This window comes from Caballeronia sp. LZ034LL (assembly GCF_031451215.1).
Lineage (GTDB): Bacteria > Pseudomonadota > Gammaproteobacteria > Burkholderiales > Burkholderiaceae > Caballeronia.
The window spans coordinates 1236197-1293867 of sequence record NZ_JARUXR010000004.1; the positions used below are offsets into that span (position 1 = coordinate 1236197).

The 57671-nt window shown below is 65.5% G+C and carries 54 protein-coding genes and 1 tRNA gene (2 of these 55 running past the window's edge); 20 read left to right on the plus strand and 35 right to left on the minus strand.

All coding sequences use genetic code 11. From position 1 onward, the window contains the following. The 3 genes in view from QCE83_RS33115 to QCE83_RS33125 are tightly spaced (at most 57 nt apart) and all read left to right on the plus strand, a layout consistent with a single transcriptional unit that may run on beyond the window. On the plus strand, positions 1-257 hold the final stretch of the coding sequence (locus tag QCE83_RS33115; RefSeq protein ID WP_309820891.1) for an MmgE/PrpD family protein. Its footprint begins 1147 nt before the window's first position; the window shows 257 of its 1404 coding nt (coding positions 1148-1404); its start codon lies beyond the left edge, outside the window; its stop codon occupies positions 255-257. Between the two features lie 32 nt (positions 258-289). Continuing rightward, positions 290-1915: an FAD-dependent oxidoreductase gene (locus QCE83_RS33120; protein ID WP_309820893.1), complete on the plus strand. Its 1626-nt coding sequence runs from the start codon at positions 290-292 to the stop codon at positions 1913-1915. 57 nt (positions 1916-1972) lie between these two features. Beyond that, positions 1973-3184: an FAD-binding oxidoreductase gene (locus QCE83_RS33125; protein WP_309820895.1), complete on the plus strand. Its 1212-nt coding sequence runs from the start codon at positions 1973-1975 to the stop codon at positions 3182-3184. Positions 3185-3188: 4 nt separating this feature from the next. Here QCE83_RS33125 and QCE83_RS33130 read toward each other — a convergent pair whose 3' ends face one another. Next, complete coding sequence (locus QCE83_RS33130; protein ID WP_309820897.1) at positions 3189-4172, minus strand: GlxA family transcriptional regulator; 984 nt, start codon at positions 4170-4172, stop codon at positions 3189-3191. Between the two features lie 110 nt (positions 4173-4282). On the opposite strand from QCE83_RS33130, the gene QCE83_RS33135 reads away from it, so the two are divergent. From QCE83_RS33135 to QCE83_RS33165, 7 genes are all read left to right on the plus strand, one after another. Further along, positions 4283-5293 (plus strand): LysR family transcriptional regulator, encoded by a 1011-nt coding sequence (locus QCE83_RS33135; protein ID WP_309820899.1) that lies wholly within the window; start codon positions 4283-4285, stop codon positions 5291-5293. Between the two features lie 141 nt (positions 5294-5434). Next, a complete protein-coding gene (locus tag QCE83_RS33140) occupies positions 5435-6460 on the plus strand; it encodes an ABC transporter substrate-binding protein (protein WP_309820901.1) in 1026 nt (341 codons plus the stop codon). Between the two features lie 10 nt (positions 6461-6470). Then, positions 6471-7244, plus strand: a complete 774-nt coding sequence (locus QCE83_RS33145; RefSeq protein ID WP_309820903.1) for an ABC transporter permease — start codon at positions 6471-6473, stop codon at positions 7242-7244. Then, positions 7232-8017: an ABC transporter ATP-binding protein gene (locus tag QCE83_RS33150; protein WP_309820905.1), complete on the plus strand. Its 786-nt coding sequence runs from the start codon at positions 7232-7234 to the stop codon at positions 8015-8017. The genes QCE83_RS33145 and QCE83_RS33150 overlap by 13 nt, the downstream gene beginning before the upstream one ends. A gap of 114 nt (positions 8018-8131) precedes the next feature. Continuing rightward, the gene (locus QCE83_RS33155; RefSeq protein ID WP_309820907.1) at positions 8132-9319 is read left to right on the plus strand and encodes an FAD-binding oxidoreductase; all 1188 of its coding nucleotides are present in this window, start codon (positions 8132-8134) and stop codon (positions 9317-9319) included. 13 nt (positions 9320-9332) lie between these two features. After that, on the plus strand, positions 9333-10082 hold the full coding sequence (locus QCE83_RS33160; protein ID WP_309820909.1) for an electron transfer flavoprotein subunit beta/FixA family protein: 750 nt from the start codon (positions 9333-9335) through the stop codon (positions 10080-10082). Then, positions 10083-11012 (plus strand): FAD-binding protein, encoded by a 930-nt coding sequence (locus tag QCE83_RS33165; protein ID WP_309820910.1) that lies wholly within the window; start codon positions 10083-10085, stop codon positions 11010-11012. Here the strand turns inward: QCE83_RS33165 and QCE83_RS33170 are convergent. Further along, positions 11007-12044 (minus strand): LacI family DNA-binding transcriptional regulator, encoded by a 1038-nt coding sequence (locus tag QCE83_RS33170; RefSeq protein ID WP_309820912.1) that lies wholly within the window; start codon positions 12042-12044, stop codon positions 11007-11009. The two genes, QCE83_RS33165 and QCE83_RS33170, sit on opposite strands and share 6 nt — an antisense overlap. A gap of 166 nt (positions 12045-12210) precedes the next feature. Here QCE83_RS33170 and QCE83_RS33175 point away from each other — a divergent pair, with 166 nt between their 5' ends. Genes QCE83_RS33175 through QCE83_RS33185 form a run of 3 tightly spaced genes read left to right on the plus strand, consistent with a single transcriptional unit; the run spans position 12211 to position 16496 of the window. Beyond that, positions 12211-13869: a GMC family oxidoreductase N-terminal domain-containing protein gene (locus tag QCE83_RS33175; RefSeq protein WP_309820915.1), complete on the plus strand. Its 1659-nt coding sequence runs from the start codon at positions 12211-12213 to the stop codon at positions 13867-13869. Between the two features lie 44 nt (positions 13870-13913). Then, the gene (locus QCE83_RS33180; RefSeq protein ID WP_309820917.1) at positions 13914-14999 is read left to right on the plus strand and encodes a mandelate racemase/muconate lactonizing enzyme family protein; all 1086 of its coding nucleotides are present in this window, start codon (positions 13914-13916) and stop codon (positions 14997-14999) included. A gap of 30 nt (positions 15000-15029) precedes the next feature. Continuing rightward, positions 15030-16496 (plus strand): aldehyde dehydrogenase family protein, encoded by a 1467-nt coding sequence (locus QCE83_RS33185; protein WP_309820919.1) that lies wholly within the window; start codon positions 15030-15032, stop codon positions 16494-16496. A 6-nt stretch (positions 16497-16502) separates the two neighbouring features. Here QCE83_RS33185 and QCE83_RS33190 read toward each other — a convergent pair whose 3' ends face one another. Genes QCE83_RS33190 through QCE83_RS33225 form a run of 8 tightly spaced genes read right to left on the minus strand, consistent with a single transcriptional unit; the run spans position 16503 to position 23888 of the window. After that, entirely contained in the window at positions 16503-17249 is a 747-nt protein-coding gene (locus QCE83_RS33190; protein ID WP_309820920.1) for an SDR family oxidoreductase, read from the minus strand. Between the two features lie 14 nt (positions 17250-17263). Continuing rightward, a complete protein-coding gene (locus QCE83_RS33195; RefSeq protein WP_309820922.1) occupies positions 17264-18370 on the minus strand; it encodes a glycerol dehydrogenase in 1107 nt (368 codons plus the stop codon). Beyond that, positions 18363-19040 carry an HAD family phosphatase gene (locus QCE83_RS33200; RefSeq protein ID WP_309820924.1) on the minus strand — a complete coding sequence of 226 codons (678 nt, stop codon included), beginning with the start codon at positions 19038-19040 and terminating at the stop codon, positions 18363-18365. The genes QCE83_RS33195 and QCE83_RS33200 overlap by 8 nt, the downstream gene beginning before the upstream one ends. Next, complete coding sequence (locus QCE83_RS33205) at positions 19037-20554, minus strand: FGGY family carbohydrate kinase (protein ID WP_309820927.1); 1518 nt, start codon at positions 20552-20554, stop codon at positions 19037-19039. The genes QCE83_RS33200 and QCE83_RS33205 overlap by 4 nt, the downstream gene beginning before the upstream one ends. Position 20555: 1 nt before the next feature. After that, entirely contained in the window at positions 20556-21455 is a 900-nt protein-coding gene (locus QCE83_RS33210) for an MBL fold metallo-hydrolase (RefSeq protein ID WP_309820930.1), read from the minus strand. Beyond that, positions 21455-22234 (minus strand): SDR family NAD(P)-dependent oxidoreductase, encoded by a 780-nt coding sequence (locus QCE83_RS33215; RefSeq protein ID WP_309820932.1) that lies wholly within the window; start codon positions 22232-22234, stop codon positions 21455-21457. The genes QCE83_RS33210 and QCE83_RS33215 overlap by 1 nt, the downstream gene beginning before the upstream one ends. Positions 22235-22263: 29 nt before the next feature. Next, complete coding sequence (locus tag QCE83_RS33220) at positions 22264-23250, minus strand: shikimate dehydrogenase (protein WP_309820934.1); 987 nt, start codon at positions 23248-23250, stop codon at positions 22264-22266. Beyond that, positions 23247-23888, minus strand: a complete 642-nt coding sequence (locus tag QCE83_RS33225; protein WP_309820936.1) for a glucose-6-phosphate isomerase — start codon at positions 23886-23888, stop codon at positions 23247-23249. The genes QCE83_RS33220 and QCE83_RS33225 overlap by 4 nt, the downstream gene beginning before the upstream one ends. Positions 23889-24099: 211 nt before the next feature. Between QCE83_RS33225 and QCE83_RS33230 the strand changes: the two genes are divergently transcribed. From QCE83_RS33230 to QCE83_RS33250, 5 genes are all read left to right on the plus strand, one after another. Continuing rightward, on the plus strand, positions 24100-25503 hold the full coding sequence (locus QCE83_RS33230; protein WP_309820938.1) for an FAD-binding oxidoreductase: 1404 nt from the start codon (positions 24100-24102) through the stop codon (positions 25501-25503). Between the two features lie 74 nt (positions 25504-25577). Further along, a complete protein-coding gene (locus tag QCE83_RS33235) occupies positions 25578-26555 on the plus strand; it encodes a substrate-binding domain-containing protein (protein WP_309820940.1) in 978 nt (325 codons plus the stop codon). Between the two features lie 65 nt (positions 26556-26620). Next, entirely contained in the window at positions 26621-28147 is a 1527-nt protein-coding gene (locus QCE83_RS33240; RefSeq protein WP_309820942.1) for a sugar ABC transporter ATP-binding protein, read from the plus strand. Next, complete coding sequence (locus tag QCE83_RS33245) at positions 28144-29154, plus strand: ABC transporter permease (RefSeq protein ID WP_309820944.1); 1011 nt, start codon at positions 28144-28146, stop codon at positions 29152-29154. Before QCE83_RS33240 ends, QCE83_RS33245 begins: the two co-directional genes overlap by 4 nt. 88 nt (positions 29155-29242) lie before the next feature. Continuing rightward, positions 29243-30100, plus strand: a complete 858-nt coding sequence (locus tag QCE83_RS33250; protein ID WP_309820946.1) for an SIS domain-containing protein — start codon at positions 29243-29245, stop codon at positions 30098-30100. Between the two features lie 9 nt (positions 30101-30109). Here QCE83_RS33250 and QCE83_RS33255 read toward each other — a convergent pair whose 3' ends face one another. From QCE83_RS33255 to fdhE, 22 genes are all read right to left on the minus strand, one after another. Further along, positions 30110-31366: an MFS transporter gene (locus QCE83_RS33255; RefSeq protein ID WP_309820949.1), complete on the minus strand. Its 1257-nt coding sequence runs from the start codon at positions 31364-31366 to the stop codon at positions 30110-30112. 27 nt (positions 31367-31393) lie between these two features. Then, positions 31394-32398 (minus strand): ABC transporter permease, encoded by a 1005-nt coding sequence (locus QCE83_RS33260; protein ID WP_309820951.1) that lies wholly within the window; start codon positions 32396-32398, stop codon positions 31394-31396. A gap of 2 nt (positions 32399-32400) precedes the next feature. Then, the gene (locus QCE83_RS33265; RefSeq protein ID WP_309820953.1) at positions 32401-33414 is read right to left on the minus strand and encodes an ABC transporter permease; all 1014 of its coding nucleotides are present in this window, start codon (positions 33412-33414) and stop codon (positions 32401-32403) included. Further along, positions 33411-34943, minus strand: a complete 1533-nt coding sequence (locus QCE83_RS33270; protein ID WP_309820955.1) for a sugar ABC transporter ATP-binding protein — start codon at positions 34941-34943, stop codon at positions 33411-33413. The genes QCE83_RS33265 and QCE83_RS33270 overlap by 4 nt, the downstream gene beginning before the upstream one ends. Before the next feature lie 34 nt (positions 34944-34977). After that, positions 34978-35994 (minus strand): substrate-binding domain-containing protein, encoded by a 1017-nt coding sequence (locus QCE83_RS33275; protein WP_309820957.1) that lies wholly within the window; start codon positions 35992-35994, stop codon positions 34978-34980. A 38-nt stretch (positions 35995-36032) separates the two neighbouring features. After that, positions 36033-36812: an SDR family NAD(P)-dependent oxidoreductase gene (locus tag QCE83_RS33280; RefSeq protein WP_309820959.1), complete on the minus strand. Its 780-nt coding sequence runs from the start codon at positions 36810-36812 to the stop codon at positions 36033-36035. 13 nt (positions 36813-36825) lie between these two features. After that, on the minus strand, positions 36826-37995 hold the full coding sequence (locus QCE83_RS33285) for a mandelate racemase/muconate lactonizing enzyme family protein (RefSeq protein WP_309820961.1): 1170 nt from the start codon (positions 37993-37995) through the stop codon (positions 36826-36828). Positions 37996-38025: 30 nt separating this feature from the next. Continuing rightward, the gene (locus QCE83_RS33290) at positions 38026-38700 is read right to left on the minus strand and encodes a GntR family transcriptional regulator (RefSeq protein ID WP_309820963.1); all 675 of its coding nucleotides are present in this window, start codon (positions 38698-38700) and stop codon (positions 38026-38028) included. A 58-nt stretch (positions 38701-38758) separates the two neighbouring features. Next, positions 38759-39664 carry an SMP-30/gluconolactonase/LRE family protein gene (locus QCE83_RS33295; protein WP_309820965.1) on the minus strand — a complete coding sequence of 302 codons (906 nt, stop codon included), beginning with the start codon at positions 39662-39664 and terminating at the stop codon, positions 38759-38761. Positions 39665-39800: 136 nt separating this feature from the next. Then, positions 39801-41108, minus strand: a complete 1308-nt coding sequence (locus QCE83_RS33300; protein ID WP_309820967.1) for an MFS transporter — start codon at positions 41106-41108, stop codon at positions 39801-39803. Positions 41109-41227: 119 nt separating this feature from the next. Continuing rightward, complete coding sequence (locus tag QCE83_RS33305) at positions 41228-42079, minus strand: class II aldolase/adducin family protein (RefSeq protein ID WP_309820969.1); 852 nt, start codon at positions 42077-42079, stop codon at positions 41228-41230. A 53-nt stretch (positions 42080-42132) separates the two neighbouring features. Next, positions 42133-43146 carry a ketol-acid reductoisomerase gene (ilvC, locus tag QCE83_RS33310; protein ID WP_309820971.1) on the minus strand — a complete coding sequence of 338 codons (1014 nt, stop codon included), beginning with the start codon at positions 43144-43146 and terminating at the stop codon, positions 42133-42135. A 58-nt stretch (positions 43147-43204) separates the two neighbouring features. Further along, on the minus strand, positions 43205-44224 hold the full coding sequence (locus tag QCE83_RS33315; protein WP_309820973.1) for a PDR/VanB family oxidoreductase: 1020 nt from the start codon (positions 44222-44224) through the stop codon (positions 43205-43207). 61 nt (positions 44225-44285) lie between these two features. Continuing rightward, positions 44286-45830, minus strand: coding sequence for a Rieske 2Fe-2S domain-containing protein (locus tag QCE83_RS33320; protein ID WP_309820975.1), 1545 nt, complete (start codon positions 45828-45830; stop codon positions 44286-44288). Between the two features lie 303 nt (positions 45831-46133). Continuing rightward, entirely contained in the window at positions 46134-46814 is a 681-nt protein-coding gene (locus QCE83_RS33325; protein WP_309820977.1) for a GntR family transcriptional regulator, read from the minus strand. Between the two features lie 84 nt (positions 46815-46898). Next, positions 46899-47234: a hypothetical protein gene (locus QCE83_RS33330; protein ID WP_309820979.1), complete on the minus strand. Its 336-nt coding sequence runs from the start codon at positions 47232-47234 to the stop codon at positions 46899-46901. Positions 47235-47624: 390 nt separating this feature from the next. Beyond that, positions 47625-47720: transfer RNA gene (locus QCE83_RS33335), tRNA-Sec, on the minus strand. A gap of 75 nt (positions 47721-47795) precedes the next feature. Further along, positions 47796-48425, minus strand: coding sequence for a DedA family protein (locus tag QCE83_RS33340; RefSeq protein ID WP_309820981.1), 630 nt, complete (start codon positions 48423-48425; stop codon positions 47796-47798). A 31-nt stretch (positions 48426-48456) separates the two neighbouring features. Then, entirely contained in the window at positions 48457-50460 is a 2004-nt protein-coding gene (locus QCE83_RS33345) for a VTT domain-containing protein (RefSeq protein ID WP_309821215.1), read from the minus strand. 59 nt (positions 50461-50519) lie between these two features. Then, the gene (selB, locus tag QCE83_RS33350; RefSeq protein WP_309820983.1) at positions 50520-52439 is read right to left on the minus strand and encodes a selenocysteine-specific translation elongation factor; all 1920 of its coding nucleotides are present in this window, start codon (positions 52437-52439) and stop codon (positions 50520-50522) included. After that, a complete protein-coding gene (gene selA, locus QCE83_RS33355; RefSeq protein ID WP_309820985.1) occupies positions 52436-53890 on the minus strand; it encodes an L-seryl-tRNA(Sec) selenium transferase in 1455 nt (484 codons plus the stop codon). Before selA ends, selB begins: the two co-directional genes overlap by 4 nt. Further along, positions 53887-54858 (minus strand): formate dehydrogenase accessory protein FdhE, encoded by a 972-nt coding sequence (gene fdhE / locus QCE83_RS33360; RefSeq protein ID WP_309820987.1) that lies wholly within the window; start codon positions 54856-54858, stop codon positions 53887-53889. The genes selA and fdhE overlap by 4 nt, the downstream gene beginning before the upstream one ends. A gap of 212 nt (positions 54859-55070) precedes the next feature. Between fdhE and QCE83_RS33365 the strand changes: the two genes are divergently transcribed. Further along, a complete protein-coding gene (locus QCE83_RS33365; protein ID WP_309820989.1) occupies positions 55071-55322 on the plus strand; it encodes an AbrB/MazE/SpoVT family DNA-binding domain-containing protein in 252 nt (83 codons plus the stop codon). Continuing rightward, entirely contained in the window at positions 55316-55666 is a 351-nt protein-coding gene (locus tag QCE83_RS33370; RefSeq protein ID WP_309820991.1) for a type II toxin-antitoxin system ChpB family toxin, read from the plus strand. The genes QCE83_RS33365 and QCE83_RS33370 overlap by 7 nt, the downstream gene beginning before the upstream one ends. A 3-nt stretch (positions 55667-55669) precedes the next feature. Here QCE83_RS33370 and QCE83_RS33375 read toward each other — a convergent pair whose 3' ends face one another. The 3 genes in view from QCE83_RS33375 to fdnG are tightly spaced (at most 10 nt apart) and all read right to left on the minus strand, a layout consistent with a single transcriptional unit that may run on beyond the window. After that, positions 55670-56320, minus strand: coding sequence for a formate dehydrogenase subunit gamma (locus tag QCE83_RS33375; protein WP_309820993.1), 651 nt, complete (start codon positions 56318-56320; stop codon positions 55670-55672). Continuing rightward, positions 56307-57251, minus strand: a complete 945-nt coding sequence (fdxH, locus tag QCE83_RS33380) for a formate dehydrogenase subunit beta (protein WP_309820995.1) — start codon at positions 57249-57251, stop codon at positions 56307-56309. The genes QCE83_RS33375 and fdxH overlap by 14 nt, the downstream gene beginning before the upstream one ends. A 10-nt stretch (positions 57252-57261) precedes the next feature. Then, positions 57262-57671, minus strand: the 3' end of a protein-coding gene (fdnG, locus tag QCE83_RS33385; protein WP_309820997.1) for a formate dehydrogenase-N subunit alpha. Its footprint extends 2659 nt past the window's final position; only the last 410 of its 3069 coding nucleotides appear in the window; its start codon lies off the right edge, out of view — the gene reads right to left on this strand; its stop codon occupies positions 57262-57264.

Here is a 57671-nt window from a genome sequence, read left to right on the forward strand (position 1 = left end):
GCCTCGACTCCGGTCCGATGCAGGCCGGCGGCGACCCTGCGCGCCCGCTGCCGCCCGGCGTTGAACGCGACAAATACCGCAGCCTGACGGGCGCGCGTTTCGGCGCACGTTTCGCGAGCGAACTCGAAGCCGCCGTCGATGCACTCGCCGAACCCGATGCGAGTGCCGCCCGCTTGTGCGAGCTCGTGCTGAACGCGCCGCCCGCCATCGAAGAAGCCGATGCACGCGCCTGCGACGACCAGGCCGTCACCTCCTGAACCATCGAACCGACACAGTGGAAAACGAAGCCATGCACACGCCGTTCCATGATCCCGCCAGCGTCGCGGGCAAGGCGCCGCCGGTCGGCGAAGCGACCGATCTGCTCATCGTCGGCGCGGGTCCTGCCGGCATTGCGGCCGCGCTCGAAGCGGCGGGACGCGGCATCGGCGTGACGCTCGTCGATGAAAATCCAGTGCCGCTGGAAACCATGGGCGAGGACGTGCCGCTGCACTTCGGCGGCCGCATGGGCGCGACGGCGGGCAATGCCAACGCGATGCTCGAAGCGATGCTGGAGGCGCGTCCCGAACTCGGCGACGCACTCGATGCCGGCGTCGACGTCAGGCTCGGCACAGCGGTCTGGGGGCTCTTTCCGCACGGCCCGGCGCGTGCATGGATGGACACGCACGCCGCCGGTCTCGCCGATGCGTCGCATGCGTGGCTGATCAGTTTCAAACAGGTGATCGTCGCGTCCGGACGGCGTGACATGGGCCTCGCCTTCGACGGCTGGCAGCGGCCCGGCGTGATGGGTGCAAGCGCCGCATGGCGGCTCGCGGTGCTCTACGGCGCACTCGATGCGCGCCGCGCGGTGCTCGTCGGCAGCGATACGGATGCGCTGAACGTGGCCGTCGAACTGATGGCGCGCGGGGTGCGCATCGTCGCGGTGATCGAGCAGGCGGAGACGATTCTCGGCGATCCGGCGCTCGCCTCGCAACTCGAAGCAGGCGGCGCGCGGCTGCTCGTGCGTCACGCGGTGCGGCACGCCCACGGCGACGCGTACGGCGTGACCTCGGTCGAAGCGGCGTCGCTGGATACGGGCGCATCGACCGCGTTCGAGTGTGACACGGTGTTGCTCGGCATCGCCGCTTTGCCCGCGATCGAACTGCCCGAAGCAGCCGGCTGTGCAACGACGTTCGACGCCGCGCGCAGCGGTCATGTCGTGAGCGTCGATGCGATGCAACGCACGTCGCTGCCGTTCATTCATGCAGCCGGCGACTGCGCCGGCGTGTGGCCAAGCAAGAGCCGCGATGAAGCGATCGCGCGGGAAGAAGGCCGGCGCGCGGCGCGCGCGGCACTCGAAGCGCTGGGCGCTTCCCGGGACGAAACCTCCGCATCGCCACCGACTCAACCCGACACGCCCGCATACGACATCGCGCAGGCACGCGTGGCATGGGTTCGGGCGAGCGTCGTCGGCGCGGCGGGCGAACCGTTCGTGTGCCAGTGCGAGGAAGTGACCGCGCGCGAGATTCTCGACGTGCGTCCGCCGCGCTATCTCGACTGGCATCCCGCCGATGCCGCGCACGACACACGCGGCGTCGCCGGGCTGGCGCAGAGCGGCCCGCCGAATCCCGATGCGGTCAAGCGCCTGACACGCGCCTGCATGGGTCCGTGTCAGGGCCGCCGCTGCCGCGAACAGGTGGCGGCGCTGCTGGCCATCGGATCGGGCTGCGCACTGCCGCAGATTCCGCTCGCCACCTTCCGCGCGCCGGTGCGTCCGCTCGCGCTGCGCCAACTGGCCGAAGTCGCCGAAGCCTCATCGACCGCCGCGCATTGGGACAGCTGGTTCGGCATGGCCTCGCAATGGGTGCCGTTCTGGCGCGTCGAGCCGCTCTATCGCGCGGGCACGCGCCAGGTCGGCGAAGCAGTGGCGAGCGAATAACACGTCGACTCCATCGCATCCAGAGGCAACTCCCAATCGCAATCGAGGCACGCAGGCATGAACACATCGGCAGCAGGCAAGACCACGGACAGCAGCACGGTCAAGGGCGCATCGGTCGTCATCGTCGGCGGCGGGGTGACGGGATTGTCGGCGGGATGGTGGCTCGCGCGCGAAGGCATCGACGTGCTGGTGCTCGAAGCAGGCATGCTGGGCTGGGGCGCGTCGGGACGCAACGGCGGCGGTTGTTCGCATCATCACAGCCCGCTCTTCATGGAAGAGCAGCGCCTCTGGCCGATGATGGACGAACTGCTCGGCTATCCGACCGAGTTCTGCCGCGAACGCATCCGCATCGCGCTCGACGAGCAGCAGTTCATCCTCTACCGTCGCGCGCTGGAGAACGGCGAGCATCACGGACTGCGCTCCGACGTCCTCGACGCGAAGCAGGTGCGCGAACTCGTGCCGCTTGCGGGCGACAACGTGCATGCCGGTTACTTCTATCACTTCGGCGGCCATGCGAATCCGCATCGCACGTTGCAGGCTTATGCGTGGGCCATGGAGGATCACGGCGGTCGCATCCTGCAACACACGCCGGTGACGGGTTTCGTCTCGCAAGGCGGACGCGTCTCCGCGGTGCAGACGCCCGCAGGCGAGTTTGCCTGCGATCATCTGGTGATCGCGGCCGGACCGCATACCGGCGTGCTGGCAGCACAGCTCGGCATCGATGTGCCACTGGCGGCCGCGCGCGCGGAGATGATCGTCACCGAGCCGCTGCCGCTGATGCCGCTGGGCGGTATCGACGGCAACGGACTGTATGGACGGCAGACGCTGCGCGGCAATCTCGCGTATGGCGGCGGACCGCACGAATGGCTCGCGCTCGACGACGTTCCCAAGGTCCGCCCGCATTCGACGCCGCTTCAATGCAGCATCGCGGCCCGGCTCGCGGCGCTGCTGCCGAAGGCCGCGCATGCGAAGGTCATCCGCAGCTGGGCGGGCTATATCGAGAACACGCCGGATGGCCGTCCCGTGATCGATCGGCCGGCGGCGCAGGGCAACGTGACGGTCGCGACCTTGTCGAGCGTGGGCTTCGGCCTGTCGCCGGCGAGCGGGCACGCGATCCGCGATCTCGTCGTGGACGGGCATTGCGGGTTCGCGGATCTGTCGTCGCTTTCGCTCGCGCGCTTTGCCGAACTGGAGCCCAACTGGCGCGAATTGCAGGGCTGGCTGCCCTTGCCGTTGCGCGCTGCGGCGCCGGTGCTGGAGGCGGCGTAAAAGCTCAGGACCTCGGCTGCGCCGCGCGCAACTCCGTCGGGCTGATGCCATACGCCCGACGCACCCAGCGCGCCAGATGCGACGGCGACGCAAAGCCCGTCGCCACCGCCACATCGGCTACGGGCACGCTCGAATACGTCAGCATGTCGTGCGCGCGCTCCAGCCGTAGCTGCACGTAATAGCGCGCGGGCGTCGCGTTCAGATGCCGCAGGAACAGGCGCTCCATCTGCCGCGACGTCATGCCGATCGCCGAGCCGATATCGTTGATCTGCACCGGCGTCTCCACGTTTGCGCGCATCATCTCGATGGCCCGGCGAATGCCGCGCGGCAGGCTCGCGTGATTCTGGTCGCGCCAGCCGCGCTGGTTGTCGGCGGTGTCGCGCATGCGTTCATGGTGGAACTGGTTGGCGACGCGCACCGCCAGATCACTGCCATGCTGCGTCTTGATGAGCTGCAGCATCATGTCCATCGCCGCGATGCCGCCCGAGCACGTCATCCGGTCGCGGTCGATGTCGAACAGCCGGCTGCTGCACAGCAGATCGGGAAAGGCTTCCGTAAAGGCCGGCAGGTTCTCCCAGTGGATGGTGCAGTGATAGCCGTCGAGCAGGCCCGCGAGCGCGAGCAGCCAGGTTGCCGTCGACAGCGAGCCGATCACCGCGCCCGTGCGCGCCGCGCGCTTCAGCGCCGCGACGAAGGCGGGTTCCTGCGCGGGCGCGAGACGCAGGCCGCCGCAGATGAAAACGTAGTCGGCTTCCTTGTAGACGTCGTCGAAGCGGCGCGCCGCGAGCGCAATGCCATTCGATGACTCGATCGGCTCGCCATCGAGGCTCGCGAGCGTCCAGCCGTAGAGCGTTTCTCCAGCAAGGCGGTTGGCCGAGCGCAAGGGCTCGATGGCGGACGAGAGGCTCATCATCGAGAGGCCTTCGGCCAGCAGGAACACGAACCGGCGCGGCGGCACGGCGGCGGATGAAGAAGAGTGAGTGACCAAGGCGCGCGACGTGGGGTTGACGATGCAAGCCTTCGCTGAGCAGCAAGCGCACCCGCGAAGACGCCGTGTTCGATGCTTGTGGCCGCTATTATGGCGCGCAGGAGGAAGACATGCGAAATACATTCGTCGGGGTGGACCTGCGCGCGTTGCAGGCGTTCGTCGCGGTATGCGAGACGCGCTCGATGACCGAAGCCGCCCGCGTGCTCGGCGTCACGCAGAGCGCGGTCAGCCAGCTGATCGCTGCGCTGGAGCGCGAACAAGGCGTCGCGCTGTTCGACCGCGAGTTCCGGCCGGTGCGGCCCAACGCGGCGGGCCGCATCCTGTTCGAGCAGGCAGGCGGGCTGCTCGAACACGCGCAGGCGGTCTCGCACAACGTGCGGACGGCGACGAGCGAAGGTGTGTCGAGCCTGCGTATCGGCTGCGTGGATTCGTTCGCCGCCAGTGTCGGGCCGTTCATCGTGCAGCGGTTGTCGGAACGCATGAAGACGCTTTCGATGTGGTCCGGTCTCACGCCGATCCTGAGCGAACAACTCGCCAACCGGGAACTCGATCTCGCCATCTGCACGGAAGCGACACTCGATCCGCGCCGTGTCGAATTGCGTCCGCTGTTTTCGGAGACCTTTGTCGCCGTCGCGCCGAAGGCCTTCTGCGCGGACCGAACGCCGCGCAACTTCCACGACGTCGTGCGTGAACTGCCGCTGTTGCGCTACACCGGGCGCTCGCTGATCGGGCAACAGGTGGAGCGGCTCGTCAAGCACATGAACTTCCACGCGCCGAACCGCTACGAGTTCGACGACACCGATCCGCTGCTCAGCCTCGTCGCGTCCGGCTTCGGTTGCGCGATCACTTCGCCGCTGTGCCTGTGGCAATCGCGCGCGCATCTGCCGGACGTGACGGTCGTGCCGCTGCCGCTCACGCGCATCGGGCACCGCGACTTTTACATCCTCACGCGGCGCTCCGAATGGTCCGCGATGGCCGAAGCCGTGTCGCGCGAGTCCATCGCCGTGACGCACGACATCATCGCGCCAGGACTCCATGCAGCCCTGCCCGGCATGCCCGCCCATCTCTTCGATACCCACGCGTCGGAAGCCGAGACAGTGGGCAGTGCAGCATCGAATTAGCGCAACTGCTTCAAAACATAAGAGTTGCTGATTCGGCAAGCCGCTTTATGGCGAGCACGCGTTCGCCACTACCATCGATGGCGGACCAGATCACCCCGGGCACGCCGCCGGTTCAAACCTCTCATTCGGACGGATATAACGATGACAAGCAATCGCCGTACTTTTCTGAAGCAGGCTTCCTGGATCGGCGCGGCCGCGGCCACGGCGGGCATTTCGGCAGGCTTCGCGCCGCTGGCGCGCGCGGCGGCGGTTCCCGTCAACTACGGCGGCTCGGCATGGCTCGGGCACTACGCGGCCTATGTCGCGATGAAGACCGACATCTTCACGAAGCTCGGCATCGACTGTCGCTGGCAGTCGTTCTCGACCTCCTCCGCGCGCATGGGCGCGGTGATGTCGGGCAACCTCGATATCGCCGGCACGGGCGTCGTCTCGGCGCTGGCGCTGATGGCCAACGGCGCGAAGCAGTTCCAGCTCATCACCACGCCCAACAACTTCGGCAAGTCCGAAGGCCTGCTGGTGCATGCCAACGTGAAGTCGCTCGCGGACCTCAAGGGCAAGAAAATCGGCGTCACGTATGCGTCGAGTTCGCACGTGCTGCTGCTCGACGTACTGCGCCAGGCCAACATGGACCCGACCAAGGACGTCAGCATCATCAATCTGCCGGCCACCGAACTGCTCACCGCCTATCGCGGCAACCAGATCGACGCCGCCGCCGCATGGACGCCGACCTTCGACCGCATCCGCGCCCTGCCCGACACGAAGCTGCTGCTCGACGACTCGTCCTTCTCGCTCTACAAGCAGTTCCAGCTGACGCCGGGACCGGACGTGCTGCTGGTCCGCACGGCCTTCGCTAGCGCGCATCCGGAAGTGCCGAAGGCCTTCCTGCAAGGCATCGCGCAAGCCAACGACCTGATGACGCAACAGCCCGAGAAAGCCGCGCCGATCCTGATGACGCTCACCAGCCTGTCCCAGGACGAGCAGATGGCCGTCCTCAAGCAGACCCAGTGGTATTCGCACGCGCAGCAGAAGGCGCTCTTCGTGGGCAACGGCGGCAAGCCGGGGCCGTTCGTCGATGGCGTGCAAAAGCTCTCGGACATGCTCGTCGACCTGAAGCAGATCGATCAGTCGCCGAAGGTGGCGGACTGGATCAACTCAACTTATCTCTGAGCGCGCGCGGATGGCCTCCAATCGTAGATGGCGTGACGGCGGCGGACTGTTCGTCGTCAGCGCCTGCTCGTTGATCGGTTTCCTGCTGCTGTGGGAACTCATCTGCCGCGCCGGACTGGTCGATCCCGTGTTCCTGCCCGCGCCGTCGCAAGTGCTGGCGCGCGGCATCCGCATGTGGAACCAGCATGCGCTGCTCGATCACGTGCTCGCCTCGACGCGCCGCGTGATGGTCGGCTTCCTTGCGGCCGCGCTGGTGTCGATTCCGCTCGGCATCGTGCTCGGCACGTCGCGCGTGGCGCGCGCCGTGTTCGATCCGCTGCTGTCGTTCCTGCGCCCGCTGCCCTCGATGAGCTGGATCCCGCTGTCGCTGCTGTGGTTCGGCATCACCGAGACGCAGAAGTACAGCATCGTGTTCATGGGCTCGTTCGCGCCGGCGCTGCTGTATGTGATCGACGCCACGCGCAGTATCGACCCGATTTTTATTCGGGCCGCACGCAATCTCGGCGCGAACCGCTGGCAAGTGATGGTCGAAGTGATCCTGCCGGGCTGCATTCCGCAGATCCTGTCCGGCATGAAAGTGATTCTCGGCCTCTCGTGGACCTGCGTGATCTCCGCTGAACTCGTCGCCGCGCAGCAAGGCCTGGGCTTCATGATCATGAACGGACGCGAGTTCTTCCAGACCGACACGGTCGTGCTCGGCATGGTGCTCATCAGCATCACGGTGCTGATTACCGATGCCGTGTTTCGCCTCATCGAACGCGGGGTGCTCTCATGGCAACGATGAATGCGCCGATGATCCGCCTCAAAGGCGTCGCGAAAAGCTATGGCGCGCTGCAGGTGCTGAAGGAAGTCAACCTCGATATCGCCCGGGGCGAATTCGTCGTGCTGCTCGGCGCATCGGGTTGCGGCAAGTCGACGATGCTCAACATGATCTCCGGCTTCGAGCAGCCGACGCAAGGCCGCGTGCTCGTTCACGACAAGGTTGTGAAGGACATCGAGCCGGCCTGCGGCATGGTGTTCCAGCAATACGCGCTGTTCCCGTGGAAGACGGTCAGCGAGAACGTCGCGTTCGGTCTCAAGATGCGCGGCGTCAGCAAGGCGGAGCGGCGCGAGGCGGCCCGCCGTCATATCGAGGCGGTGGGCCTCAAGGGCTTCGAGGACAGCTATCCCGGCAGGCTCTCGGGCGGCATGAAGCAGCGCGTGTCGATTGCTCGCGTGCTCGCCAACGACCCTGACGTGATGCTGCTCGACGAACCCTTCGCCGCACTCGACGCCATGACGCGCCAGGTGCTCCAGGAACAGCTGCTGTCGCTGTATGAGAAGAGCGGCAAGACCATCGTCTTCATTACGCATTCGATCGACGAAGCGCTGATGCTCTCCACACGCATGATCGTGATGGGCGCGAAGCCGGGACGCATCGTGCAGGACATCCGCAACGACCTGCCGATGCCGCGCTCCGCCGACGTACAGCTCTCGCCCGCGTATCTCGAGATGAAGAAGTCGATCTGGGAAACCGTGCAGGCCGAAGTCATGAAGGGGCTGGAAGGCGCCGCCTGACACCCGTGGCGTGCCCGCGCTTCTGCTTAGCATCGTTGTTCCTTATGAACGCCGCGCGGCGCAGGCGGCGCGGCACACTGCATCCATCATCCGCATCGCAAAGGAAGCGCAACCGTGAATACTTATGACGTGGTGGTGATCGGGGCCGGCGTAGTCGGCACGTCGGTCGCGTTCCACCTGCAAAAGCTCGGCGCAAAGAACGTGCTCGTGCTGGACCGCGCGACCATCGGCGCGGGCACGACCTCGCAATCGTCGGGCATTCTGCGCACGCATTATTCGGTGAAGGAAAACGTCCAGCTCGCGCGCAAGTCGTGGGCCGTGTTCAACGACTTCGCGACGTATCTCGGCGACGACGAAGCGTCATGCGGCCTCGTGAAGAGCGGCTACATGATCGTCGCGGCCGAGGGCGACAAGGTCGAACCCTTGCGCGCCTCGCTCGAACAGCAGCAGCAACAAGGCATTCCGCTCGAATTGCTGAGCGCGCAGCAGGCGCACGAACTCATGCCGATCGCCCGCTTCGACGATGCCGCCTTGATCGGCTTCGAACCCGAAGCCGGTTTCGCCGATGCCTATCTGACCGCGACGAGTTTTGCGCGCGCCGCACGGCGCGGCGGCGTGACGATACGCGAGAACGTCACGGTGAACCGCTTGCTGATCGAAAACGGCAAGGTGCGCGGCGTCTCGACCAGCGCGGGCGATTTCGCCGCCTCGATGGTCGTCAGCACGCAGAACATCTGGACGCCGGAACTCGCCGGCTGGACCGGCCAGGCGTTGCCGGTCTCGCCCGAACGTCACGCGGTGCTCGCGCTGGAATGCGAGGGCGCGGCCTACACGTACCAGATGCCGGTGTTCAAGGACCTCGCGTCGCCGGGCATGCTCTATTACCGCAGCTACGGCGGCAATCAGATGCTGGTGAGCGAAGGCACCGCCGGCGAAAAGCTCGACCACGCCGACACCGAACAAGGCGACATTCCGATGGACTATGTCGTCGAAGTGGGCGCGCAGGTCGCCGAGCGCTTTCCGGCGTACGAGGCGGCGGGCATTGCATCGTCGTGGACCGGCGTGTATGACGTCACGCCCGACTGGAATCCCGTCCTCGGCGGCTTGCCCGGCATCGAAGGGCTGGTGATCGGCTATGGCTTCTCCGGTCACGGCTTCAAGCTCTCGCCGACGGTCGGCCTGGTGCTCGCGCAAGCCGCGCTCGGCCTGCCGACCGAGGTCTCGCTCGCGCCCTATTCCATCGAACGTTTCGCGACTGGCGCCTTGCTGACCGGCAAGTATGGCGTCGGCGCAGTTTCCTGAAGAAGGCCCAGACATGAAAGTCATGGCAGCAGTGAAACGTGTCGTCGATTACAACGTGAACGTCCGCGTGAAGGCGGATCACAGCGGCGTCGAGACGAGCAACGTGAAGATGTCGATGAACCCGTTCGACGAGATCGCCGTGGAAGCCGCCGTGCGGCTGAGGGAAGCCGGTCATGCCAGCGAAGTGATCGCGGTGACCTGCGGCCCGGTGCAGAGTGCGGAAACGCTGCGCACGGCACTGGCCATCGGCGCGGATCGCGGCGTGCACATCCACACCGATGCGGAATTGCAGCCGCTGGCCGTCGCCAAGCTGCTGAAGGCGGCGGTCGAGCGCGAGGAGGCGCAGCTGGTGATTCTCGGCAAGCAAGCCATCGACGACGATGCGGGCCAGACCGGCCAGTTGCTCGCCGCGCTGCTCGACTGGCCGCAGGCCACGTTCGCCAGCCACATCGAGATCGGCACGGACACGGCCACGGTCACGCGTGAAGTGGACGGCGGGCTCGAAGTGATCGAACTCACGTTGCCGGCCATCGTCACGACGGACTTGCGCCTGAACGAACCGCGTTACGTGACGCTGCCCAACATCATGAAGGCGAAGAAGAAGCCGGTCGATACGCTGAGCCCGGCGGAACTCGGCGTCGATCCTGCGCCGCGCCTGAAGACGCTCACCGTGAAGGAACCGCCCGCGCGCCAGGCCGGCGTGCGCGTGACCGACGTGGCCGCGCTCATCGACAAACTCCGCAACGAAGCGAAGGTAATCTGAATGACCACTCTCGTCATTGCCGAACACGAAGGCGCCCGCATCAAGGCCGCCACGCTCAACGCGGTGAGCGCCGCGCAGCAGTTGCAGAATAGTGTGCATGTGCTGGTCGCGGGTCATGATGCACGCGGTGCAGCGGAAGCGGCCAGCGCCATCGAGGGCGTGGAGCGCGTGATCCTGATCGACGCGCCGCAACTCGCCGACGGCCTCGCCGAAGCGCTCGCCGCACAGGTGCTGATGCTGGCGCCGTCGTACACGCATCTGTTCTTCGCGGCGACGGCGGCGGGCAAGAACGTCGCGCCGCGTGTGGCCGCGAAGCTCGATGCATCGCAGATCTCGGATGTCATCGCCATCCATGACGCCGATACTTTCGATCGCCCCATCTACGCCGGCAATGCGATCGCCACCGTGCAGTGCGGCGACGCAATCAAGGTCGCGACGATCCGCACCACCGCGTTCGATGCCGCCGCCGCGTCAGGCGGCGACGCGCAAATCCACACGCGTGAAGCGGTGGCTGTGAACGGGCGCGCCCGCTTCGTGCGACGCGAAATCGCCGTCAGCGAGCGGCCCGAGCTGACCTCGGCGCGCATCGTCGTGTCGGGCGGGCGCGGACTCGGCAGCGCGGACAACTTCGCCATTCTCGACCCGCTCGCGCAGAAGCTCGGCGCGGCGGTGGGCGCGTCGCGCGCAGCCGTCGATTCAGGCTTCGCGCCCAACGACTGGCAGGTCGGGCAGACCGGGAAGATCGTCGCGCCGCAGTTGTACGTGGCGGTCGGCATCTCGGGCGCGATCCAGCATCTGGCCGGCATGAAGGATTCGAAGGTCATCGTCGCCGTCAACAAGGATGCCGAGGCGCCGATTTTCAGCATCGCGGACTATGGACTCGTCGGCGATCTGTTCGAGGCCGTTCCGCAACTCACGCAAGGGTTATGACCCGCGCGCGGCAGCCGTGCTGCCGCGCACCTTGAGTTCCGCGTCGAGCCCGATGAAGCGCGGCGCCAGATCACGTCCCTGTTCGATCCGTTCGAGCAACGCACGCGCCGCAATGGCACCCGTGTTGTACTTCGGTTGCGCGACCGTGGTCAGTCCGATCAACGGATGACTTGCCAGGAAGATGTCGTCGAAGCCGGCCACCGAGATATCGCCGGGCACGGACACGCCCTTGTCGCGCAACGCACCGAGTACGCCGATCGCCATCAGGTCGTTGGCGGCGACAATGGCCGTCGGCGGTTGCCGCATGCCGGCCAGCAACGCACCCGCATGCGTGCCGGCCTCGATGGTGTAATCGCCCGGCACGACCAGCGCGGGATCGATCACGAGTTTCGCGCCGGTCATCGCCGCGCGATAGGCACGATAGCGTTCGGCGGCCGAACTCGAATCCCGCAGGCCTTTCACGAAGGCGATGCGCCGATGCCCCAGCGACAGCAGATGCGTCATCAGCGCGCGCATGCCGCCGCGGCTGTCGATAGCAACAAGGTCGCCGCTTATTGCATCGCTCTTCCGGTTGATCATCACGATGGGCGGAAGCCGCGCGATATCCAGTTCCTCCGCGTCGTGCGCAGTCAGTCTCTGCGCGACGAGGATCAGGCCGTCCACGTGCTTGTCGATGAGATTGCGCAGATACGCCACCTTGCGGTCGGACTGCGAGCCGGTGCTGCACAGGATCAGGTTGTGATGCCGTTCCCACAGCGCGTCTTCTATGCCATGCAGCACTTCCGGTGTGAACGGATTCGCGATGTCGCCGACCACCACGCCGACCGACCACGTGCGGTTCATCCGTAGCGCGCGCGCCGTCGCCGACGCCACATAGCCGAGTTCGCTCACCTTCGCGAGCACCAGCGCCCGCGTCTCCTGGGCGATGTGCCGCTTGCCCGCCAGCACGTTCGATACCGTGGCCGGCGACATGCCGCACGCCGCGGCCACGTCGAGTATGGTGGGACGATGACGCGCTTTCGATGTGCTCACGTAGTCTGCTTCCAGTACTTGTGGTTTACCCCGCCGACCGTTCGCCGCGGTTGCAGGCCGATCATAAAACGTTTTATGCTCGGCACATCATAAAACGTTTTATGACTGTTCACGAACGATCCCGAATGACGGGATGCGCAAGTGGAACGATCAACGGAGACCCGGCGTGACGCGCGAGGAATTCGACTACATCGTGGTGGGCGGCGGCGCTTCGGGTTGCGTCACGGCGGCGCATCTCGTGACGAAAGGCGGCTATCGCGTACTGTTGCTCGAAGCCGGACATTCGCATCATCACCCGCTGCTCGACATGCCGCCCGGCATCTTCAAGCTCATTCACGGCAGCAAGTACATGCGGTATCACACGACCGTGCCCCAGCCGCATCTCGACGGCCGCGCGCACGAGATTCCGCAGGGCAACGTGCTGGGCGGTGGATCGTCGGTGAATGCGCAGGTGTACATGCGCGGCCGGCCCGCGGACTATGACGCGTGGGACGCCGTGCTGCGCGACAACGCCGATGCCGCCGACTGGAGCTGGAACGCGGTATTGCCGCACTTTCGCGCCATCGAAGGCAACGAGCGCTTCAACAACGACCGGCATGGCGTGGACGGCCCTGTGCTGGTGTCCGATCCCGGTCACGTAGATGTCTTCTCGCGCTGGTTCGTGCAGACGGTGCAGGCCATGGGCGAGCCGTTCAATCCGGATTTCAATGGGCCGTCGCAGCGCGGCGTCGGCTACTATCAGTTCACCAATCGCAACGGCCGCAGAAGCAGCGCCGCCTATGCGTTCATCGAACCGCTCGCGCACGACGACCGTCTGACGGTCAGACTCAACGCGGACGTGTCCCGCGTGATCATCGAGAACGGCGTGGCGACGGGCGTGGCCTACCGGCAGGGCGGCGTGGAGCACATCGTTCATGCGCGGGGCGAGGTGATCGTGGGTGCGGGCGCGCTGGTGACGCCGAAGCTGCTGATGCTTTCGGGCCTTGGTGCGGCCGGGCATCTCGCGGAGCACGGCATTGCGTGCCGCGTGGACCTGCCGGGCGTGGGCGCGCACCTGATCGACCATCCCGAAGTGCCGATGACGGCCATCGCTCGCGGCCGGCATGGCTATTACAAGCAGGGCGAAGGCTGGCGCATGCTCAAGAACGGCCTGCAATTCCGCCTGTTCGGCACTGGCCCGATCCTGACGGCCGGCTTCGAGGCAGGCGCGTTCGTCAATCCACTGGACCGCGATGCCGAACCGACCATCCAGGCCTTCGCCATTCCCATCGTCTATCTTGACCGCCAGGCGCATGGCGCGTTGCAGGACACGTATGGGTTCACGATCACGACGGTGCTCGTCAAGCCGAAGTCACGCGGCTACGTGAGGCTGCGTTCGGCGGATCCTTCCGCGATGCCGCTCGTGTCGCCCCATCTGCTGTTAGACGACGACGACATGCGCCGCATGATCGCGGGACAGCGCTTCTTTCTCGATGCCTTCAGGACCGAACCGCTCGCAGGGCGGCTGACGCGTATCGCAATGCCCGAGCGCGAGGACGACGACAGCCTGCGGCAGCACTGCAAGCGCTTCGTCAAGACCAACTACCACCCGGCGGGCACGTGCCGGATGGGCGCGGACCGCGACCCGCTGGCCGTGCTCGACGCGCGCCTGCGCGTGCGCGGCGTGAGCGGCCTGCGCGTCTGCGACATGTCCGCGGTGCCCGACATCAACGCGGGCAACACCAATGCGCCCGCGATGATGCTGGGCACGCGCTGCGCCGCGTTCATTCTGGAAGGCGAGCGGCCACGCTCGAACGCTGGACAGGCCGTTGACGCCGCGCATTGAAGCAGCGCGGACACGAAGACTTTCATTCAACCCGAGGCAAGCCCATGGCGATCATCCGTGAAGTCCAGAGCGACTACTTCCGCGTTCCCCTACCCGTGCCGCTTTCCGACAGCACGCACGGGCTGATTCCGAACTTCGAGCTGGTCACGATCCGCGTGCGCGATGCGGATGGCGCGGAAGGCGTCGGCTACACCTACACGGTGGGCCGCAACGGCCGCGCGGTGCAGGCGGTAGGACTGGAGATCGCGGAACTGGCGCGCGGCCACGACGCCGATCTTGCCGAAGCGCTCTGGCAATCGGTCTGGTGGGCGCTGCACTACGGCGGCCGTGGCGGCCCGAGCGTGCTGGCGCAATCGGCCTTCGACATGGCGATCTGGGACTTGAAAGCCAAGCGCGCGAAGCTGCCGCTCTGGCGCATGCTCGGCGGCTTCGATCCGAAGGTGCCGGTCTATGCGGGCGGCGTGGATCTCGACTTTCCGCTGGAGCAGTTGCTGAAGCAGGCGGAGACGTTTCTCGACAAGGGCTATCGCGCGATCAAGATGAAGGTGGGGCGCAAGATTCTCGCCGAAGACGTCGCGCGCGTGGCCGCCATGCGCGAGCTGCTCGGCGAAGGCTTCCCGCTGATGGCCGACGCCAACATGAAATGGTCGGTCGACGAAGCCATCCGCGCGGCGCGCGCCCTCACGCCGTTCAATCTGGTGTGGCTGGAAGAGCCGATCATCCCCGACGATGTCGCCGGTCATGCGCGCATCGCGACCGAAGGCGGCCTGCCCATCGCCACCGGCGAGAACATGCGGACGATCTGGGAATTCAAACAGATGATCGAGCAAGGCAAGATCAGCTTCCCCGAACCCGATGTGACCAATTGCGGCGGCGTCACGCCGTTCATGAAGATCGCGCATCTCGCCGAGGCGCACAACCTTCCGGTCACTTCGCACGGCGCGCACGACGTGACCGTTCATCTGCTCGCCGCCGCGCCGAATCGCTCCTATCTGGAAGCGCATGGTTTTGGCATCGAGCATTACATCGCCGAGCCGCTGAAGATCAACGAAGGCTTTGCCATTGCGCCCGAAAGACACGGGCACGGCATCGAGTTCGACTGGCAGAAACTGGCCGCGTTGCCTGCTTGAAGCAGGTTCGGCCCATCAGGAGACAGGATAATGAGCTTCGCCGCACTGGAACGACTGGGCATTCCGCTCAACAGCGTGTTCGTCGATGGCGCCTGGACCGCCTCGGATTCCACGGAAACCATCGAGGTCCATAACCCGAAGGACGAGTCCGTCGTCGCGACGGTCTGCAAGGGCTCGCCCGGCGATGCCGAACGCGCCGTCGCCGCCGCGCGTGCCGCCTTCCCGGCGTGGGCCGCGCAATCAGCAATCGCGCGTGCGGGTCTGTTGCAGCGCTTCGCCGCCCTCATCGACGAACACGGCGACACGCTTGCGGAACTGCTCGTGTCCGAGCAGGGCAAACCGCTCGCGGAAGCGAAGATCGAAGTGGGCTTCACGAGTCTGCTGTTGCGACATGCCGCCGAAAGCGCGCGCTGGATAGAAGGCGAAATCCTTCCCGGCGATGCACCGCGCGAACAGGTGTGGATTCAGCGCGTGCCGTTCGGCGTGGTCGCCGCGATGACCGCATGGAACTTCCCTGCCGCGCTGTTTGCCCGCAAGGTCGGACCGGCGCTGGTGGCGGGCAACACCATCGTGCTCAAGCCGCATGAGTTCACGCCGCTGAGCTCGCTCTATCTCGCCGAACTCGGCGCGCGCGCCGGCATGCCGAAGGGCGTGCTGAATGTCGTGCTGGGCGCAGGCCGCGAGGTCGGCGCGCATCTGGTCACGCATGCCCATACGGATCTGGTGTCGCTGACCGGCAGCGTGCGCGCGGGCGGCGAGATCTATGCGGCCGCCGCGCCGCAACTCAAGCCCTTGCGGCTCGAACTGGGCGGCAAGGCGCCGTTCATCGTGATGGACGATGCCGACATCGACGCGGCCGTGACCGCCGCGATGGCGTCGAAGTTCTTCGCGGGCGGTTCGGTGTGTACGTCCAATGACCGCATGTACATTCACGAGCGCGTCTACGACACGTTCATGGAGAAGTTCTTGGGCGCGGTGGGCGCGCTGCGCGTCGGCGATCCGATGACCGACGTGCAGATCGGGCCGCGCATCAGCAAGGGCGAAGTGGAGAAGCTCGAACGCATCGCCGCGACCGCCGCTGAACAAGGCGCCACGCCGCTGTTGAAACACGAAGGCGCAACCAGTCTCGATGCGCGCGGCAACTGGTTCCTGCCGACCATTTTCTCGGTGCCCAGCAACGACCTGCGCATCATGAAGGACGAGACCTTCGGCCCGATGGTCGCCGCCCTGAAAATCTCCGACTTCGACGAAGCGCTGAAGTACGCGAACGAGTCCGACTACGGCCTGTCCGCCTATGTCTTCACGCAGAGCAACGCGCGCATCATGCGCTGCATCGGCGAACTGAACTTCGGCGAGGTCTACATCAACCGGCCGGGCGGCGAAAGCGTGCACGGCTTTCACACGGGCTACAAGAACAGCGGGCTCGGCGGCGAGGACGGCCGGCATGGCATCGAAGGCTTCATGCGCAAGAAGACCATGTACAACCGCTTCGGCTGACCTGGCTTACGCGCCGGTCAGATAGCCGCCGTCCACGGGCAAGGTCACGCCCGTGACGAACGCCGCAGCCGGCGACGCAAGAAACGTCGCCGCGCCCACCAGATCCTCCGCCTCGCCCCAGCGTTTGAGCGCGCTGCGCGCCGCGATCTTGTCCGCCTTCGCCGGGTCCTGCCACAGCGCCTTCGTCATGTCCGTGCGATGGTAGCCCGGCGCCACCGCATTGACGCGCACGCCCGCCGGTCCGAACGCATGCGCCAGCGCGCGCGTCAGCCCGACGATGCCCGACTTGCTCGCGCAATACGCGGGCACGTCGGCGTCGGCCATGAAACTGAGCATCGAGGCGATGTTGATGATCGCGCCGCGCCGGGATTCGAGCCGGTCGCGCGCCGCCATCGAAAGACGCATCGCCGCGCTCAGGTTCACGTCGAGCACTTCCTGGAATACCGCATCCGTGTATTCGTCGGCGGGACGCGCGACGCCCGCGGCATTCACCAGCACATCGAGTTCATCCAGCTGCGCGACGAAGTCCACGATGTCGCCGGGACTGCGCACGTCGAGCTTCTCAAAACGGATGCCTTCCAGCGTGCGGTCCGCGCGCAGGGCCGCGAGCTTGGCATCGGAACTGCCCGTGGCGATGACCCGCGCCGAGAGCGCTGCGAAGCCGCTTGCAATCGCGAGACCGATACCGCTCGTCGCGCCCGACACGAGCACCGTCCTGCCTTCGAAAAGTCCTGCGCGAAATGCCTGTTCCATGTGATCGTCCTCGTTCAAAAGGTGGTGGCGGGTTCGGCGTGATCCATCAATGCGGCGTAGCGGTCCATCGCTTCGAGCGCGGCGACGACCATGCCGGCGTTCACCGGATACGGCTCGTTATGAATGATTTCGCCCTCGCGGCACGCACGCTCCGCGACGCGCAGCAAGGCCGCGCGGTCCGCCGCGTCGACGTGGATGTCGGCAAGACGCGTCGGCAGTCCCACCGCCTTGCAGAACGCGAACACGCGGCGGCGTTCGCTGTCTGCGCACGGCCACAGAAACAGCGAAGCCAGCGTGCCGATCGCCACTTTCTCGCCATGCAGGACGCCGTGCGTGCTGTCGAGTTGCGCCAGTCCGTGATGGATCGCATGCGCCGCCGCGACGCCGCTCGACTCGAAGCCCAACCCCGACAGCAGCACCGTGGCTTCCAGCGTCGCGTCGAACGCGGGCGTCACGGTCTTGCGCCTGCAATCGGCGACAGCGTCCACCGCATGCGCGAACAGCGTGTCGCGGCACAGCCGCGCGGCCTCGAAGGCGAGCGCGGTACCCACGCCACCGCACAGATTGCGCGCGCCGGAGCGCCGGCAGGCATCGGCTTCGTAGAAGGTCGCGAGGGCGTCGCCGATCCCCGCGATGAAGAAGCGCACCGGCGCCGCGACGATCAACGCGGTGTCGAGCAGCACGAGATCGGGATTGCGCCGCACGAAGCGGTCGCGCACCACGTGCCCTTCCTCGGCGTAGATGACGGCGAGCGCGGAGCACGGCGCATCGGATGCCGCGATGGTCGGCACGCAGACGAACGGCAGCCGCAGATCATCCGCCGCCGCGCGGCCGATATCCACGACCTTGCCGCCGCCGAACGACACGACGATATCCGCACCGCATTGCCTGACCCACGCGGCGGCATCGGCGATGGCGCGTTCGGTGCAGGCGGCGTCCTGCTTGCGCATCTGCACGCGCACGCCGTCGGTCTTCGCCGATGCAGGTTCGATCAACGCGGCAACGCTGCTGTCGACGAGACACGCCGCGTGCGTGCCGAGGCGCGCGAGTTCCGCGCCGAGTTGCTCGAGCGCGCCCGCGCCCTGCACATAGCGCGACGGAAAAATGCTGGTTCTAGGCATGATCGTCCGTCTGTCCGGAGAGGGAGAAATCAGTCAGGCCGAGCGCCCGCGCCAGTTCTTCCGGCGTGAAGACGATCTGCGCTTGCGGCGGAAACAGCGCGGCGCCGGCTTCGTCGGGCGGCCAGCCGAGCACGCGCATGTTTGCGGCGATGGCCGCGCGCGCGCCGGTCGGACTGTCTTCGACGACGATCACCTCGGCGGGCAGCGCGCGCATCAGCCACGCGGCGCGTTCGTAGGGCTCGGGGCTGGGCTTGCCCATGCGCACGTCGTTGGCGCTCACAGTCACGAGTTGCGGCTCTTCGAGGCCGAGCGCGCGCAGGTTCGCTTCGAGCAGCATGCGCGACGAGTTCGACACGATGCCCTGCGCAATCCCCGCCCGTTGCGCCGCGCGATACACCTCCAGCGCACCCGGACGCGGCACGAGATGCGGCGCGCCGTCGAGATAGGCGCGGGCGCGAAACGCGGACCACGCGGCAAACGGCGTGGATAGGCCGAAGCGCTCGCAGCACAACGCATGCACTTCGCGCCCGGTCTTGCCGAAGATCAGCGGATGCATTTCGTCGCCGGCTTCGATGCCATGTTCCGCCAGCACCGCGATCAAGGTGCGCAGATGCAGCGCCTCGCTTTCGGCGAGGGTGCCGTCCATGTCCCAGAGAATGGCTTTGATCATCGTGAGGGTTCTTGAGAGTCGAGGGCGAGCCGGTCGAGGTCGTCGTAGAACTGCTGCGCGTTCAGGTACAGGCGCTCGAAGATCGGCATCATGCGGTCGTAGGTGTCGCTGGCGCGTTCGTCGGGCAGCACTTCCTGCTCGAAGCTCACGAACGCATCGACGGCGTCGGCGAGACGCGCGAACTGTCCGTGCGCGGTGGCGGCGAGAATCGCGCAGCCCGTCACGCCGCATTCCACCTGCGTGGGCACCAGGATTGGCGTGCGATACATGCTGGCCTTGATCTTCAACCACAGCGAAGCCTTCGCGCCGCCGCTCGCCGCGACGAGCCGTTCCATCTTCGCGCCGTCCGGTTGCAGCAGCGCAATATGCCGACGCACGCCGAACGCGACGCCTTCCAGCACCGCGCGATGCAGATGCGCCAGTCCATGCTTTGCCGTGATGCCGAAGAACTGCGCGCGCGAGTTGGTGTGCTCGCCGAGACGCTCGCCGGTCAGGTACGGCAGGAAGAACAGCCCTTCGGCGCCCACCGGTGCGCTCGCCGCCTTCTGCGCGACGCTCTCGTAGGACAGCGCGTTTTCGTGGAAGGCGCGGCGCGCCCAGCGCATCGCATCGCCGCCGGAATCGAGCAGCATGAAGCGGCCCCAGGAGCCATCGCAGGTCACGAGGTTCGATACTTCGGGATGCAGCATCGGCGTATCGGCGATGACCGTAATGATCGACGACGTGCCCGTGATGTCCGAAGCCTGCCCTGCGCCATACACGCCCGAGCCCAGCACCGACACCGGATAATCCGCGCCGCCGACCAGCACCGGCGTGCCTTCGCGCAGGCCGGTCGCGGCGGCGGCTTCCTTCGTCACGGCGCCGAGCAGGTCGAGCGGCGCGCGGATCGGCGCGAGCTTCGCGGCATCGAGTCCGAGCAAGTCGAGCATGTCGCGCGACCACGTGCGCGTGACCGGATCCATCAGGAAGCTCGTCGATGCATCGCTCCAGTCGCAGGCGCGCTCGCCGGTCAGACGGAAGTTCACATAGTCCTTCGGCATGAACACCGTGGCCGCGCGTTCATAGGCTTGCGGATCGTGCTCCTTGATCCATTGCAGCTTGAACGCGGGCCATGCGGGCGTCGCGGGATTCGCGGTCTTGTGCAAGTACGATGCCGCATCGTGCCGCGCGCGGAACTGCGCGACCTGACCGAAGGTGCGCTTGTCGTTCCAGAGCGGCGCGGTGTCGCGCGTGAGCTGTCCGTCGGCGTCGATCAGCACCGTGCCGTGCATCTGCCCGCACGCGCACACCGCCACGACGTTTGAAGCCGCGCCGGGCACGCTGTCGAGCGCCTCGCGAATGGAACGCGCCGCGCCCGTCCACCAGTCGGCCGGACGCTGCTCTGACCAGCCATAGCGCGGCACGATCTGCTCGTGCTCATGCGCCGCGATGTGCCGCACCACGCCGCGCGAATCGACGAGCGCGGCGCGCACGCTGCCCGTGCCCACGTCGATCGCGAGATAAAAGGTCTCCATGTCATTCATCCCTTCGTGCGCGCCGAAGCGTCGATGCGCCAATGCGCCACGCGCAGCCGGTCTGCGCGCGGTGTATCGACAATGCGCCGTGTTCGCGTTCATCGTCGATGCGTGCGTCGATCACTTCGGGCGCGAGCGTATTGAAGTCGAACAAGCCGTGATGATGCGCGATCAGCGCGGGAATGTGCGCGGCGCGCGCGAGTTCGACGGCTTCGTCGAGCGTGAAATTGCCCGGCACGCCGTTGCCGCTGCGCGTGGCGTCGCGGCCATTTACCGGCAGCAGCGCGACATCGGGCGCGGCCAGCCGCACGCGCTCGTGCAGCTGCGGATACGGCACGCAATCGCCCGAATGATAGAGACGCACGCCATGCAACTCGATCACATAGCCGAGCCACGGATGACGCCCCGCTTCCTCCGTGTCGAGCGTTTCGTGCGCGGACGCGATCGGCGACACCGTGCAGCCATCGAAGAGCGGCACGCGCTGTCCTGCATCGACCGGGATCAGCCGCTCGCGGCTCGCGCCGGTGCGCCTGAGCGCTTCATCGAGCGATGCTTCCGGCACGACGAAGCGCAGCGACGGAAAGCGTTCCGCCAGCGGTTGCAGCGTGCCCGGGTCCATGTGATCCGTATGCCGATGCGTACACAACACGACATCGAGGCGGTCGAACTCATGCGGCGCGATGGGCGCGGGCATCATGCGCTCATGCGGAAAGCGCGTGCCGCGATACTTCTCCGCGAGCGAGTCCGACAGATACGGATCGATCAACACCCGCGCTTCCGGCGTCTCGATGACGAAGCCCGCCTGGCCCAGCCAGTACAACACGACCTCGCCCGCGCGCGGCGCATGACGGGCATCGGCCAGACGCTTGGCGAGCGGCGTATCGAAGGATTCGGCGTGCATCACCAGCACACGTAGCCGCCGTCCGCGAGCACGATGGCGCCCGTCATCAGGCTCGCCGCATCGCTGGCGAGGAACAGCGCCACGGAGGCCACTTCGTCCACGCGTCCAAGACGGTTCATCGGCGTGCCGCCCACCCAGTGGCGATACATCTCCTCGTTCTCTTTCTTGTACACGTACTGGTTCATTTCCGTGTCGATATAGGTCGGCGCAACCGCGTTCACGCGCACGCCGCGCGCGCCCCATTCGGCGGCCAGCGAGCGCGTCAGATGATGCACGCCCGCCTTCGACGCGTTGTAGTTCGCCTGTTCCTGCGGCCGGTTGACGATGAAGCCCGACATCGAGCCGACGTTCACGATGTTGCCGCCGCCGTGCTCCAGCATGCCCCGGCCGAACGCGCGGCAGGCACGGAACACGCCGTTCAGGTTGACGTCGATCACGCGGTCCCACACTTCGTCGCTCATCGTTTCAGCGGGATGATTCGAGATCGCGATGCCCGCGTTGTTGACGAGCACGTCCACCCTTCCGTGACGCGCGACCACGGCATCGTTGACGCGTTGCGCGGCGGCGGGATCGGTGACGTCGAACAGTTCGCCTTCCACCTGCGCACCCGACGACGCCAGTTTCGCGAGCGCTTCGTCGAGCGCTTTTGCGTCGAAGTCCGTCAGCACGAGCCGCGCGCCTGCTTCGACGAGCGCTTCCGCAATCGCAAAGCCGATGCCGCGTGCCGCGCCCGTCACGACCGCGATCTTGCCGTCGAGCCGGAATTTGTCCATGTACATGTTCAGCGTCCCCTTGGTGACGAATGCTTTTATGAGGCTGCGCGCGGCGCGGGCTTGCCTGCGTCGGCGGCGATGCGGCAGATTTCATCGAACGCCGGACCGCTCGACGCGATATCCCGATGAAACACTTCCGCGATCACGCGTGTCCAGCCATAAATGAAGTAAGTCCAGCCGTCTTCGACCTGCAAGCGCCGCTCGCGCTCCTGCGCGCGCGCCTGATCGAGAAACACCAGATCGCCGCGATAGTTCAGGTCCCACGCGATGGCGCGTTCGGGAAACACGGCGGCATCGGTCAGCGGCGAGCCGGGCGCGTCCTTGCCCAGACCCGTTGCGTTGATCACGAGCGCGCCGGGCGACAGCCGCGCGAGCACCGCGTCATTGTCCTCGGGGCGCGGCGCGGTGACGTATTCGCACGGCACGCCGAGATCCAGTTCGCGATGGATGCGTTCGATTTCCTCCAGCCGCCCCGCCGAACGGTTCGACACGATCACCTTCGAAGGCCGGTCCGCGCCGCGGCTGCGCTGCATCAGATGCCAGGTCAGCGCAATGGTCGAACCGCCCGCGCCCATCGAGAAGACTTCGGCGCCGGTCGTCGCGAAATGCCCCTCCGGCAGGAAGCCGTCGAGCGCGAAACCCGACGTGATCGGATCCTTGGCGTGGCAGACGAACTTGCCGTCGCGCTTCGAGAGACAACTCGTCTCGCCCATGATGCGCGCGTAGTCGTCGATCTCGTCGAACAGGTCGCGGCAGGCCGCATACAGATCGATCTTGTGCGTCGTGACCAGCGCGCCGAGCGAGAGCGGATCGTCGCGCAGGAAACGCACCGCTTCCCGGTAGGCTTCCGGACTCGAGTGCGGCTTGAAGTCGATGCCCTTGATCTCGACATCGCCCAAACCCAGATGTTTCGCCCAAGCTGGAAAGACCCGCATGATCGAACTCTGCGCCGTCGTCACGCCGATGAAATAGAAGGTCGGGCGGCGCGCCGGCTCGTATGTCGTCGTGGCAACCTGGGTCATCGCGTGGCTCCTTCGCTTGCGCGCTCGATCAACTGCTCGATGTCCGCGCCGCTGCGCGCCACATACGCCGGATTGGGTTCGGTGCGATAGCCGCCCGCGCCGTCATCGACGACGCGCAGCTTCATGCCGTTCGACTTCTCGATGATCGCGTAGTCCTGGCCCGAGTCGGCGGGATAGCAGAACAGCATCACGAAGTCCTCGCCGCCGAGATTCACCGAGCGATGGATCCAGCGCGGCGGCACATAGCACACCGTGTTCGCGCGTATCTCGATGATGCGCGTGTCGCCATCGGGCGACTCCATCAGCATCAGCCCCGTGCCCTTCAGTCCGAAGTACAGCTCCGGCCGGTCGATGTTCGCGTGGATATGCCCGCGCGTCATGAAGTACTCGTTGCCCACCTTGCCCGGACTCATGCGCGTCACGCCGGTAATGAGATCGCCGGGCGCCGCGCTCGGGCGATGGTCGGTCACGTCGTACACCACTTCGTCGCCGCGTTGGGCCGCGAGCGCGGCGAAGGCGGCGGCATCGGCATAGAGGCCGTCGAGATCGCGCAGATGCTTCCGGTAACGCGTGTCCGTGCCGTCCATGAGGCCGGTCTCCAGATCGACGTCGAATGCTCGGGGTTCAGGCCAACTCATGAGGCGCTCTCCAGGATCAATGTCCCGCCGATTCTAACGTTACTTTTAGTAAAGTTAAAAGATAAGTTTTGACGTTTTACGACCGGGTTTTCCCCGATAAATTGCTGCTTCACAGCACGCAAACGCTAGTGATACGATCTGTCAACGTTCACATAACTAACGATATTCGCTGGCGCTAGGGCAAGCTTGTCCGCCTCGCCGGGAGACATCCATGCACGACTCAGACTTGCCTGCGGTAGTGGCCGCGCTGCATGAGGCGCTCGGCGCCGGCATTGTGACGCTGCCCGCCGATTTCGCCGGCCGCAAGCACGCCGACTGGAGCCGCACGCCGAGCGCCGATCCCATCGCGTTGATCCGGCCGCGCACGACCGAGCAGGTGGCCACGGCGCTGCGCATCTGTCATGCGCACCGGCAAGCGGTGGTCACGCAAGGCGGTTTGACGGGCCTCGCGGGCGGCGCATGCATGCTGGGCGGCGAAGTCGCGCTGAGTCTGGAGCGCATGACCGGCATCGAGGAGATCGATGCCGTGGGCGCCGCGATGACGGTACTGGCCGGCACGCCGCTGCAAACCGTGCAGGAAGCAGCCGATGCGGCGAACTTCATGTTCCCGCTCGATCTCGGCGCGCGCGGCAGCGCGACCATCGGCGGCAATCTCGCGACCAATGCGGGCGGCAACCGCGTCATCAAGTACGGAATGATGCGCGAGCAGGTGCTCGACCTCGAAGCGGTGCTGGCAGACGGCACCGTGGTCGGCGGCCTGCGCAAGATGATCAAGAACAACACCGGCTACGACCTGCGCAACCTGTTGATCGGCAGCGAAGGCACGCTCGCCGTCATCACGCGTGCGGTGCTGCGGCTGCGTCCGAAGCCGCGCGCCGTCTCGACCGCATTCTGCGGCGTCAGCAGCTACGACGCCGTGACCACGCTGCTGCACGCCGCGCAGGAGCGGCTGCCCGCGGGCGTCTCCGCATTCGAGGTGATGTGGCCGGGCTATTACGACTTCGTGCTCGACCGTCTGCCGGAACTGCGGGCACCGCTCGAAGAACGTCACGCGTACTACGTGCTGCTGGAGAGCAGCGGCGCGGACCCGGCGCGCCAGGCGGAAGCCTTCGAGGACTTCCTGGGCGAGATGCTCGAAAACGGCGTGATCGCGGATGCGGCGCTGGCCGCGAGCGAAGCGGACGCCGCCGCGTTCTGGGCGATCCGCGACGCGCCCGGCGAATATCCGCGCCTGATTCCGGGCCGCGTGTCCTTCGACGTGAGCTTTTCGATCGCCGATGTCGGCGAGGCGGCGCGCCGTGCCGAAGCGAAGCTGCGCGAGCAATGGCCGCGCGCGACGATCCTCATCTACGGCCATCTCGGCGACGGCAATCTGCATATCGTCGTCCAGGAACCGGACTGGCCCGCCGATACCGCGCCGCGCGTGCAGGCGGTCGTGTATGGCGTCACGGCGGAGTTCGGCGGCTCGGTGTCGGCGGAGCATGGCATCGGCCTGAAGAAGCTCGGCGTGATCGCGCTGTCGCGCACGCCCGCAGAACTCGCCGCGATGCGCGCGGTGAAACACGCGCTCGACCCGCTGAACCTGCTGAATCCCGGAAAGCTGCTTCCGGCCTGACCCGCTTCATTCGACGACGCAGCAGTCGATCACTCGCATCACACCCGCGCGCTCGCGCTCATAAAGGAGGAGACATGTCCCGTGTCATGAAGAAAGCAGCCGGCGCCATCGCACTTGCGGTCGCGGCCATTGCGCTGTCGTCGTCCGCGTTCGCCGCCGACAAGATCAAGGTCGGCATCTCGATGAAAGTGCTCAACGCGCCCTACTTCGCCGCCGCGATGGAATCCGCGAAGGCACGCGCCACCGAACTGGGTCAGGACGTCATCGTCGCCGATGCGCAGGGCAAGATGCAGAAGCAGATTGCCGACGTGGAAGATCTCGTGACGCGCGGCATCAAAGTGCTCATCATCGATCCCGCCGATCCGAAAGGTCTCGTCAACGCGGTGAACGCCGCGACCGCCGCCGGCGTGAAAGTGGTCGTGATCGACAGCACGCTCGATCCGAAAGCCAACTACCTGACGCTGGTGCAGTCGTCGAATCGCGAGAACGGGTCGCTGGTCGGCCAGTGGGTCGTCAACACGATGGGCGACAAGCCGCTCAAGATCGCGCTCATCTCCGGCGAGAAGGGCAATCCGGTGGGCAAGGAACGCCGCGACGGCGTGCTCGAAGGGATCATGGAAGCGCAGCTCGCGAAGACCGGCAAGGTCAACGTCCAAGTGGTCGGGCAAGGCTGGGGCAACTGGTCCGACGAAGGCGGCCTGAAGGCGATGGAAGACCTGCTGGTCGCCAACAAGGACATCAACATGGTGCTCGGCGAGAACGACAGCATGGTTCTCGGCGCGCGCCGCGCGATCGAAAGCGCGAACCGCCAGGGCATCACGCTGGTGGCGGCGGCGGACGGCCAGAAGGAAGCGCTCGCACTCATCAAGCAGGGCAAGTACGGCGCCACCGCGCTCAACGACCCGGCACTGGTCGCGCGCACTGCCGTGGATATCGGCGTGAAGGCGGCGCAAGGACAAGCCGTGAGCGTGCCTAAGATCTCCTACACGCCTTCGGCGGTCATCAGCAAGGACAACGTCGACAAGTTCTACAACCCGAAGGCGATCTTCTAAAGCCGGACCGACCGCACGCTGCGCGCGCCGTCATGCGCGCAGCGTGCTGGAGTGGAGAACCCATCATGCTTCCGTTTATCGCTCTCTCGGGCATCGCCAAGCGCTTCGGCGGCGTGCACGCCATCGAGGGCATCGACTTCGACGTCCACGCGGGCGAGGTCCATGCGCTCGTCGGCGAGAACGGCGCGGGCAAGTCCACGCTGATGCGCGTGATCGGCGGCGGCCATCAGGCGGATGCGGGCACGATACGCGTCGAAGGCCGCGAGATCACGTTCCGCAATCCGCATGCATCGCTGGCCGAAGGCATCGCCGTGATTCATCAGGAGACCGCGCTCGCGCCCGATCTCTCGGTGGCCGAGAACGTGTTCCTCGGCGCGATGCCCGCCGTGCTCGACTGGCGCGCGCTGCGCATGAAGGCCCGCGCGCTGATCGAGAGCCTCGGCTTCGAGATCGATCCGGCCGCGCTCGTCGAAACGATGTCGGCGGCGCAATGCCAGGTCATCGAAATCGCCAAGGCGCTGAGCGGCACGCTCAAGCTGCTGGTGCTCGACGAACCGACCGCCGCGCTCGCGCCCTCGGATGCCAACCGTCTGCTCGACATCGTGCGCGACCTGAAGGCGCGCGGCGTGGGCATCGTCTATATCTCGCACCGGCTGGAAGAGGTCTTCGCGATCGCGGACCGCATCACGGTGCTGAAGGACGGCAAGCGCGTCGATACCGTCACGCCCGGCGACATCACGCGCGACGAACTGATCCGCAAGATGGTGGGCCGCCCGCTGTCCGTGCTGTTTCCCGAACGCCATGCGACGCTCGGCGCCGAAGTGCTGAAGGTCGACGGGCTGACGCGCGGCCGCGCCGTGCAGGATGTGTCGTTCTCGTTGCGCGCCGGCGAAGTGGTGGGTCTGGGCGGGCTGATCGGCTCGGGGCGCACCGAAGTCGCGAGGCTCATCTTCGGCGCGGACACGCGCGACGCGGGCCATATCGAACTGAAGAACAAGCCGCTCCATGCGCGTTCGCCGATGGCCGCCGTACGCGCGGGCATCGGCTTCGTGCCGGAGGACCGCAAGGGCCAGGGCGCGGTGCTCGGAATGCCGATCCGCATCAACGCAACGCTCGCCGCGCTCGATTCGGTGAGCGGGCCGTTCGGCTGGCTGGCCTTCCGGCGCGAGCGCGCGGCGGTGGCGAAGCTGATGGACGCGCTGCGCATCAAGGCGCGCTCGATGGACGCGGATGTCTCGACGCTGTCCGGCGGCAATCAGCAGAAGGTCGTGCTGGCGAAGTGGTTCCACGCCGACGGCGATCTCATCATCCTCGACGAACCCACGCGCGGCGTCGACGTCGGCGCGAAGGTCGAGATCTACACGCTGGTCAATCAACTGGCGGAACGCGGCAAGGCCGTGCTGGTGATCTCGTCGGATCATCAGGAACTGATGGGCCTGTGCGACCGCATTCTCGTGATGGGCGAAGGCCGCATTCGCGGACAACTGAATCCCAGCGACTACAGCGAGGAACGCATCCTCGCGCTGTCGCTGCAACGCGAGGCCGGCGAAGCGCCCTCGCTCACTCATACCCATGCGGAGATGACATCATGAATCACAGCGCCGCCACGCCGGAATCATCCAGTGCGCGCACGCAGCGCACCGCGGCCGCCTCATGGTGGACCGCCGCGCGCCGCTTCAATACGGTCGCGATCCTTGTCGTGCTCGTGATCGCGGCATCGTTCGTATCGAGCGACTTTCTCTCCGTGCCGAACCTCGCGAACATCTCGCGGCAGGTCGCGGGCGTCGGCATCATGTCGGTGGGCATGCTGCTCGTCGTGCTCACGGGCGGCATCGATCTCTCCGTGGGCTCCGTCGCCGCGCTTGGCAGCGTGCTGTGCGCGCTGCTGATTCCCGAACACGGCCTGTGGTTCGCGCTGCTCGCCACGCTCCTGACCGGCGCGCTGTGCGGCTTCGTCTCGGGTGCGCTGGTGGCGTGGTTCCGGCTCACGCCGTTCGTCGTCACCCTCGCGATGATGACCGTGGCGCGCGGCATCGCGCTGATCGTGTCGAACGGCTCGCCGATTCTCGTCGACGATCCCGGCCAGGCGCTGCTCGACTTCGGCCGTCATTCGTATCTCGGCATTCCGGGGCCGACGCTCGTCATGCTGCTGGTGTTCATCGGCGGCGGCATTGCGCTGAACCGGCTGCGCGCGGGCCGCGTGGTGCGCGCGATCGGCTCCAACGAGGAAGCCGTGCGCCTCTCCGGCGTGCCGGTCGCACGTCATGTGCTCGGCACCTATGTGGCATCGGGCGTGCTCGCCGCGATGGCCGGCATCATCTCGACCTCGCGCGCGGGCGTCGGCGCGCCGACCGTCGGCGTGGGCGACGAACTGACCGTGATCGCGGCGGTGGTGATCGGCGGCGCGAGTCTCGCGGGCGGCAAGGGCGGCGCGCTCAATACGCTGATGGGCGTGCTGATTCTCGGCGTGATCGGCAACATCATGAATCTGGCGAGCGTGCCGGGTTATCACCAGCAGGTGGTGATGGGCGTGATCATCGTCGCGGCGGTGCTGTCGCAGCGCGGCGGCGGCTTCTGGCGGCGTTTCTCGTTCCGATAAACTGTTCCTTTCGTGTGACCCCGCGTGACCCCGCCGGCCGCGCCGCCGTTCGAGCCTGCGCGTCCGGCGTCCTTCAAAGGAACATCGAGTGTCCGACATCAACGTTCTCGAACTGATCGACCGCGCACGGCCGGGCCTGAAGCGCGGCAGCCGGCAGGTCGCCGAGTTCATCCTCTCGAATCTCGATACCCTCCCCGACCTGAGCCTCGCCGAACTCGCGCGGCTCGCCAACGTCAGCGAGCCGACCGTGCTGCGCTTCTGCACGACGCTCGGCTGCAACGGCTTTCGCGACTTCAAGATCCGCGTCGTGCAGAGTCTCGCGCTCGGCGCGCCCGCCGCGCACTCGGTGCTCTCCAACGACGACACGCCCGAGGCCGTCGCCACCAAGATCTTCGACTACACGATCACGAGCCTCGACTGGGCCCGCAAGAAGCTCGATTTCGCGGCCGTCGGACGCGCGGTCGATCTGCTCGCGAAGGCGCGGCGCATCGAGTTCTTCGGCTTCGGGGCGTCGGGCATCGTCGCGCAGGACGCGCAGCAGAAGTTTCCGTTGTTCGGCGTGCCGTGCGTCGCGCATCAGGATTCGCATCAGCAGTTCATCGCGGCCTCGATGCTCGAAGCGGGTGATGCGGTCGTCGCCATTTCGAACACGGGTTCCACGCGCGGGCTGATCGAGATCGCCCGCACGGCGCGCGAACGCGGCGCGGGCGTGGTCGTCATCACCGGATCGGACAGCCCGATCACGCGTTACGCCGACGTCGCGGTGATCGCCGAGACGCTCGAAAACACCGATGTCTATACGCCGACCACCTCAAGGCTTGCGGCGCTGGTCGTCATCGACATTCTTTCGACCAGTGTGGCATTGAGGCGCGGCGAGAACCACACGCGCGACGTCATGCATATGAAGAAGCGGCTCGCGCATCTGCGGGCCACGGGGGAGATTTGAGGTTGTCGCTCAGAACGCCTCGCGGGCGTTGGCGCCCAGGGCAGGTCGTTCTTCCTTGCGGCGCGTGCGCTGGATGCGCCCGTATGCCAGCAGCGCGATGCCGCCCAGGATGACCAGCGCGCCGAGCACCATGAAGCCCGACATGTACGAGCCGGTGGACTGATACAGCATGCCGACCAGGAAGCCCGCCAGCGTGCCGCCGCCGCCCGCGCCGATGCCGTTGATAATGCCCGACGCCGGTCCGATCGCATGCGGCTCGATGGTGGATTGCAGGATCGACCAGATGTTCGGTGTATAGCTGCTCGCGTAGTAGCCGAGCGCGATGGTGATGAGCGCGAGCTTGCCGTAGCCGCTGTGCAGCATCGGCAGCAGCATCATCAGCACGCCGGGAATCAGCAGGCCGAGCGCGGCGATCAGCACGCGCTTGCCGGTGCGGTCGGAGAGCCGCGACATCGGCACGGCGAGCAGGACAGCGGCCACGTAGGGCAGCGAACTCGCGACCGCCTGCGACATCCCCGTAAAGCCCACCGACTGCACCGCGAGTGGAATCCACAGCGTCACGCCCCAGAACAGCATGCCCTGCGTGATGTAGCTGACCAGCAGGAGCAGAAAGGCGGGCCCGCCGAGCGCGTCGAGCGTCAACCTTCCCGACGCATTCGCCGACTGCGGCGTGCGATACGGCGCTTCGCTTTCGGGCTTCAGCATCTTCATGTAGAGCGGCACGATCACGACGAGGCCGAGTCCGCCCATGAGGAAGAACATCGAGCGCCAGCCGAACGCGTGATAGATCGGCGTGAGCACGATGAAGCCAAAGGCCAGCGCCAGATACTGCCCGTAATACTGGATGATCGCATTTGCCTTGGTGCGTTCGCTGGGCGCAAACCACGCTTTGGCGAAGCGCGACTGCTGCGGCCAGTACACGCCTTCAGCAACGCCGAGAATCAGGCGGCAAGCGAGCAACACGGCCAGCGAACTCGTGAAGCCGACGAACACGGTCGCGGCAGACCACAGCGCGAAGGTCCAGATGACCACCGGCTTCGGATCGAACTTGCGGGTCAGGATGCCGCCGAGCACGTTGGACAGCGCATAGCCGACGAGGAAGATGGTCAGCGCGAGGCTCGCGGTCACGGCGAAGCGCGGGCCCGAGAAACCCATGTCCTGTGCAACGGATTGCAAGCCGACCGAAAGCGTCGTACGGTCCAGATAGGCAACGCACAGCCCGAGCATCAACGAACCGCCGACGCTCCACCATTTCGAATCTTTCATGTGTTGTCTCCCCTGCTGTCTTGTGGCTTACGCATCCGGATCGAGCCGCGCGTTGATCGCAATCGCCAGAATGATGACCACACCGCTGATGGCATCCTGGATATGCGGCGACACCAGCAGGATATTCAGAAAATTGCTCAGTGTCGCGAGAAACAGCACGCCCACGAACGCATTGCGGATCGATCCCTTGCCGCCCGCGAGACTCACGCCGCCCACGACCACCGCAGCAATCGTGCCGAGCAGAAAGTTGTCGCCGGACGTCGGCGCGACCGAGCCCGTGCGCGCGAGGAACAGGAAGCCCGCCAGTCCCGACAGCAGGCCGGACAGCGTATAGATGGCCACCGTCGTACGCTCGACCGCAATGCCCGACAGACGCGCGGCGCGCGCGTTGCCGCCGAGCGCATACAGCACCACGCCCAGCTTGCTGCGCGCCAGCAGGACGCCGAGCACCGCGGTCAGGACCAGGAAGATATAGACCGGCACCGGCAGCGTGAAGACGCGCGTCGCGCCGAGATCGGCGAAGAAGGCGTCGGGGTTGTAGATGGGCGCGCCGCCCGTGAAGAGCATCGATACGCCCGACAGCACCAGCGCCATCACCAGCGTGGCAATGAACGCGGGAATGCGCAGCACGACCACCATCAGCCCGTTGAGCAGGCCGACGACGGCCGCGCCGATCATCGCGATCGCAATGGCCGGCAGGAAGCCGACATACGGCAGCGCGTTGGACATGCTCATCTGCTGCTGTAACTCCGACCCCGCGCCGCCCATGAAAATGGCGGAGGCGACCATCAGCGCGACGATCGACAGGTCGATGCCGCCGGTGAGCATCACCAGCGCCTCGCCGAGCGCGAGCACGCCGATGACCGAACTCTGGAACAGGATGTTCGAGAGATTGCCGGGTTCCATCAGGCGGCCGCGCGACACCGCCGTGCCGACGATCAGAAACAGCGCGAACACCACGACAATCGCGTTCTTGCGCACCAGTGCGGAGCGCCACCACGGTTCGTGCGCGGCTTGAGCCAGGCTGGTCATGTTCATCCCCTGTTGCCGAGCGTGCGGCGTTCCTGCCTTCCTTGCCGCAGCACGGAAAGCCCCACGGCGATCACGATGACCACGGCGCGGATGATGCTTTGATAGTAAGGATCGATGCCAGTGAGGTTCATCACATTGGCGATCAGCTGATAGATGAGCACGCCGGCCATCGCCTTGAGCAGGCGTCCTTCGCCGCCGAACAGGCGCACTCCGCCAATGACGATGGCCGCGATCGAATCCAGTTCCCAGCCGATGCCGCCATTGGGCACGCCGCTGCTGGAGCGGATCACGAGCGCCACGCCCGCGAGACCCGAGATCAGTCCCGCTACCGTGTACACGCCGATCTTCAGCCGGTCCGAACGCACGCCCGCGAGACGCGCGGTGGTTTCATTGCCGCCGACCGCATAACAATGCAGCCCGGCGCGGGTGCAGGCGAGCCACACGGCGGCCACGATCACCAGGAGGAGCCAGATGACGGCCGGCGGCGTCAAGAGGCCGCCCATGCCGCCAAGCGATTGAATCAGCGGGTTGCCGGTCAGCACGCTCTTCTCGCTGACGCTGAAGGCGAGGCCGCGCGCGATGCCCATCATCGCCAGCGTTGCAATGAGCGGCTGCACGCGTCCGCGCACGACCGACACGCCGCTCGCCAGTCCGCACAGCGCGGACGCGATCAGCGCGCCGCCGAGCGCGAGCACGAGACTCGTCTCCGCATAACGGGCGAGCAGGATGGACGAGAGCGCCATGACGGCGGCCACCGAGAGGTCGAAGCCGCCCGTCAGCACGACGAGGAACTGCGCCACCGACAGGATGCCCAGCACCGCCGATTGCGTCAGCAGGTTGCCGAGGTTGGACACCGTCATGAACTGCGGACTGACTGCGCAGGCCAGCGCGAACAACGCGAGCAGAATCAGATAGACGTCGTAGCGCGCGAGCAGGCGCTTCAGGTCGTGCCGGGCAGGCGCCTGATGCGACGACACCGCCGGATGCGAACGTGAAGAAAACGGGGAATGGCTCATGCCGCGACCTCCATGCCTGGGTTCGACCGGGGCACCGCATGGCGCATCACGTCGATCTGCGTCGCGTGTTCGCCTTCGAGCATGGCGGCGGTGCGTCCTTCGGCCATGACGAGAATGCGGTCGCTCAGCGCGAGCAGTTCGAGCATGTCCGACGACGCCATGATCACCGACATGCCTTCGGCCACGAGCTTGCGGATCAGTTGATGAATCTCGAACTTCGCGTTGATGTCGACGCCCCGGCTGGGTTCGTCGAGCAGCAGGATGCGTGTGTCGTTCGCCAGCCATTTGGCGAGCACCACTTTCTGCTGATTGCCGCCGGAGAGTGTGCGCACCGTCTGCTGCAACGAAGGCGTCTTGATGCGCATGCGCGTGACCAGCTCTTGCGCGATCTCGCGCAGGCGGCTGCGACGCATCATCGAGAGGCGCGAGACGCGCTTCAGGATCGGATACGAGATGTTGTCCTCGACCGAGCGTCCGATCACGAGTCCGCTTTCGCGGCGCTCCTCCGGCACGAGGCCCAGGCCCGCGCGGATCGCATCGCGTGGCGCGCCGAACAGCACCGGCTTGCCGTCGATGACAATCTCGCCGGCATCCGGCTTCGTGATGCCGAACAGACATTCGAGCAATTCGCTGCGTCCCGCGCCCACCAGTCCGCCAAGGCCGAGAATCTCGCCCTTGCGCAACTCGAAGCTCACGTCCTCGAACTGGCCTTTTACCGTCAGGCCGCGCGCCGTCAGCACCGTGTCGCCATCGCGCTTCGGTTCGGGCCGTGCGGGCAAAGCGTCTTCCAGCGGACGGCCGACCATCGCCTGGATCAGATCGGCCTCGCGCACCGTGCTGACTTCGTGGGTCGCGACGCGCGCGCCATCGCGCATGATGGTCACGCGGTCGCCGATGGCAATGATCTCCTGCAAGCGGTGCGACACATACACGATCCCGATGCCCTGCTTGCGGAACACAGCGAGCAGGTCGAACAGATGGCGGATCTCGTTGTCGGTCAGCGAGGCGGTGGGTTCGTCGAGCACGATGATGCGGCTCTCGCGCGAGACCGCCTTGACGATCTGCACCAGTTGACGCTGCGCGGGACCGAGATTGCGCACTGGCTCGTCGATGGGAAAGCGCAGGTTGAAGCGCTCCATCAATTCGACTACGCGCGCACGCATGCCGGCCCGGTCCAGCAAGCCGCCGCGTCCGGTCTGCTCGTGGCCGAGAAACACGTTCTCGGCCACCGTCAGCGGCAAGACCAGGTCGGTTTCCTGATAGATCACCGTAATGCCGAGTTCATGACTCAGCACCGGATCGAGCGCGGCGAACTCGCGGCCCGCCATCGACACGCTGCCCGCATCCGGCGTTTCCGCGCCCGACATCACGCGCATCAGCGTGGACTTGCCCGCGCCGTTCTCGCCGATCAGGCAATGGATCTCGCCCGCGCGCAGGTCGAAATCCACGCCCTTGAGCGCGCGCACGCCCGGGTAGGACTTGACGATGCCAGACATGCGCAGCAGCGGGGCCGTGGTCTCGTGGTTCATCGCTATCGTGCTCCGTTGGACGACGTCATCGAGCTCAGCAGCAGCCGACGCCCATCGCCTTCAGTTCCTTCAAACGCTGCTCGATCAGCGCGCGATGTTCTGGCGTATGCGCATCGAACTCTTTCTTGTCCGAGTACACGACCGGCTGCACCGGCTTGCCGGCCTGCGAGTCGTTGAAGACCTTCACCGCCAGCGCGCCGAAGGTCGGCGGCGTCTGCACCGTGTAGCTTGCCCAGCCGTCGAGGATCGCGCGCAGGCCGTCGGCGGTGCCGTCCTTGCCCCACAGATAGCCCTTCAGGTCGTCGCGATTCGCGGCCTTGATCGCCGTCAGGCCGCCGATCATTTCGTCGTCGCTGTCGAAGACGATGCCGTCGATGGAACCCTTCGGGAACGATTGCAGAAAATCTTCCGTGCACTTGCGGCCGCCTTCGCGGCTATAGCGTCCGTCGCACTTCGCGACGAACTTGATGCCGGGATTCTTCGCGAATACGCTGTCGAGTCCCTTCTGTTCTTCCAGCACCGGCGCCGCGCCCGTGTTGCCCGTCACATGCAGCAGCTTGCCTTCGGGCTTGCCGTTCTTCTTCGTCATCTGCGCGACGACATCCTGCCCGACACGCACGCCGGTGTCTTCATAGCTGATGGTGAGAAGCGAAATCCAGCCGTCCTTGCCCGGCTGTCCCGGCATCGCACGATCCGCGACGATGAGCGGCACGCCCGCCTTCTTTGCCATGCCCGGGACCGGCGCGGCAGGCTCGTACTCGACCGGCTCGACGATCAGCACCTTGGGCTTGCGCGCAAGCAGATCCTGCACGTCGGAAAGCTGCTTGGCCGGATCCCAGTTCGCGTTGGTCCACACGAAGTCATAGCCCGCGTCCTTCCAGCTCTTCTCCATGTCCTTCGTGTTGACGACCCGCCACTCGTTCTCCATGCCCGATTGCGACATCGCAACGAGGCCCTTGCTTGCATCGGCCTGCATCGAGAAGATCAGGCTCGCCGCGCCCATCGCCAGCGCGCAGGCCATCCTCATGCCCTTCATTTGCCGTACTAACATTTTTGTCTCCGGTTATGGTGTGTCTGTTCTGGTTCGGGTCAGGTCATCAGGAAGCCGCCGGTCACGTTCAGCGCCTGTCCCGTCATCGCGCTCGAATCCGCGCTGGCGAGGAACATCATCGTGCTGGCAACTTCCTCGGGCGTGACGAAACGGTTCATCGGCGCCGCCGATTCCCACTCGCGCCGTACCTGCGCAATGCTCTTGCCTTCCTTCGTCGCGTGATGCGCCATCACGTCCTCGATCCGCTCGCCTTCCACCGGTCCGGGACACACCGCGTTCACGCGGATGCCGTGTTCCGCGTTCTCCAGCGCAAGGGTCTGCGTAAGACCGAGCAGGGCCCATTTCGAGCACACGTAATCGGCACGCAACGGCAAGCCGCGCCGCGCGACGTTCGACGCGGTCGTGACAATGGCGCCGCGCTTCGCCGCGATCATCAAAGGCAGCACAGCGCGCGTGACGAGCATCGTGCCGGTCAGGTTGATGGCGAGCGTTTCGCTCCATTGCGCGAGCGGCATGTCCTTCACGAGGTTGTAATGGCCATTGAAGCCCGCGTTGTTGACGAGCACGTCCACGCGTTGATCGAAGAATCGCGCGGCGGAAGTGACGGCTTCGGCGACGGCGTGTTCATCGCGCACATCGCAATGAAATACCTGGCAGCGGCGTCCTTCCTTTTCGACTAGCGCACGCGTTTCGTCGGCGGGCTGAAAATCCAGCACGGCGATGTCCGCGCCTTCGCGGGCAAAAGACGTCGCGATGACCTGTCCGAGGCCCGCGGCCGCGCCCGTGATGATCACCCGCTGATTGACGAATCGACTCACAACACATCCTCCTTCATTGAACAGAGAAGCGCTGCAGCGCGGCTTCGTTGACGGTTACGCCGAGACCCGGTGCATCCGGCACGGCAAGCCTGCCTTCCACAAGTGCAAAGCGCTGATCCAGCAGATCGTCGCGCAGGGGGTTGTGCTTGCGATCGAACTCGACGATCGGTTCGTTTTGCAGCGCGATGGGATTGGCGGTATGCGGGATCGGCGGGATCGTAGCGATGGCCTGCAACGCCGCCGCGACCGCAATGCCCGAACCCCACACATGCGGAATGACGCCGACGCCATGCGTGCTCGCGAACGCGAGAATCTGCTTGAACGCGGTGAAGCCGCCGCACACGGCGAGGTCCGGCTGGGCGATGTCCACGCAGCCCGTGCCGATCAGTTCCGCAAAGCCGTAACGCGTGAATTCGCACTCGCCGCCCGCGACCGGCACCGGATTCTCCGCGCGCACCCGCCGATAGCCCGCCTTGTCTTCCGGCACCACCGGCTCCTCGAAGAAGCGCACGTCGAGCGGTTCCATCAGACGTCCCATGCGAATCGCGGAGGTCGCGTTATAGGCATGGTTCGCGTCGACCAGCATGGCGATGTCCGGGCCGACCGCCGCGCGAATCACGCGCAGCCGTTCGATATCGTCCTTCAGGCTCAGCAGGCCGATCTTGACCTTCAGCATCTCGAAGCCCGCATCGGCATAGCTCGATGCTTCCGCTTCCAGACTGCGCAGCAGTTCGGACATGCGGCTGTAGTCCTGCGGGTAATAGCAGCCGGTTGCGTAGGCCGGGACGGATTCGCGGAAGCGTCCGCCAAGCATTTTCCACACGGGAAGCCCCGCTGACTGACCCGCGATGTCCCACAGCGCGATATCGAGCGCGGAGATCGCTTCGACGTAGGTGCCCTTCTGCCCGAAGTCGCGCGAGAAGTTGTACAGCTCTTCCCAGATGCGCACGGGCTCGGTCGGATCGCGGCCGATCAGCTTCGGTGCAAGCACGTGGTCGATGCACGCGGCCACCGGTTCCGGCGGACCGTATTGCCCGCCCTCACCCCAGCCGACGAGGCCGGTATCGGTTTCGATGCGCACCAGATAACTGTTGCGCTCGGGAAACGCGGCCTGCGACGAATAGAACAGCTTGTCGCCGAGCGGCACGCGCAGCACGTAGGAACGGATCGTCCTGATCTTCATGTCGTGTCGTGGATTGAGGGTTGTCAGCGTTCAGTTTTCGGAATCGAGATCCGCGAGGTCGATGTTGGCGCTCAAGCGGTCACGCGAATTCTCGAGGTGGGCGCGCATGGCTTTCGCGGCGCCCTGGGCATCGCGGAGACACACGGCTTCGATGATCGCAATGTGCTCCGGCAACGCAATCTCGTACGCGCCGGTCAGCTTGTCGACGATCGCGCGCTGCGCCCAGCGGATCAGTTCCATATGCGACGACAACGCCTTTTGCAGCCGCACGTTGCCGCAGTACACATGGGCGAGTTCATGCACCTGCCGGTCCGCCTGCGCGATCGGCTCCGGGTCGCCTTGCTGCAGCGCTTCGGCGGCGTTCAGATACGCGGCCCGCACCCGTTCGGCTTCCTCGGGCGGAACCGCGAGCGTCGCGCGCTCCACCGCCATGCATTCGAGCGCGATGCGCAAATCGAAAATCTCGTTCACCGTCTGCTGGTCGAGCGGCGCGACGTACACGCCCTTGCGCGCCTCGACCGTCACGAAGCCCTGTATTTCCAGCGAGCGCAATGCGTCCCGGAACGGCGTCGAACTGACTTTCCACGCCGTCTGGAAATCGCCGATGTTGATGCGCTGCCCCGGCCGCACGCGTCCGCCGATGATCTCTTCCTTTAGTGCGAGTTCGACTTGCTCGCTGAGTGATGCTCTATCGAAGACCTTCATGTCGTTTCAACCTCGAATGTGTCTGGATCACGCGCCCGGTTGTATCACAGGCATCGGCTCAGCCCCGGTAACGCGGACTGGCGAGACCGCGCACACCCGGTCGCCACGCAAACAGACTGCCTGCGTGCGGCTCGCGTGCGCGCTGGGTGTCGTCGAGCGTGAACCAGGCGGTCGTGATGAACATGATGTCGAGCTCCAGGCCGCCGAAAATCATGCACGTCGGGTTCGATACGGGCAGCGGCACTTCGCGGTCTACCGTGCCGTCGGGCGCGTAGCGCACCAGCTTCGCGCCGCCCCACTGCGCGTTCCAGAGAAAGCCTTCTTCGTCGACGATGGAGCCATCCGGCGCGCCCGGCGTCGCGAGTTCGGCGAACACGCGGCGATTGGCGAGGGCGCCGTCGGCGTAATCGAAGGCGTCGATGCGGCGCGTCGGCATGTCCGAGAAATACAGCGTGCCGCCGTCGGGACTCCAGCACAGCGAATTCGCACAGGCGATGCCGGGCAGCAGGTCATGCACGCGGTGATCGGCGTCGAGGGAATGCAGCGCGGCGTTGGCGCGTTGCGGCGTCTCTTCGTTCATGCCGCCGCACAGGAAGCGCCCGTCCGGCGACACGCGGCCGTCGTTCAGACGCGTGCGGGCCACCGGTGCGGTCAGGGCGGCGAGCGGTTGCGGTTCCAGACTGCCGTCGTCCAGCGTCGCGAAACCGCGCTCCAGCGCGAGGACGAGACCGCCGCCCGCACGCAGGCCGAGCGCGCCGATACGCTCCGGCATCGTTCTCACGACGGGCGCGCTGTCCCTGCTGGATGGCTTCCACGACCACATTTCCCGCGCATGGATATTGGTCCAGTGCAGCGTTTGTGTGAGGTCGTCCCAGACCGGGCTTTCGCCGAGGCAGTGGCGACAGTCGAGGATGACTTGCGGTGAATCGGCGATGACAGACATGTCGGGTGGTGAATGCGTCATGATTTGATGCATGATGCCTGATGCATCAGATTTCACGCATCAGAGAAAACCCCGAGTGCTTCAAGTCTGGTTCGAACGCAAAAAACCGGCACGGGTATCAGCCCGTGCCGGCTTTTTCGGAAGGAAATACGGAGCGTTATCGCCGCCGGCTATTCACCAGCGCAGCAGGCACCAACAGCACCAATACCCCGCCGATCACCAGACTCACCGAGAGCGCCAGCACGCCCGCCCCCGCCGATCCCGTCGCTTGTTTCACCAACCCGATCAGCGACGGACTCACCACACCGGAAATGCTGCCGACCGAATTCGCCAGCGCGAGCCCCGCTGCCGCCGCCGCCCCTCCCAGGAACGACGGCGGAATCACCCAGAACTGCGAGATGGTCGTCATGACGCCCATCGTGCCGATGGTCAGCGCGATCATCGCGAGCACGGTCGAGTGAGAGAACACGACGCTCATCGTCAGGCCGAATGCCGCAACCAGACCCGGCACGATCAGATGCCAGCGACGCTCACCGGTCCGGTCCGAGTTGTGGCTCACGAACACCATCGCCAGCGCGCCGGCCGCATACGGAATCGCCGTCAGCAAGCCGACATGCAGCGGATCGGCCACGCCGCTGGACTTGATGAGCGTCGGCAGCCAGAAGCTGACCCCGTACAACCCCATGGTGTAGAAGAAGTAGATGACGCTGACGAGCAGCACCTTCGGGTTCATCAGGCCGTCTTTCATCGAGTGCAGCCCGCTCTTCGGTTGTTCGACCTTGAGTGCGGTCTCGAGCGTGTCCTTCTGCGACTCCGTGAGCCACTTGGCGTCGCGCACCCGGTCGTCGAGATAGAAGAACGCCATCACGCCCAGCACGGCGGTCGGGATGCCTTCGACCAGGAACAGCCACTGCCATCCCGCAAAACCATGCGAGCCGTTCATCGCGGTCATGATCCAGCCGGACAACGGCCCGCCGATCACCCCGGACATCGGGATGCCGGTCATGAACAACGCCGTCACCTTCGAGCGCCGCGAAGCCGGGAACCAGTAGGTCAGATAGAGCACGATGGCCGGAAAAAAGCCGGCCTCCGCGACACCGAGGAAGAAGCGCATGACATAGAACATCGTCGGTGTTCTGACGAACATCATCGCCGCTGAAATCAGGCCCCACGTGACCATGATCCGGGCGATCCAGCGGCGCGGACCCACGCGGAGCAACAACAGGTTGCTGGGCACTTCGAACAGCAGATAGCCGACGAAAAACACACTCGCGCCAAAGCCATAGACGGCCTCGCTGAAGCCGAGGTCGCTCAGCATCTGGAGCTTGGCGAATGCAACGTTGATGCGGTCGAGATAAGCGAAGAGGTAGCAGACGAATAGAAAGGGAACGAGACGCCATGCTGCTTTGGTGAACACGGACGTGTCGGCGCCTTCCACGAAGGTGGCTGGGCTTTGGGAACTCAAGTTGTGTCTCCTGTGGGGCCATCGAGTGACCAGCGGTGTCCTGTACCGGACGGTTCTCCGCCAGCGCTTGAGAGGCGCGCGCCAGACCCGGCGCGCGCATCCCGCACTACCCTGCGTACTCAGTCGAACATGTCCGGCTGGGTTTCGACCAGCTCGCTCCAGATGGTCTGGAAGTGCAGCCAGCCAATGTAGTCGCTGCCCACATGCTCGCGGCTGTAGCGGGCGCGCTCGGGCGTGACTTCCTTCGGCGTGATGCCGGTGGCTTCGATCATCAGTTGCTGCTGGCAGCAGCGCTCGAGCGCGATGAACCAGAACGCGGCCGAGTCGATGCTGTGACGGCTCGCCGTCAGCAGGCCGTGGTTCTGGTGAATGGCGGCCTTCACGCCCTTGAACGCGTTCGCGACCTTGTTGCCGCCCTTCACTTCCACCGCGACCTTGCCGGCTTCATCGCCGATGACGACGTGGTCTTCGAAGAAGGCGGCTGCATCCTGCGAGATCGGCGCCAGCGGCTTGCCGAGCGAGGCGAATGCCGTGCCGTAGGTGGTGTGCGCATGACACATCGCGACGATGTCCTGATGCTGCTCATGCACCGCCGCGTGCAGGACGAAGCCGGCGCGATTGATCGCGTATTCGCCTTCGACGACCTTGCCCTCGTGGTCCGCGCAGATCAGGTTCGACATCTTCACCTGCGAGAAGTGGACGGCCATCGGATTGGTCCAGTACAGGCCCGGATGCTCCGGATCGCGCACCGTGAGGTGACCCGCGAAGCCGTAGTCGAAACCTTGCAGCGCGAAGGCGCGGCAGGCGGCGACGAGACGTTCCTTCAGATACTTGCGATGTTCGGCGTGGTCCTTGAACTCGGGCATGCGCGGGAAAATCACGCCTTCCTGATCCGGCTCATAGATCGAGATCTTGCCGGGCTTCAGAATCGATTCCTGCGCGGCTTGCTTCGGTTCATCGATGGTGGACATCAGATACTCCTGTTGTTGATTGGGGGACACTGGAACTTCGCGAGAGCAGCGGCCTAGTTTCTGGAGCGGTCGACCAGTGCGTCCCGGGCGATCCACGGCATCATTGCGCGCAGCCTGGCGCCGACGACTTCGATCGGATGCGCGGCGGTGATACGGCGGCGCGACTGAAGGGTCGGCGCGCCGGCCTTGCTTTCGAGGATGAATTGCTTCGCGTACTCACCCGTCTGGATGTCGTGCAACACGTCCTTCATGGCGGCCTTCGTCTGCGCGGTCACGATGCGCGGGCCGGTGACGTATTCGCCAAACTCGGCATTGTTGGAAATGCCGTAGTTCATGTTGCCGATGCCGCCTTCGTAGATGAGATCGACGATGAGCTTCACTTCGTGCAGGCATTCGAAGTACGCCATTTCGGGCGAGTAGCCGGCTTCCACCAGCGTTTCGAAGCCGGCCTTGATGAGGTCCACCAGACCGCCACAGAGCACGGCCTGCTCGCCGAACAGATCGGTTTCGGTTTCCTCCAGGAAGCTCGTCTCGATGATGCCGGCGCGACCGCCGCCCGTCGCCGCCGCGTACGCGAGCGCGATGTCGCGCGCCGAGCCCGAGCGGTCCTGCGCCACGGCGATGAGGTGCGGCACGCCGCCGCCCGCGGCATACGTGCTGCGGACGGTGTGGCCGGGCGCTTTCGGCGCGATCATGATGACGTCGAGGTCCGCGCGCGGGCTGACCTGGCCGTAGTGAATGTTGAAGCCGTGAGCGAAGCCGAGCGCCGCGCCTTCGCGGGCATGCGGTTCGACTTCCGTGCGATAGACCTCGGCGATCTGCTCGTCAGGCAGCAGCATCATGACGATGTCGGCTTCCTTGACGGCATCGGCAATGCGCTTGACGGTCAGGCCGGCGCGTTGCGCCTTCTCCCACGAAGGGCCCTGGCGCACGCCGACGCAGACATTGATGCCGCTGTCTTTCAGGTTGAGGGCGTGTGCGTGCCCCTGCGAACCGTAGCCGATGATGGCGACGCTGCGGCTTTTCAGAAGGGCAAGGTCGGCGTCCTTGTCGTAGAAGACTTTCATGCTATTTCCAGATGGGTGCGATGGAAGGGTTGATGTCGGGCCACGCGAGATGCGTGGTCTACAGGTCCAGGATCAAGGTCTTGCTGATGGGCCGGGAGACGCATACCGTCAGGAATTCCTTGCGTTCGTCTTCGTCCAGAATGAAGTCGTTGTGTTCGACTTCGCCTTCGAGATAGCGGACCTTGCAGGTTGCACACAGACCGGCACAGCAGGACGTGGGCACTTCGACACCCGCCTCGCCCAGCGCTTCACTGAAGTTTTGCTCCGGTCCCACGTGAATGACCTGACCCGTGCTGGCGATGGTGACGTCGCAACCCTCGGCGTTCTCGGTGCCCGACGGTTCGCGCTTCGGCTGTTCCGGCGCCTTGAAGTGCTCGAAGTGCACGGTGCCCTTCGGCCAGTGACTCGCGGCGTCCGCGCAGGCCGCCATGAATCCGCCCGGCCCGCAGTAATAAACGTGCGTGCCCGGCTGCGGCTCGGCGAGCAGCGCGCGCAAGTCAAGGCGATCGGCTTCCGCGCCATCGTCGAAGTGATAGTGCAGCTTGCCCGCGCGCAACATGCTGGCGAACTCAGGACCGAATGCCGCGGCATCCTGGCTGCGCGCGCAGTAGTGCATGTCGAAGTCCACGCCGCGCTGTTCCAGCTCATGCGCCATCGCCTTCAAGGGCGTCACGCCGATCCCGCCCGCAATCAGCACGACCTTGCGTGCGCCCTCGGCCAGCGCGAAGTGATTGCGCGGCTTGCTGATGGTGACGATGTCGCCGGCGCCGATGCTCTCGTGCACCGCGCGCGAACCGCCGCGCCCGCTTTCGTCCTTGAGCACGGCAATGACATACCGGTTGCGCTCGGCGGGCGAATTGCACAGCGAGTACTGTCGGATGACGCCGTTCTTCAGATGGACGTCGATGTGCGAGCCCGCCTCGAAACGAGGCAGCGCCTGGCCGCTCGGGTTCGTGAGTTCGTACGAGTTGATGCCCTTGCCTTCGTAACGAATCTGCTTCACGCGCACATCGAGCGTACCGGCTTCGATATCCGCGACCGCTTCTTCCTGTTCCAATCGTTCCAATACCGTGTCCATGATCCTTGCTCCGTGGCGGATGACGGCCGCGCGTACAGACGGCCGGCACCCGGCGCGCCGATTAGCTCTTCAGCGACTGTTCGAGGTCCTTGAACTTGTTGCGCACGAACTCACCGCGCGCGTCGCCCTTCAGGCTGTCGCTCTCGGTCAGGATCTGGACGACGGTCTTCAGCACCTTGCGACGGCGCGCCACTTCTTCTTCGACCGTCGCGCCCTCTTCGATCTCGAACACGTTGCCCGAGCAGAAGCTGTTGGGCGCACCGCCCAGGGCGCGGAACCATTCGGCGAAGCCCTGCGCCGAAGCCGCCGCGTTCGTGCCGCGCACCGCATCGCGCAGCATCTTGCGGAACTGATACAGGCCCGCATCGAACTTGGTCGGATTCTCGAGTGCATGAACCGCGATGGGACGCTGGCTGATGATCGCCTCGTAGTCGCCCGGTGCGTATTGAGCCTGTTTGTAGATGTCGCGTTCGCGATGGTTCGGGGGAATCGGCGGCATGTCTTCGAGCTTGTACTTGCCGAAGCGCTCGGGACGGCGCATCGCCACCTGTCCTTCCAGGAAGTCGATGGTCTCGTAACCGACCATCTCCTTGTTGCCGATGCCGCGTGTGTCGATGCCCGGGCCCATGACGCGCCAGCCGATCATCTTGCTGTTCTCGTCATCGACGGGCACGGTCCAGCGGATGATGTGGAAGCGGCTGAAGTACTTCTTCTTCGAGCCGTCTTCCGACGTGTAGGCATGCAGGCTCAGGTTCGGCAGCACCTGATGCTGGACGCGGACGAACAGCCGGTCCTTGTTGACGCGACGCGCACCGGCGCACGCCAGACTGCGGCCGCCCTGCACCGGCACGAAGTTCATGTCGGGCGCGACTTCCATGGACGCAGCGCCGACTTCGTCGAAGGTCGTTCCCTGATAGTTGCCGTCGACGACGTTCTTGCCCGCGTGCAGTGCGGTCGGATGGTAGTTGTCCGCCGCGTTGTCCTGGACCTGCAGCCAGTTGCAATGCTGGAAGTTGCTGTAGGGCACGAGTTCGTCGCCGGGCGATACCGTGTAGTCGCCTTCCCACTCCGGAAACGGCGGCTCCTCTTCCGGCGGGCCCATGTAGGCGAACACGAGGCCGTTACGCTCGACCGCCTTGTAGGCGCCCTGACGAATAGAGCACGCGTAGCGCTCGGCTTCCTTTTCCTCGCCCTTCGGGAACGGCACGTGGAGGCAGGCGCCGTCCACGTCGAACACCATGCCGTGATAGCAGCACATGATGCCGCGCTCCTGAATCGCGCCATATTCGAGCGATGCGCCGCGGTGAACGCAGTGCGCATGCAGCACGCCGACGCGGCCGCTCTTGTCGCGGAAGGCGACCAGTTCTTCGTTGAGGATCTTGAGGAAGCGCGGCGTGTCGGTCAGCTCCATCGACATGCAGACCGGGTGCCAGAAGCGGCGCATGTATTCGCCCGTCGGCGTGCCCGGGCCGGTTTCCGTCAGCTCGGGATCATGCTCCGGCGTCTTGTTGGCGTAATAGCCGCCGAACGGAATCAGCTTCTTCGCCACCGGCGCCGAACCTCCGGTGCGCTTCTGGTCGTCCATCTTGTCCGATTTGACGCTCATGTCCTGCCTCCAATGATTGTTAGGGACCACATCGGTTGTTCTTGTCAGAGCCGGTTTCCGTCGTCGGTGTTCCGTGCTCTGAACTCTGTATCCAAAGATTAGGCGCATACGAGGGCGATGTCTCTATGGGTAAACACGGATAAGGGTGTTTCCGGGCGCTGCCGGAGACGCGCTAGCGTTGCGCGGGAGGCGTCAATCGCATATCGCGAGGACGTGAGGTGGGTGGCAATGCAGACAGGTGCAGAGACGCGGGATTTTCAGAAGGGATGACGGCCGCAGGACCCAAGCGGCCGGTATTGCGACTCAGGAAGTAGCCTGAGCGATTTCGCTGTTCGTGCTCATGTGCTTCACGAGATTCGCTCGCGCCGCCTCGACGTGCAGCACGCTCAGGCGCGCGGCGAGTTCTTCGTCGCCTGCCGCGATTGCGTCGGCGATGGCCGCGTGCTCGTCCCAGACTACCTTCCTCTGGCCGACGACCTGATGCACCGCGCCCATCACGCGCCTCAGGTGCATCCAGTGCAGCCGGGCATTTTCAAGGATCAACGGATTGCCTGAAGCGGCGTAGATGGCCAGATGAAACGCCATGTCAGCCTCGACCATGGCCTTGATGTCATCGCCTCGCATCGCCTTGCGGCCGTTGGCGATCAGCGACTTGTCGAGCCGCACGGAACGCCGGGCGGCAAGCTTGGCGGCGAGACCGTCGAGCGCTTCCCTGAATTCATACAGATGCCCGACCCGTTCGACATTGAGCGGCGTGACCTGCAACCCACGCCCCGGAGCGTCCTCGACCAGCCCATCCTTCTTGAGCAGACGGAACGCCTGAAGCACGGGCGATCGGGATACCGAGAGCTGCTCGGCAATCTCCTCCTGCACGATCCGCGTTCCAGGGGCGATGGAGCCTTCGCTGATGGCGTCGAGAAGAATGTTGTAGACCTCGTCGACGTAATCGGTACGAGCCTGAATCTTGACGAGTTTGGCCGGCATGGCAAATCAGAATCGATATTGAATACCGAATCCTATCAGCTTTCCAGACGGATTTTGCTCCGGCAATTCGTCACGGCAAGCGCGTCAGCGCATGGACAGGAGCGCGACGCCAAGCGTTTCGTTTTCGGCGGCATGCTTCTCATAAAGCACGTCCGGCGCGACATCACGCACCTGCAAGACATCTTCCATGACCGCGCGTGCGCGTGCCAGGCCGGATTCGGAACTGGCCTGCACCAGCACGAGCGATTGCGACGCAAAGTAACGTCTAGCCTGCTTCAGCACGAAACTCGCATCCTCGATGAACGCCGCTGCGGTGAAGTCGCGCGCGTCGCGTACGAGGATCGACACCAGGCCGATTCTCGCGCGGGCAAGTATCCACGCGGCGTCGTAATCCGTACGCGTTTCAGATCGCTTGAGCACGCGCGAAAGCCCTTCGAGTTCCCTCAATGAGGCGTTTGCATTCAAAACGCATTGTGCCGAAGCGGGAAACGCGTCGGAGTCTGTCCACTGTGCGAGGGCATGAGGCGGTCGGCGGAGACCGCCGAAAGCGCCATCGCTATGGCTCAGCGTCTGACATTCGACAGCAGGGCTCGCATCGGACCGCAGGATGAGGTAGTTGGGGACGTCCATTTTTGGGTCTGTCGATTGACGCTGTGGAGACGTGCGATCGCTTGGCTTCAGGCGCCGTGACTACGGTACTCTAAATTCTGTATACAAAGAGTACGTCCGCAAAGAGGTCGCTCCCATCAGGGAAAACACTGTCTCTTTCGGTGGGATCAAAGGGTGAGCGAGCAGATGCCACGAGCCACATGGCGGAAGGCAGCCGGAGTCGAACCGACCTGGGAATGTCTGACATCCCCAACTGGGTTTGAAGCCCAGCCGCACCACCGGATACGGATGCCTTCCGTGCGTCACGCTGCGCCGCCGTTGAAACTTCGCGGGAGGCGACCGATTATAACTACGTCATTCGTCGAGCATGAGTCAGGGTCCGCCGCTCTTGTCCTTCATGTGCCGTCGCGGCTGACGCCTCCGCAACAGCCGATAGACGCAGTACAGCAACGCCACGGCCACGAGCAGATCGACCACGGTGGTGCCGTGCGCCTGCAATTCGAGCAGCGCGAGATGCAATTGATGCTCGAAGAGCGCGCCGCCCAGCAGCCAGAACGCCGCCCACGCGACGACCCCCGCCGTGTCCCACAGGAAGAAGGCCGGCACCGCGATCTGCGTGGTGCCCATCAACGGCGGCGTGACGAGTCCGAGTCCCGGAACGAACTTCGACAGCGCCACGATCGGCGGCCCATGACGCTCGAACAGCTCGCCGGTCGTGCGCATGCCCGAATCCACCGCATACGACCTGCGCGAGAGCGCCGCGACCAGCTTGCGCCCATAGATGCGCCCCGCGGCGAACCACACGCCGTCGCCGAGCAACGCGCCGCACACCGCCGCGAACAGCACGTGCGTGAACACGAGCCGTCCGCTCGCCACCGCCGATCCCGCGAACACCAGCAACGGCGCGGAAGGCAACGGCACGCCCAGCCGCGTGAGCAGCACGTTCGCGAAAACGGCCGCGCCGCCCCATTGCACGATTGCCGACGGCGGGATCTGAATCAAACAGCACCTCGCGAACGCTGGTTCCAATGCATCATTCCGACCTCGATTCGACGAGCATCACCGGCACATCGCCGCATCCCGCGCTGCGCGCAATTTCGATGCCTTGCCACGGCGAACTCTTGCCATGGTCGAAGGCCATCGGATCGACGCGCCGGTCGGGCCTCAGCACATTGAACGGCCACGAAGGACGACGGATCCGCTCGTGCACCACGGCGCCGAGCCAGATCGGCGTCGGCGCGACGTCCGGACGTTCGCGCACCTCGTATTGCGTGGACCAGAACCGCAGCACATCGCGCTCGTCGGCGCCATAGGGCGAGCGCGCGAACACGAGCTTCGACGGCTCGCCATTGTTCAGGCGCGGCAGCGCCGGCAGATCGATGGCGGGCGCATTCGGCAGCACCACCGACAACACGCTCTTCAGCGACACATGCGACACCTCGGTCCAGCCGCGGCTCAGCAACTGCGCGCGGATCTGCGCGGGCGTCGCGGCCCATTGCACGGTGATCGGCTCGCGGCGGTCGCCCTCCATGTTCGCGCGGTAGCACGAGAAGGTCCGCCAGACCGAATCGGTCCATTGAATCGGCGTAATGACGACGGACTGGGGCGCCGCGCTGCGCGCTTCGGTGTCGTCGCTCAGTTGCAGCGCGACGCTCGCGCAGATCACGACCAGCACCGCGACCGGCATCAGCGGCCGCGGCTTTGGCTTGGACGGATTGCGCCACACGGCCGTCAGCGCGATCAGGAACACCCACACGGCTGCGAGCGCCGCGCTGCCGAGCGCATCGGAGATCGTGAAGCGGCCGAAGTAGAGTCCCGCGAGCGCCACCGCCGTCACGATGGCCGAAGTCGCCATCGCGACCAGGACGCCCGTCAGCAGCCGCACGCGGCGCAACAGCAGGAACGCGAGAAAACCGTAGATCACGACCGTCGCTGCGACGTGACTGCTGGGAAAGCGGTGCGTCGAAGGCGCGAACGACACGGCCAGCGGCTCGTGCGCGGTGAAGCGGATCGCGACCACGAGCAACTGCGAGAACGCCAGCGCCGCGACCCAGTAGGCGACGGTGCGCCAGCGCCGCTCGATGCTCATCCACACGATCACCATCACGCCGAGCACGAGCAGCGTCTCGGTGCTGCCGAGCGTGGCGGCGGCATCGAGGATGGAGTCGGTCCAGGTGGAGCGGAACGATTGCAGCAGCCGATACACCGACACATCCACCTGCACGATCGACGCCCCGCGCGCGACATTCGCGAGCACCGAAAAGAAGATCACCGCCGAGACGAGCAGCAGCGTCGAGATCATCACGATGAGGCCGGTGGCCGGATTGGCCGGATCGAGCGCGCGCGCGACGAGCCGCGCCGGCAGCCCGCGGCTGTTCTGTGCCCAGGCGAGCAGCGCATCGCGCGACAGGATGCTCCAGCGCATCGCATGCGAAACCAGCACGCGTACGATGTTGAACACGACCCACGCGAGCGCGGTGAGGATGATGAGGATCACGACGAGCCGGATCGAGACCGCGCCCGCCAGTTCGATCGACGCGCCGAACACCACGCCCGGCAGGATATGCGTCGGTGCCCAGACCAGCGCGCTCAGGATGTTGACGGCCAGGAAGCGCGCGGGCGTCATGCCCGTCAGGCCCGCGACGACCGGCACGACGGCGCGCATCGGCGCGACGAAACGCGCCAGCACGACGCTCTTCGCGCCATGCTTCTCGAAGTACTTCTTGCCCGCCGTAAGCGCGCCGGGATGCGTGCGGAACGGCCACATCTGCGCGATGCGGTCCGCGTAGCGCTGGCCGAACCAGAAGCTCGCGGCATCGCCGGCAATTGCGCCGCCGATCGCGCAGACGAATACCCAGCCGAGATTCAACGCGCCCGTGCCGACCAGCGCGCCCGCGATGAACATCGCCGTGCTGCCGGGCACGAAGGTGCCGATGAACGCGACCGATTCCAAAAACGACGCAAGCAGCACCACGGCGAGCGCCCATTCGGGGTAACTCGCCAGGACATGCAAGAGCTTGAAGTAGTAATGCTCCATCGCGATCAAGGGTGAATCCGGCCAGGGACAGGACGGATCAGAGGGACATCAGGCGGACATCAGACGGACTCGTGCCAGCGGCTGTCGGTGCGCAACAAGTGGAGGTCGCGGTGGAATCGAGTGTATCCAACCCGGTCGAAGAACTCCAAAAGCTGTATCGCGCGCTTGCGGCCGAGACCCGTTGCATCGCGGAAATGGGCCGCACCCAGCCCGCCGCCCTGCGCCGCCGCCTGTTCGGCCACGAGCCGAGCCAGCGCGCCGATCGTCGCGCGGTCGTAGAACAGGTCGCGCACCACCTGATGCGCATCGCCACGTCGCGCGAGTTTTTTCAGCAGCCGGCGCATGTCGTCTTCCGCGACGCCGTGCGTTCTTGCAAGATCGCGCACCCACGGCGGATCGAACCGGCCTTGTTGCAGCGACGCCAGTACCGCGTGCGCCAGCGTTTCCTCGCGCGCATCGAGCGTCACTGCGTGCGCCGGCAGATGCAGCCACGGACCGCTGCGCGTAATCGTCGTCTGCGCCACGGCGTCGTCGACGAGCGCGCGCCACAGTGCATCCGGCGCAAGCGGCGCGGCCATGCGGCGCAGGCGCGCGACGTCGGGGCCCTGTTCGTCGGGGAAGCGTGCATGAAACGCGCCCAGCGCGTCGATCAGCCGTGCATTCAGCGCGTTCCAGTGCGCAGCCGACACGTAGAGCACATCGTTCTGCAGCGGAATCTCGCGCATGCCGGCCGGCAACGCGAGCGCCGCCACCGGCATACCGCACAGATGCTCGATCAGCGAACGCGGCAGTCCATAAGGCGCCTGTTCGAACAGCGCATCTACACGCTGGGTATCGAGCCACGCCGCGAGCGCATCGAGCCAGGCGCGGCGTTGCGGCGTGCGGCGCTTCCTGGCCGGCGCGAACGGATCGAGCACGCGGCCGCCGCCGACCGTGCGGCTCGCCTGGGCATTGCGCACGATGAAGCGATCGCCGGGCAGCGCGCACACCGGGGTATCGAAGACGAGCTGTACGCGCGCCGTCTGTCCCGGCTGCAAGGTGTCGCCGTCGAGCAGCGCGACGTGCGCCACGCGATGCGTCGTGCCGAGATGAACATGCAAGGGCGACCAGTGCGCGAGCGTGAGCGCCGCATCGTCGAGCAAGCTCAGTTCGACGTCGATACGCTCACACGCACGCGCCAGCCGCGCATCGACGGTCCAGTCGCCGCGACCCAGCGCATCCTTCTCGATGCCGGCCAGATTCAGCGCGCAGCGTTCGCCCGCGCGGCCCGTCTGCGTCGCGCGATTCTGCGCATGAATGCTGCGCACGCGCACGGCCTCGCCCGAGCTTCCGCGCGGCGCGAGCGCGCATACGTCGCCCGTCGTCACGCGGCCCGCGAACACCGTGCCGGTCGCGATCGTGCCTTGCCCCGCCAGCGTGAAAACGCGATCCACCGCCAGCCGGAACAAGCCGTCGTCGCGGCGCGCGTGCTCGTGCGCCGCCGCATCATGCAGATGCGCGGCCAGCGCGGCGACGCCGGCATCGTGTTCGCGCGTAGCGTCCGTATCGAAGCGCGGCGCCGCATGCAGCGGACTGCGCGCGAGCAGCGCGTCGATGTCCGCGTTTACCTCGCGGCGACGCGCGGTGTCCACGCGATCGACCTTCGTCACCGCCACCGCGCCCCGCGTCACACCGAGCAGTTCGAGGATCGCGAGATGCTCGCGGGTCTGCGGCATCACGCCGTCGTCGGCGGCGATCACCAGCAGCGCGAAGTCGATGCCGCACGCACCCGCCGCCATCGTATGCACGAGCTTCTCGTGCCCGGGAACGTCGATGAACCCGAGCACGCCGCCGCTGGCCAGCGGCACATACGCATAACCCAGTTCGATGGAGATGCCGCGCGCCTTCTCTTCCTTCAGACGGTCGGTATCGACGCCCGACAGCGCGCGCGTGAGCGTCGTCTTGCCATGATCGATATGTCCCGCCGTGCCGACGATCATCCCTCTTCGCCTCGCGCGTCCGGCCCTCGCAGTTGCGCGATGAACACGGTTTCGTCGGCTTCTTCGAGGCAGCGGAGGTCGAGCCGCAGGGCGCCGTCGGCGATGCGTCCGATCACGGGCCGCGGCAGTTCGCGCAGCCGCTTCTCGATGCGGTTCAACTGGCTGCCCGGACGCTTGCCGTTCGCGAGACGCACGGCGAGACCGTAGCTCGGCAGGACATCGACGGGCAATGCGCCGCTGCCGATCTGGCTGAACATCGGTTCGGCGCTCACGACGAAGGCGTCGCCGATCCATTGCTGCAGCGCGGGCTGGATGCGTTCCGCGCAGAGACGCATGGCGTCGGCAGGACGCGTGAGCAGGCGCAGCGTCGTCAGGCGTTCGCGGAGATTCTCCGGCGCGCGATAGAGCCGCAATACGGCTTCGAGCGCCGCCAGTGTCAGCTTGCCGACCCGCAGCGCGCGCTTCAGCGGATGCTTCTTGATCTTCGCGATCAGCTCGCGGCGGCCCACGATCAGCCCGGCCTGCGGGCCGCCCAGCAACTTGTCGCCGCTGAAGGTGACGAGATCCGCGCCGGCGTCGACGGTCTCCCGCACCGTCGCTTCGCGCGGCAAGCCCCACTGCGCGAGATCGACCAGCGTACCGCTGCCCAGATCCACCGCGATGGGCAGGCCGCGTGCTTTAGCCAGCGGCGCGAGTTCGTCGAGCGACACTTCCTTGGTAAAGCCGGTGACGGCGTAGTTGCTGCAATGCACCTTCATCAGCAAGCCGGTTTTCGGGCCGATGGCCTCGTCATAGTCCTTCAGATGCGTGCGATTCGTCGTACCGACTTCACGCAGTCTTGCGCCGGCGCGGCTCATGATGTCGGGAATGCGGAACGCTCCGCCGATTTCCACCAGTTCCCCGCGCGACACGATCACTTCCTTGCGCGACGCGAGCGCCGACAGCGTCAGCAGCACGGCCGCCGCATTGTTGTTGACGACGGTCGCCGCCTCCGCGCCCGTCAGCTCGCAGATCAGGCCGTTGATGAGGTCGTCGCGATCGCCGCGCGCGCCGGTGTCGAGATCGAATTCGAGGTTCGCGGGCCGCGTGAGGACTTCGGCCACAGCGCTGACGGCTTCGTCCGGCAGCAGCGCGCGGCCCAGATTCGTATGCAGCACGGTGCCGGTGAGATTGAAGACGCTACGCACCGCGCTGCGCGCCCGAGCCGAGAGCGCCGCGCTCACCGCTTGCGCCAGCGCGGCGTCGCTCAATGCATCGACGGCTGCCCGGCCGGCCTGTGCATCGCTGCGCCATGCGTCCAGCGTGGCGCGCAAGGCCGCGAGCGTCTGCGTGCGTCCATGAGCGGCGATCACCGCCGCGAATTCCGCCGCAGCCAGCACGCGCTCGACCGACGGCACGCGCGCCATCAACGCGCGCAGTTCGCCGCCGTCGCTTCCCCGGACGTCGCTCATGATTCGTCAGGCTGTTCGGGCCACAGCCACGGATGCGGCGCGGCACGTCGATAACCGGCATCGCCCATCAACAGGTCGAGTGTGAGGCTCGCGAGATCGTCGGCGTAGGGTTCGAAGTCGAACGCCTTGTCCTGGTAGCCGATCTTGCGATACGTGCCGCATTCGTCGCACGACTCGGCCTTGAGCGCCGCGCGTTTCGCCTGCTCGGCCTTGTCGTCTTCGCTTTCGTCGCCCGTGCCCATCGCGTGATAAGCGATCCCCTTGGTCGAATCGCAGTTCGTGCACTTCGCGCGGACCACGTGCAGCTCCGTGGCGCACAGCCCGCACTGCACATAGCGATACCCTTCATACGGCCCGCCGACGCGCACGATGCTCGCCACCGGTACCGAGCCGCACACCGGACAGACGCCGGGCGCGTCGAGGTACGGCACGTCGCGCATGTTGACGCGGCTCGCGAGATCCGTCCAGACGACTTGCAGCGCGGCCGCGACGAAGGGCGCCGCGGCCGGATCGATCTCGGCGAAGCGCAAGGCCAGGATGGCGTCGGCCTGGTTGTCGAGCGCGGCGGTGTCCATCGTGCGCAGACGCGCCACCAGTTGCACGAGCGCGGGCGTCAGCGCGCCGGCCGCCTCGATGCCGTCGAGCAGCATGAACAACACATCGCGCCAGGCGGGATCGCGGTGATCGGTGAGTGCGGGGATGATCGGCATCGAATGCCGCTGATTTGTCTCGATGGATTCGCGCGCGGGCATCGGCGCCTGATGTTGGCTCAGGACGCGCTGCTGGGTGTCGGCGAGCGCGGACATCAGCCGCAGATAGCCGCCGATGGGACTGCTCGCATCCGCGAGTTGCAGCAGACGCGCGGCGCGTGAAGCGAACACCGTGGCACGCTCGGGCATGCGCAATCTAGGAATCGCCGAGGGATCGAGCGACTCGATCTCAGCGGCTTCGATGATGCGTTGGACCACGGCGGCTCCTGGCTGGAAGTATCGGGCGACAGACAGTGGGTTCGAACGGACACGCGCGTCAAGCATAGCAGTATCCATGCGCGCGCTCAGAGCAGTCTGAAATGATTGTGTTTTGCTTAAAAACACGTTGCCGAAGTATCTACAAGGAAGATACGCTTCATTGACCCCCTTACTTCATGTAGCTACAATGAAGATACATTGCGGAGGTCAAAATGGAATTGTCGATTCAAAAGTGGGGGAATAGTGCCGCTGTGCGATTGCCCGCTGCGCTGCTTGAGCAGGTCCACCTTGCACTAGGTGACAAATTGGTCGTTGAGATCCGTCCGGAGGGCATCATGCTTGCACCGGCACGGCCCAAGTACTCTCTGGATCAGCTCATTGCGCAATGCGACACAAAGGCACCGCTCCCCGAAGATCTGGCAGATTGGTCGAACATCAAGCCCGCAGGACGTGAAGCATGGTAAGACGCACCAAATTCGAACGAGGCGATGTCATTCGCGTAAGCCTCAACCCAGCGCTGGGCCATGAGCAGCAGGGAGAGTTTCGTCCCGCGCTCGTGCTGTCGCCGGCATCATTCAACGCTATGGGCGTTGCATTGGTTGCGCCCATTACGCAGGGCGGCAATTTTGCGCGCTTCGCGGGCTTCGCCGTTCCCCTATCCGGCGCTGGTACTGAGACTCAAGGCGTCGCGCTTGTGAACATGATTCGTACGCTCGACCTTGAAGCACGCGGTGCGCGCAGGATCGAACGCGCCCCAGTCGAAGTCATTAACGACGCCCTCGCTCGCCTTCAAACAATTCTCGACTGAACCCTACTTCCCGATCATCTCCCGAAACCACCTCGGATGATGCTTGCGCGCCCATCCGAACGTGACCGTGCCGCGCGTCATCGCGCCGATCGATCCCTTGATCCACAGCGCCGCATAGATGTGCACGATGATCGACACGATCAGCACGAAGGCCGTCGCCGCATGCACGACCGACGCCAGGCGCACCACCGTGATCGGGAAATAGAACGCGAAGTAACGCCGCCAGATCACGATCCCGCTCAGCAGCAGCAACACGAGACTCGCCACCATCACGAAGAACAGCAGCTTCTGCCCGGCGTTGTACTTGCCGATCTCCGGCAGCCGGTCCTCGCGGTTGGCGAGCACGTCGCCGATCTGCTTCATCCACTGCACGTCGTTGCGGTCCAGATAGTTGTGATGCCAGAACCGCAGCGCGAGGATCAGGAACGACACGAACATCACGCAGCCGACGAACGGATGCAAGATGCGCGTCCACTGTCCGCCGCCGAACACCGCGTAGAGCCACGCCATCGAAGGATGAAACATCGCGAGCCCGGAAAGCGCGAGCAGCACGAAAGTGATCGCGGTAATCCAGTGATTCGTGCGCTCGTTCGGCGTGTAGCGCTGTATCAGCCGATGCCCCTTGACGTCACGCAGTTCGCTATCGTGTTTCATCGCTTCGCTCCTGTCCGCCCTCACGGCGGTGACGCACTTCATCCGCCTCGCGCTGCGCCTCGATTTCGTCTTCGTCACTGACTTCGTTCGGCCCGATACGCGTGTAATGGAAGAACCCGGCCAGCGCCGCAATGCCGATGCCGATCATCGCCAGCGGCTTCGTCACGCCCTTCCAGATCGACACCAGCGGACTGATATGCGGATCCTTCGCGAGGCCGTGATAGAGCTCCGGCTGATCCGCGTGATGCAGCACGTACATCACGTGCGTGCCGCCCACGCCCGCCGGATCGTACAGTCCGGCATGCTCGAAGCCGCGTTCCTTCAGGTCCTCGACACGCTCTGCCGCCTGCTGCTGCATGTCCACCTTGGTGCCGAACATGATCGCGCCTGTCGGGCAGGTCTTGACGCACGCGGGTTCCTGTCCCACCGCGACGCGATCGGAACACAGCGTGCACTTGTACACGCGATGATCTTCCTTCGAGAGCCGCGGAATATTGAACGGACAGCCGGTGATGCAATACCCGCAGCCAATGCAATTTTCCTCGTGAAAGTCCACGATGCCGTTGGTGTACTGCACGATCGCACCCGGCGACGGACACGCCTTCAGGCAGCCCGGATCCTCGCAGTGCATGCAGCCGTCCTTGCGGATCAGCCATTCGAGATCGCCCTTCGGGTTCTCGTATTCGGTGAAGCGCATCACCGTCCACGAGTGCTCGGTCAGGTCGCGCGGGTTGTCGTAGATGCCGGTCGTATGACCGATATCGTCGCGCAGATCGTTCCACTCCATGCAGGCCGTCTGGCACGCCTTGCAGCCAATGCACTTCGACACATCGATCAGCTTCGCGACCGTGCCCGTGACGGGCACGCGGTCGCCGGGCGGCGGCGTGGTGGTGGCCGAGAGGCGCTTGATATCCAGCGATTGCAATGCCATGCCGTCCTCCCTATGCCTTTTCCACTTTCACGAGGAACGACTTGAACTCCGGCGTCTGCGAGTTCCCGTCGCCCACGGAAGGCGTCAGCGTGTTGACGAGATAGCCCGGCTGCGCGAGGCCCTTGAAGCCCCAGTGCAGCGGCAGGCCGACGGTATGCACCTTCTTGCCCTCCACCATCAACGGCTTGATGCGCTTGGTGACGAGCGCCACCGCGACGATATGGCCGCGATTGCTCGATACCTTCACGCGGTCTCCCGCCACCACGCCCACTTCCTTCGCATGTTCCTCGCCGATCTCCACGAACTGCTGCGGCTGCACGATCGCGTTCAGGCGCGCGTGCTTGGTCCAGTAGTGGAAGTGCTCGGTCAAACGATAGGTCGTGCCGGTGTTCGGGAACTTGTCTGCCGTACCGAACGCCG

What these genes read in the sequence shown, in the direction of transcription:
- QCE83_RS33190 (WP_309820920.1), bottom strand. Translation starts at nt 17,249, where the DNA reads ATGGAACAGGCATTTCGCGCAGGACTTTTCGAAGGCAGGACGGTGCTC.
- QCE83_RS33285 (WP_309820961.1), bottom strand. Translation starts at nt 37,995, where the DNA reads ATGAAGATCAGGACGATCCGTTCCTACGTGCTGCGCGTGCCGCTCGGC.
- QCE83_RS33315 (WP_309820973.1), bottom strand. Translation starts at nt 44,224, where the DNA reads ATGGACACGGTATTGGAACGATTGGAACAGGAAGAAGCGGTCGCGGAT.
- QCE83_RS33345 (WP_309821215.1), bottom strand. Translation starts at nt 50,460, where the DNA reads ATGGAGCATTACTACTTCAAGCTCTTGCATGTCCTGGCGAGTTACCCC.
- selA (WP_309820985.1), bottom strand. Translation starts at nt 53,890, where the DNA reads ATGAGCGACGTCCGGGGAAGCGACGGCGGCGAACTGCGCGCGTTGATG.
- QCE83_RS33235 (WP_309820940.1), top strand. Translation starts at nt 25,578, where the DNA reads ATGTCCCGTGTCATGAAGAAAGCAGCCGGCGCCATCGCACTTGCGGTC.
- QCE83_RS33180 (WP_309820917.1), top strand. Translation starts at nt 13,914, where the DNA reads ATGGCGATCATCCGTGAAGTCCAGAGCGACTACTTCCGCGTTCCCCTA.
- QCE83_RS33375 (WP_309820993.1), bottom strand. Translation starts at nt 56,320, where the DNA reads ATGAAACACGATAGCGAACTGCGTGACGTCAAGGGGCATCGGCTGATA.
- QCE83_RS33240 (WP_309820942.1), top strand. Translation starts at nt 26,621, where the DNA reads ATGCTTCCGTTTATCGCTCTCTCGGGCATCGCCAAGCGCTTCGGCGGC.
- QCE83_RS33220 (WP_309820934.1), bottom strand. Translation starts at nt 23,250, where the DNA reads ATGACCCAGGTTGCCACGACGACATACGAGCCGGCGCGCCGCCCGACC.
- QCE83_RS33225 (WP_309820936.1), bottom strand. Translation starts at nt 23,888, where the DNA reads ATGAGTTGGCCTGAACCCCGAGCATTCGACGTCGATCTGGAGACCGGC.
- QCE83_RS33245 (WP_309820944.1), top strand. Translation starts at nt 28,144, where the DNA reads ATGAATCACAGCGCCGCCACGCCGGAATCATCCAGTGCGCGCACGCAG.
- QCE83_RS33125 (WP_309820895.1), top strand. Translation starts at nt 1,973, where the DNA reads ATGAACACATCGGCAGCAGGCAAGACCACGGACAGCAGCACGGTCAAG.
- QCE83_RS33200 (WP_309820924.1), bottom strand. Translation starts at nt 19,040, where the DNA reads ATGATCAAAGCCATTCTCTGGGACATGGACGGCACCCTCGCCGAAAGC.
- ilvC (WP_309820971.1), bottom strand. Translation starts at nt 43,146, where the DNA reads ATGAAAGTCTTCTACGACAAGGACGCCGACCTTGCCCTTCTGAAAAGC.
- QCE83_RS33320 (WP_309820975.1), bottom strand. Translation starts at nt 45,830, where the DNA reads ATGAGCGTCAAATCGGACAAGATGGACGACCAGAAGCGCACCGGAGGT.
- QCE83_RS33140 (WP_309820901.1), top strand. Translation starts at nt 5,435, where the DNA reads ATGACAAGCAATCGCCGTACTTTTCTGAAGCAGGCTTCCTGGATCGGC.
- QCE83_RS33275 (WP_309820957.1), bottom strand. Translation starts at nt 35,994, where the DNA reads ATGTTAGTACGGCAAATGAAGGGCATGAGGATGGCCTGCGCGCTGGCG.
- QCE83_RS33365 (WP_309820989.1), top strand. Translation starts at nt 55,071, where the DNA reads ATGGAATTGTCGATTCAAAAGTGGGGGAATAGTGCCGCTGTGCGATTG.
- QCE83_RS33325 (WP_309820977.1), bottom strand. Translation starts at nt 46,814, where the DNA reads ATGCCGGCCAAACTCGTCAAGATTCAGGCTCGTACCGATTACGTCGAC.
- QCE83_RS33160 (WP_309820909.1), top strand. Translation starts at nt 9,333, where the DNA reads ATGAAAGTCATGGCAGCAGTGAAACGTGTCGTCGATTACAACGTGAAC.
- QCE83_RS33150 (WP_309820905.1), top strand. Translation starts at nt 7,232, where the DNA reads ATGGCAACGATGAATGCGCCGATGATCCGCCTCAAAGGCGTCGCGAAA.
- QCE83_RS33305 (WP_309820969.1), bottom strand. Translation starts at nt 42,079, where the DNA reads ATGTCCACCATCGATGAACCGAAGCAAGCCGCGCAGGAATCGATTCTG.
- QCE83_RS33205 (WP_309820927.1), bottom strand. Translation starts at nt 20,554, where the DNA reads ATGGAGACCTTTTATCTCGCGATCGACGTGGGCACGGGCAGCGTGCGC.
- QCE83_RS33210 (WP_309820930.1), bottom strand. Translation starts at nt 21,455, where the DNA reads ATGCACGCCGAATCCTTCGATACGCCGCTCGCCAAGCGTCTGGCCGAT.
- QCE83_RS33145 (WP_309820903.1), top strand. Translation starts at nt 6,471, where the DNA reads ATGGCCTCCAATCGTAGATGGCGTGACGGCGGCGGACTGTTCGTCGTC.
- QCE83_RS33270 (WP_309820955.1), bottom strand. Translation starts at nt 34,943, where the DNA reads ATGAACCACGAGACCACGGCCCCGCTGCTGCGCATGTCTGGCATCGTC.
- fdxH (WP_309820995.1), bottom strand. Translation starts at nt 57,251, where the DNA reads ATGGCATTGCAATCGCTGGATATCAAGCGCCTCTCGGCCACCACCACG.
- QCE83_RS33295 (WP_309820965.1), bottom strand. Translation starts at nt 39,664, where the DNA reads ATGACGCATTCACCACCCGACATGTCTGTCATCGCCGATTCACCGCAA.
- QCE83_RS33265 (WP_309820953.1), bottom strand. Translation starts at nt 33,414, where the DNA reads ATGAGCCATTCCCCGTTTTCTTCACGTTCGCATCCGGCGGTGTCGTCG.
- QCE83_RS33255 (WP_309820949.1), bottom strand. Translation starts at nt 31,366, where the DNA reads ATGAAAGATTCGAAATGGTGGAGCGTCGGCGGTTCGTTGATGCTCGGG.
- QCE83_RS33185 (WP_309820919.1), top strand. Translation starts at nt 15,030, where the DNA reads ATGAGCTTCGCCGCACTGGAACGACTGGGCATTCCGCTCAACAGCGTG.
- QCE83_RS33370 (WP_309820991.1), top strand. Translation starts at nt 55,316, where the DNA reads ATGGTAAGACGCACCAAATTCGAACGAGGCGATGTCATTCGCGTAAGC.
- QCE83_RS33195 (WP_309820922.1), bottom strand. Translation starts at nt 18,370, where the DNA reads ATGCCTAGAACCAGCATTTTTCCGTCGCGCTATGTGCAGGGCGCGGGC.
- QCE83_RS33215 (WP_309820932.1), bottom strand. Translation starts at nt 22,234, where the DNA reads ATGTACATGGACAAATTCCGGCTCGACGGCAAGATCGCGGTCGTGACG.
- QCE83_RS33165 (WP_309820910.1), top strand. Translation starts at nt 10,083, where the DNA reads ATGACCACTCTCGTCATTGCCGAACACGAAGGCGCCCGCATCAAGGCC.
- QCE83_RS33120 (WP_309820893.1), top strand. Translation starts at nt 290, where the DNA reads ATGCACACGCCGTTCCATGATCCCGCCAGCGTCGCGGGCAAGGCGCCG.
- selB (WP_309820983.1), bottom strand. Translation starts at nt 52,439, where the DNA reads ATGATCGTCGGCACGGCGGGACATATCGATCATGGCAAGACGACGCTC.
- QCE83_RS33290 (WP_309820963.1), bottom strand. Translation starts at nt 38,700, where the DNA reads ATGAAGGTCTTCGATAGAGCATCACTCAGCGAGCAAGTCGAACTCGCA.
- QCE83_RS33135 (WP_309820899.1), top strand. Translation starts at nt 4,283, where the DNA reads ATGCGAAATACATTCGTCGGGGTGGACCTGCGCGCGTTGCAGGCGTTC.
- QCE83_RS33230 (WP_309820938.1), top strand. Translation starts at nt 24,100, where the DNA reads ATGCACGACTCAGACTTGCCTGCGGTAGTGGCCGCGCTGCATGAGGCG.
- QCE83_RS33260 (WP_309820951.1), bottom strand. Translation starts at nt 32,398, where the DNA reads ATGACCAGCCTGGCTCAAGCCGCGCACGAACCGTGGTGGCGCTCCGCA.